Origin of the sequence: Paludisphaera mucosa, from assembly GCF_029589435.1 — a bacterium.
GTDB lineage: Bacteria > Planctomycetota > Planctomycetia > Isosphaerales > Isosphaeraceae > Paludisphaera > Paludisphaera mucosa.
In genome coordinates, this window is sequence record NZ_JARRAG010000005.1 from 57286 (window position 1) to 102764 (window position 45479).

Here is a 45479-nt window from a genome sequence, read left to right on the forward strand (position 1 = left end):
GTTGTAAGTGACGGAGATCATCGTGTTCGAGGAACCTCCGCTCGCGTTGTCGACGGTCGGGGCGCTCGCGAGGGTCGCCGTGGGCAGGGCCGTGGCGACGAAGAACGAGCCGAGGTCGGCGACGGCGGCGATCGGGTTGCCGGCCAGGTCCTTCACGCCGCCGGCGACCACCGAGACCGTGTAAACGCCCTGCGCGCTGGCGGCCCAGGTGGCCGAAGGCGCGGCGACGGTGTACGTCACCACGCCGCCCGCGACCGCGAACCCGGTCACCGTCGCGCCGTTGCCCACCGTGATGTTCCCGACCCCGATCGAGGCCGGGTCGATCCCCGCGGTCGCGTCGGAATAGGTGACGGCGACCGTCGTCGTCGACGCCCCGGCCGCCGCGTTCGTGACCGTCGGGGCGGCGGTCAGCGACGCCGTCGGCGCCACCGTGTCGACGAGGAACGACCCGAGGGAGGCGGCGGCGATCGCGTTGCCCACCATATCCGTCACGCTACCCGCCACGACCGAAATCGCGTAGGGGCCCTGGACGCTGGCGGCCCAGGTGGGGAATGGCGCAGAGACGGAGTAGGTGACGACGTTCCCCGAAACCGAGTATCCGATGACGGTCGCGCCGTTGCCGACCGTGATGTTTCCGACGCCGAAGCTTGCGGGATCGAGGCCGACCGCACCGCTGCCGTAGGCGACGCTGACCGAGGTCGAGAATCCCGAGGCGTCGGCGGCGTTGACAGTCGGTGCGCTCGCGAGTGTCGCCGTGGGCAGGGCCGTGGCGACGAAGAACGAGCCGAGGTCGGCGACGGCGGCGATCGGGTTGCCGGCCAGGTCCTTCACGCCGCCGGCGACCACCGAGACCGTGTAAACGCCCTGCGCGCTGGCGGCCCAGGTGGCCGAAGGCGCGGCGACGGTGTACGTCACCACGCCGCCCGCGACCGCGAACCCGGTCACCGTCGCGCCGTTGCCCACCGTGATGTTCCCGACCCCGATCGAGGCCGGGTCGATCCCCGCGGTCGCGTCGGAATAGGTGACGGCGACCGTCGTCGTCGACGCCCCGGCCGCCGCGTTCGTGACCGTCGGGGCGGCGGTCAGCGACGCCGTCGGCGCCACCGTGTCGACGAGGAACGACCCGAGGGAGGCGGCGGCGATCGCGTTGCCCACCATATCCGTCACGCTACCCGCCACGACCGAGACGGTGTAGGTGCCTTGAGCACCGGCGGCCCAGGTGGCCGTGGGGGCGGCGACGGTGTAGGTGACGACGTCGCCGACGACCGTGAAGCCGGTCACCGTCGCGCCGTTGCCCACGATGATGTTCCCGACCCCGAAGGTCGAAGGGTCGACCCCGGAGGCTCCGCCGTCGTAGGCGACGCTGAGCGGCGTGGTAGCAAGAGCGCCGGAGGCGGCGTTGACCGGCGGCACGTTCGCTAGGACGGCGGTTGGGAGGGTCGTGTCGACGAGGAACGAGCCGAGGTCGGCGACGGCGGCGATCGGGTTGCCGGCCAGGTCCTTCACGCCGCCGGCGACCACCGAGACCGTGTAAACGCCCTGCGCGCTGGCGGCCCAGGTGGCCGAAGGCGCGGCGACGGTGTACGTCACCACGCCGCCCGCGACCGCGAACCCGGTCACCGTCGCGCCGTTGCCCACCGTGATGTTCCCGACCCCGATCGAGGCCGGGTCGATCCCCGCGGTCGCGTCGGAATAGGTGACGGCGATGCTGGTGGTGGCCAGGCCGGAGGACATGGCGTCGACCGCCAGGGCGGATGTGAGGGTCGCCGTCGGTGGAACGGTGTCGACGAGGAACGAGCCGAGGTCGGCGACGGCTGCGATCGGGTTGCCGGCCAGGTCTTTCACGCCCCCAGCGACCACCGAGATCACATACTCGCCCTGGAAGCTCCCGGCCCAGGTGGCCGCGGGGGCGGTGACGGTGTAGGTGACGACGTCGCCGGAGACGCTGAATCCCGTGACGGTGGCACCGTTGCCGACCGTGATGTTCCCGAGCCCGAAGGTCGCCGCGTCGATCCCGCTGCCCGAGTTATCGGTGTAGGTGACGACGACGTTGGTCGTTACGGCGGCCGCACCCGCGACGTTGATCGTCGTCGCGGCGTCGAGCGTCGCGGAAGGGAGGAGGAGGATCTGGAAGGCGCCGACGTCGGACGCGCTGGCGGGACGCACGACGCCCCGCTGGTCTACGGTCGGGATCGTGATCCCGAAGACGACCGACCCACCTGAAAGTCCGGCAGTCGCGGTTTGCATGAGCAGGGCGACGGTCGGGGTCGGACCGTCGTTGTCGGCGAGGCCGGCCGGATCAAGGTCGACGGTGGACGTGTCGTCGACGCCGCCCGTCGCGAAGGCCCCGGTCACGCCGTAGACGATGTTCGTATACGCCGCGCCGTCGAGGGAGGCCGTCGCCGTATTCGTGTTCGACCCGCCGCTCCCGATGCTCTTCGCCGAAGCGTCGAGCGTGAGGATGAGGTTATTCTGGGCGCCCCCCTCGCTGACGAGGATCGAGTTGGCCAGCTCGACGCTCGCGGACACGGGGCCTCCCTTGGTGAACGCTGCGCCCGACCGCCACTCTCGCCCGAAAGTGAGGCTGTAGACGTCCAGGCCGTTGGAGACGACGGCCGACTGCGCGCCGCCGGTCCCCGAGACCGTCGTGTTCAGGGCGAAGGTGGCGTTGACGAGGACGACCGAGCCGTTGAGGTTGAAGACGCCGCCGCCGAACCCGCCGCCGGCCTGGGCCTGCTTGGCCGAGTTCCCGCCCGTCGCGTAATTGCCGGCGATCGTGGAGTTGACGATGGTCAGGTCGCCGGTGAAGTTGAAGATGGCCCCACCCATGCCGCCGCCGCCGCCGCCGCCGCCGTTGCCGAGCGCCTGGCTTCCGCTCGCCCCCGCTCCCCATCCGCCCTCCCGACCGCCGGCGGAGGGGTTGCTGGCGCCGCCGCCGCCGCCGAAGCCTCCGTCTCCGCCCGAACCACCGCCGCCGAACACGGCGTTTCCGCCGCCGCCGCCGCCGAACCCTCCGCCCGCTCCTTCACCGTTTCCGCCGCCGCCGCCGCCGACGCCGCCGCCGCCCGCGCCCATGATCGTGGAGATGCCTCCCTGGCCGAACGAACCGCCGGGGTCGGAGCCTAACCCCGACGACGCGCCGCCGCCGCCATCGCCCCCGACCGCCCCGCTTCCGGCTCCGCCGAGATTGCCGCTGCCGCCGCCCGGCCCGGCCCCCCCGGGGTCGCTGGCGTTGAATCCGCCGCCGCCGCCGTTGGCTGAAAAATTGCCCTCTCCCCCGGCTCCTCCGACCGCTCCCGGCGCCGTCCCGCCGAATCCGCCGCCCGCGCCCCCGGTTGCATCTTCACCGATGCCGCCGCCGCCGCTGCCCGATCCGACGTTGGTGCCGCCGCCGACGGCGCCGCCGCCGGCGATGGTGACGCCGTTTAGATTCACGGCGCCCATGTTGAAGATCGCGCCTCCCGCGCCCATGCCGCCGCCGCCGTTTCCGGCGTCGCCGCCCTTCGCGAGGCCGTTGGAGAGAGTCAGGTTGCTGAGGTTCAAGGTTCCGAACGCGACGCCGCTCTGGGCGGCCGCGACGTAGAAGAATCGGAAGTCCGGAGTCCCGACCGCGCCGCTCCGTTGCAGGAGGGCGCCGCTGATCGGGTCGCCGTTGATCGTCAGGTCACCGACGATCGCCGGGAGCGCGTTCGGGCCGTACCAGTAGTTGTCGGCCTGGGTGAAGGTGTATGTGCCCGACAGGTTGATCGTATCGGCCGGATCGACGTTGGCGTTCGCCGTCTCGACCGCCGTCACAAGGTCCGAGACGAGCCCGCTGGATACGTTGAAGACGGCCGGCACGGTGCGGTCTTCCAGGTGCTCGATCGAACACTTGCGGCTGCGGGCCTTGGAACGCGCGGCCTGGCGGCCCTTGCGAAGTGACGGGAACCCGCGATATCGATTGCTGCCGGACATGTTGTTCACGCTCCTCGAGCTTGATTGCGACCTGGCGACCATCGGCCCGGAGGGGCGTTGTTGCGGAGGGTTCGCGGCGGCCCTCGGGCGATTTAGCCGCCGAGAGGACAGCCTAAGATGGCTTTTAGGAGCCCGTCGGTTTCCCACTAAATCAATATCTAATTGGGTTTGCGACGAATCGTCGAGTTCTTTCCGGGACAACTTAATAAAGGGTACCACAAGTTAATGAAATCCGTATTAGAAAATACAAATAAATATTTATGAATTGAGAAAGGCTGCGCGTCGACGCCGCCGCCGCCCCGCAGCTTCGGTAGCAGTGGTGAAGGCGGGCTGCGTCGTCCTTCGGACCCAGGGGGCTGTCCGAAGTCGATCTGGAGTCCTTCGCAGCAGCTCCCGACGACGGCCGCCGAGCCCGCCCCCGACCGACTCGGGCGGACCCGCCCGAGTCGGTCGGCTCCGCACCTGGAGCTACCGAAGCTCGACCTGGCGGGGTGGCGGCTCGAGCTTGTTCGGATCCGGCCTGCACGGAGTTGAGAAGTGCAGGTCGGTCCTCGCGCGGCTCAGCCGCAGTTGGGAGGCGCAGGTGACCTTGTCGGCGTGCAGCCCCGGCGTCGTCCGGCACACCGACGCACGGGGCCTGCGTCCGCGGCGGCACCCCCAAGAGCTTCGGCGGGTCGTGCAGGGCCGCATCCACGCGGCGCTGAAGACTCCCAGGCGGTATGGGCGGCGCTCGACCGGCAGCTGACCCAGGCCCGGCCTTCAAACCAATCGGTCAGGATCCGAGCGACTTGGTCACGGCGTCCGACGTCGAGCTCGGGGCCGGCCCCGCCTGGGAACACGGCGTCGGCGCCATGGCCGGGGAGATCTCGGTGCCGGTCTCGCACGGCCTGGGGACGTTAGCCGAGGCGGGCGGCGATGCATGGTCGCGATCAGCCGGCATGCGAGCCGAGGCCAAGTCGTGGCCTCCGCCACGCAAACTCGAGCCCATAGGCCTCCCCACCAACGGACCCGATTACCCGGGCCGTCCGGCTCGTTGGCCTCCTGGTCGCCTGCCTCAAGCGACCTGGAGTCGTGTTCCTCGTCGGCGTCGGCTCGACGGGGTCTTCAAGCCGTGGGAGTCGAGAGGTCGACTATTCAGGCCCCATGCCAACGCCGATCCCGGCCAGCCACTCACGACCCTCGTCGTCAGGACACTTTTCCAAGTGCGAGAATAACCCCCATTATCAGACCCACCGACGATGGCGGGGGTGGAGTAGACTCGCGACGCCGTGAAGGCGCTCACCCGATCTCGGAAGGCGATCGAGGCTCGGAAGACGGGCATCACGAGCACGGCCGGGGAGCTCACTCCGACCTGCCGACGATACGATCCCAGGAGCGACGAATACCGCGGACTGCTGCGGGCGTACCTCGAGTTCCAGACGAGGCCGATCCCCGCCCCGGATTCTCCATGCCCGGAAGAATTACAGGACGGCGAGGATCGACGAGCCGCCTGCCTGGGGCGAATCCGTCGGCTGCGGCTATTTCGTCATGTCCTCGGCAGGAAGACCGCCGGCGGAACCTTGAAGAAGCGAGCGAGGTCGACGACTTGGGACTTGGTGAGGTTTCGGGCGCCGCGAAGTACGGCGGAGACGGTGGACTGCGAGATGCCGACCTCGTCCCGGAGGTCGGTCTGGCTGACCCCTTTTTGCTCCATCAGCAAGCCGAGGACGTCGGCCTCGGAGGCGTCCGGGATCGGGCGCGTCCCGGCCTCGTAAGCCTCGACGAGGCCCGTGAGGACGGCCAGATACGATTCCGCGCCCTCGTCCAGGTCCCGACACATCAGAGTCTCGACCGTCGCCAACGCCTCGCCGAGGTGGGCGTCGTCCCGGATGGGTTGCAGCGGGAACTTCTTCACCAGGGCGAGATAGTTCCGAAGGTGGAAGGGGGGCGTGAGGGACGCCGTCGGCTTCATACGCTTCGCCTTCGCCATCCCGCCGGACGAGGCTGGAAGGCCGGCGGCCTCGTGCCGCTTCGGGACCTTGGCCCGTGATCCTTTCTTGATCGTCATCGTCTTCCACCTCTCTTAAGGGCCTTGCCCTCAGGCTTCTCTTTCGGCGACGCGACCGCCCCCGCCTTGGATTTCCCGGGCGGGTCGGGCTCATGGCACCCGCATTGGTCGGGCCATAGATCCCTGTCGTATTCCTTGTGGTCCATCACCCGTTTGATGAACACGATGGCTCGGGCGAAATCGACCTTGGCGATGATCCGATAGTGATTGCCGCCGACGTCGAAGACGAAGCAATTGCCTACCTTGTCGGCCGCGCGGAACGTCTGCTGGAGTTCTCCGAAGTTGGCCCAGACCATGGCCTCGGTGAGCTTGTACCAGGCTCTCATGCGAGACTCGGCCTGAGGATCTCCCGGCCGAGATCGCCAGAAATCTCGCAGCGGCGCCAAGGTCAATACGTGCATGTCGGTTTCCCGGAAGTCGCAGCGGCCCTGGGCCTACTATCGCAGAATGCGTTGAACGCGTCCAGGCCAAGTATCGCGTATTGCGATAGGATGGTCCTGTCGTCGCCCGGGGTCGAAGGCCTGGGGGCCCGCACGACGCAGTCCGGCGCGTATGCAAGCCGGGACCTTGTCGCAACGTCGGGAGAAGGCGAAGCCGGGGTGGATCGGCTCCAGGGCGATTGCACCATAAGCTATGATCCGAACAAGACTTGTTCGAGATAGCCGGTGTTGCATGCGGCCTTGAGACGCTTGTTCTTCACGCCGACCTTCTCGGTCTTCTCGTTCTTGAGCAGGCCGAGGGCCGCCCGGCGGACGACGCTGAGGTTGGCGTCGGCCAGCCCGGCGCGGACGCGGCAGCGGTCCTCGCCGAAGGTGACGTCGAGCTGCCAGTGCAGCGAATTCTCGATCCCCCAGTGGCCTCGGACCGCATCCGCGAACGCCTCGGCGTCCAGGCGGCGGCTGAGGATGTAATACCGCACGGCGTCGCTCGGCCTGCCGTCGCGCGTCGAGACGCTGATCGCCACGCCGATGGCCGCCAGGTCCGGCCACCGCTCGCGGTCCGGGAGGTCGGCCGGGGCGTCGCAGACGTAATACGACCGATGCTCGACCCGGCCGTGCCCCTTCTCCTTCGTCTCACGGCGGCCGACCTTGACGCGGGCGAAGTCGTCCTCCATGTGCCCCAGGAAGAAGTCCTCGACGCCGCGGTGCAGCGTCGGCTGATTGTCCTTCACGGCCAGGACGTAGTCGGCCTTGCGATCGAGGATCGTCCGGGCGATCTCCGTCTGGCAGCCCATCGCGTCGATCGTCACCAGGCAGCCCTCCAGCTCCAGCATGCGGAGCAGCTCGGGGATGGCCGTGATCTCGTTGGACTTCTCGTCGACGACCACCTGCCCGAGGCTCAGCCGGGCGTCCGTCGCCCACGCCGAGACCATGTGGATCGCCGACTTGCCCGACGCCCGGTCGAAGCTCCCGCGCAGCGTCTTGCCGTCGATCGCCACGGCCCGCCCGGCGGTCGCCTCGTGCAGGGCGGCGATCCAGCCCAGCAGGCATCTCTCGAAGGCCCCCGGGTCGAGGGCGCGGAAGATGGCGTTGAAGCGGTCGTGCGAGGGGACGCCGGCGGAGAGGTCGAGGAACTTCGCGAGCCAGTCGCGCCGCTCGCGGCCCCAGAGCGCGATCGAGACGAAGTCGTCCGCGCCGGCGACGACGGCGTAGACCGCGATGACGACGACGTTGATCAGCGGATAGGTGACCTTGCGACGCCTCGGGTCGGCCAGGCTCGCGAAGTGGTCCTGGAGGCGGACCGACGGAGATGGGGAATCGGGGTCGGGCGACGTCATGATCGAGGATCTCGGTCGACCCACCCGCCGGGCACCGGCCCGACCGTCGCGGGCCGATCCTCAAGATCCTCGCAAATCACCCATCATGGCGCAATCGCCCTGGGATCGGCTCAAGTCGAGCCGAACCAGTATAACGCCCATTATCGGACGCTGAAGCCCGCTCGCACTTCCACCCTTCTGCGTGGCTTTTCGCCGACTGTCGAGGCGTCCGAAAGCGGCCGTCCAGCCCGCGTCCACGCTCGATGACGCATCATCGTTACAAGACATAAAGGGCGTGGTTTTCACTGGTGTGCACGTATGTCAATGACTCCAATTATAGAAGGGCTGCGCGGTGCCGACCGCCGGAGCGCGTCGGCGTCCCGACGGTCGGCCGGGCGTTCTCGCCGCTCGCGCCCGATGGATTCGCAGAAGTGCGGGAGGCCACCGCCGGCATCCCGGGGAGCATGGCCCAAGCCGTCGTCGACGAGGTGAGGGCGGAAAGGTTCTAGATGCCCCGCTCCTTCTTCGACGCGAGCACCCTCGTCAAGCAACACCATGTCGAGGCCGGCATCCTCCAAGGTCCAAGCCGTACTCAGCCCCCCCGGTGCGGAGTCCTTGATCTCGAGGCTCTTGGCCCTTGAGGTGTTCTCCAGTTTCGCCCGAGATTTGCGATCACGCCGGTCGTGGAAAGTGCGCCGAGCTTTGTGGGCATGGAACTCTCGTGGGGGCCCTTCCGGAGGATCAACTCCAGCTATCCAACCGGCCTGCCTCGGCGACCATACCCGTTGGGGTAGACCCCGGTCGCCACTGCACAAGGATGCGGTTCACGCCGGGTCCATCGATCACGGGCGGACGGCTTCGCGTGGAGTGCCTCGACCAGAACTGCTTCACCAGTCTGGAAGACGCCAGAGAGGGGGCGGAACGTGTCACGTCGAGGACAATGGACGTCTCCTCGACGGCGCACTCGTCTGCCCGGCCATCAGGATAATCGAGTCAATTACTGAATTCATGTTCACTGATATGTAAATGCAAAAAGCTCTCGTTTCTCCGGTCCAGCTTCTCGGTGCGCATCACGCCCCATTGATCTGGGGGCGAATTGAACCTCAACGGCCGGATCGAGCTCGACATGAACGCCCGTATACACCTGCTGTAGCTCATACGGCCCCTGGTGACATGACCGTCGGATCTACCTCAGGATGTCATGAATCTCGAGGAACGCCGGGGGGCGTATGATGTGAGTGTGCATAGGTCATGAGTTTCCGACGCGAGGCGAGGAACCTGGTCAGGACCAAGCATGCGATCGTCGCCTGAACTACGGCGGTGGGCTCCGGCACCATGACGAGTTGAGCGCCCGACTCTCCGCCCAAGACGTCGAACTCGAGTCGGCTCAGGTCGACTGTGCCGGGGTCTGTACTGCTGAGAAACGTGTAGCCTGACAATATGCCGCCGATCGCAATATCCGCCGCTTCGGTGAGCGAGAAGTAATTCAACTCGTCGGCGACGGGGGGCAAGGGTGCGAAGAAATCCCAGTCGGCCATCGGGATTCCGTTCACGTTTTTCGGCGCGGTGATGAAACTCGAGGCGTCCAGGCCGAAGACGGTGTTGGCCCCTATGAGGTTGAGCCCACTGATGGTTTCAGATCGGCCCGTTTCCGGGTTGATGAACAGCCTGTTCACGATCGTCAAGTCGTACTCGTAAAGGCCGCCGCCGATCGAATGGGCCGTCACGATCAATTCGCCCCGAGCGGCGGGCGCGACGGCCAGCACGGCCGTGACGACGGAGATCTGGAAGACGGCGAACGTCTTGATACTCATCATAAATTTACTCGTTGAGAAAACGCGGCCGCCGTCGCCGGGGCTCGAGACAGGTTCGTGGGACGTTCGGGAGGGTCCACCTCAAGGCGTGAATTGCTGTACCGTCAGCGGCCCGTCGAGTCGGTCGCCCTCGCTCACGAGGACCAGGAGGCCGCCTTGGCCGTCGGGCTCCAGGTCGTGAGGGTAAGATCCCGCGGGCAAGTTGAACCGAGACGTCGACTCTCCGGTCGTCGGGTCCAGGGTGACGATGGCCGAGTCCGACGTCGGGGGGCTGAGTTCCTGCCCATTGAGGGAGGCATAGAGACGTCCATTCACCCAGGCCAGACCGTTGATGAGTGGGCTCGCCGCCATCTCAGACAGGATCACGCCGTCGGATTTCCGAATCCTGACGATGGAATAGTCCTGCCGGCCCGCACGGACCCCCTGCAGCCAGAACTCCTGGCCGTTCAGCGCGATCCCTCCCCATCGGCCCGCCGGCAAGGGGATCGACCCCTCGACGCCTCCGCCGGCGTTGGCGTCGAGCCTGTAAAGCTTCGCCTCATCGTAGACGATCTGCCACACGTCCGATCCATCGGCCACCGCCCCGCCTTTTTGACCTTTCAAGGGAAGCACCTCGAGCAGGCTCCCGTCGCTAGGGTCGAAAAGCTGGATCGTGCCGTCAACGTCCGTGGTTCGGACCGGGATTCCACCCGTCGCGAGCCCGGCGCGTCCGGCCTCTCCCATCCCGGTCCCCAAGATGAGGTTCGAGGTCAGATCCCGGATCTCGAAGTTGAGGATCTGGTCCGCGTTTCGGGAGCAGACGATTCCGATGTTCCTCGACGCGCCGGCGAGCGTCACCGTGGCTTTCGCCGTGATTCTCGTAGGCCCTCCCGCATTTTCAGAGGTGATTTCGACGCTCTTGAGGTCGTTCGACCTTATGAGCGTACGCGTCGCGGCGTTGTAGAATTCCAGGAAGCTCAACCGAGGTGAAGCATTCGACAAGGAATGTGCGTCGGACTCGTCCGGAACCCCCAGGACTGAGACCCGAACCAGGGACGCCTGGTTGTGGTTGCGCGGGTCGATGAATTTGCCCGCAAAGACTACAAGGTAGACGGGGGTCTGGCACGCGGCCGCGTAGACGGCGGGCCCCGTGTTCCCCAGGAAATCCTGCCTCGTCGGCAGAGCCAGCCCCGCATAGATCGTCGCGTCCCCAGGGAGGTTCAAGATCACCCGAAGAGCGGGCTGCTGGAATGCAGTGGCTTTATCTGACAGGAGCAGAAGGCCGGCCGGGCCGACTCCCGCGATCGCCATGATCTCCCCGAGGAAGCGCCTCCGACGAGATCCGGATTTCTGCTTGGGGTTCACGATTCACCTGGATTGCTCGGGTGTCCGTTACGCCAGACCGTTCGATCGTGCGAGATCCAATCCGCCGAGGGGATCCGCACCCATCCGACGCAAGCCGACCGTGGAAACCGGTCGATCGCCCAACGAGTCGAAAGACGAGACATGCCAGGCTTCCTTGCCGTCCTCTTGAGCCGAGCTTTGAGCATGACCAAATCGACCGGATATGTTCAATTGATACGATGTCAAATCGAAGCAACCGGGGCTGATAAGCGTCACCCGATGCCGAACGCGTGTCGTCGCGTCTGGAAATGAAGCGCCGTTGGAATCCATTCTTGTCGACGAGTTCAGGTCGTCAAACGGCAGGATAGACCTATTGGCCGGCATGTCAAATTAAAATCCGATATTTTCGCTCCAAGACGACTCCGCCCCGACCTGCTGCTGGACCGGCTCGGTTTCAGGTCGTGTGGAGCTGGCGAGATGAGAAACCGTCCAGGTAAGTCAGACCCCGGGTCGCCTGACGGACGACGGAGTCGGCGGAGACGTTCGCGTAGGCCCTCGCATCCGCCCATGGCTTCAAGGCGTCCGAGCGTGCGAACCTGCGACAACTCATTTGATGGGATATCGATACATCGATTTCAATCGACCAAGATCGGGCACGAACGTGCTCCCGGCCCTCGTCGCGTCGCTTGCGCCGGAGGTCGGCTGTGGATTGGCTCAGGAGAACTCGGCCAGTGCTGTTCGAAGAGCTTCGGGGATCGGGGACGGCGTCGGCCCGGCGGGACCGCGCCGCAGGCAGGCGACGCTTTGTCTGCCGCACGCGACCAAGAGCTCGCCGTCGCTCGAGACCCGCCAGTAATCGAAATGGAATGCGATGGAGTAAGTCCCCAGGGACTCAAGACTCATCCGCACGGCGACCTCGTCGAAGGGTTTCAATTCCGATAGAAAGTCGCAGGAGACGTTCGTGGTGACCAGGGCGATGTCGCGCTCCAGCGCGGCCAGGACGGCGGGGGCGTGGTCGCGGAGGAACATTTCCCGGCAGCGGCCTTGCCATCTCAGATGGTTGACGAAATAGATGTTCCCGAGGAGGTTCGACTCCTCGAGGCCGATCACGTGCCTGTACTCGTAGGTCCGCCGCCGCCCCCCTTCGTCGGCATGCAGACCGTTCAGCTGCGGGGGTCGCACGGCCAGGGCGACGGCGATCAAATCGGGCTCGCCGGCGACCGGCAGCACGTGAGCCAGGACCGTCGCTCCCCCGGCCCGGAAGGTCTCCCAGCCTCCCGAATCCGTCGTCTCGTGGACGAGAGTGTCGGGGTCGATGGAGCCGAGCTTCTGCAAGCTCTCCGAGGCGGCCCAGACGCGGGCGGCCGCGGCGTCGAGCCCGCCTCCGGCTTCGTCCGCCAGCCTGCGGGCCAGGCCCAAACGGTGTTCGCCGAGGACACCCAGCCAATCGTCCACCGGGCGAGCCCGAGCGGGCTCGACGTCGCACCCGAGGGGCCAGCGCCCGACGGCCGCAAGGGTCAGCATTCCGGCGTGAGCTGCCGAAGAATGAAGGCCTTTGAAGGCGTCAGGCTTTCCGTCCGGGCGACGTCGCACCGGAGTCGCGTCTCCAAACGCCCGAGCCATCGCGCGGTCCGTACGACTGCGACGATCGGCCGCCTCCCCGGTTTCCACGGCGAAGGCCACCTCCAAGCCCGGCGCCAGCTCGCTCGCCCGACGCTCGAGATAAGGAGCTAGTAAAACGGCGGGCCACCGGCCGATGTTGTGCGTCGACCCGATGACTTTCAGTCGAAGCCCTTCCCAGCGTTCGACGGGCGTCGCATTCGCGTCGAAGATCGTCAAGTCGTATGTGAAGACGCCGTCGTCGCACGACCGCTCGTCGGCGACCACGCGACGCGGGCCCTTCCGCCAGACGGGGTCGGCGATGATCCGACGTACGCCGACCGGTAGGACCGAAACGTGAGGGATGCAGGCCTGGACGCAGTGCACGGCCGCGTCGCGGGCTCCTGGGTCGCCCAGAATCGGCTCCTCTTCCGGGCGGTCTCCGAACCAGTTGCGGCGGTCGGAGGGGGCGACCTCCGCGCGGCAGGCCTTGGCGGTCAGCCGGTCGTAGCTTCGCAAGCGTCGGAACCGTCCGCCCTGAAACAGTAGGGCACCGTACAACTCCCGCTCGGGGTCGAGCGACAACCGATCTACGGCCTCGCCCGCACCGGGGTCGTGGATCCCGGCGGCCCAGGGATGCTCCGGACCTGATCGGAAAGTGGCCCGGAAATGATCGAGGTGATACCCCGTCGCGTGACACCTCAGCGCGACCTCCACGACGCCCCCCTCTCTGACGAGGGCCACGAGGCGGACGGTCGTCGATCCCGCGTCGTCGATGATGATCGGGCGTTCGAATGCGACTTCCTCGATGATGGTCGGCATCGGTCCCTGTCCGCGCATCACGCCCGCCACGGCCTGGGCCATCGCCTCCAACCCGATCACGGCGGGCAGAAGCCTTTCCCCCTGGAACACGTGGTCGTCGAGGTAGGGGTCGGCCTTCCGTGAAAGGTCGGTCTCGGCGACCAGTTCGATGCCCGGGTAGTCGATGAGGAGCCGGTCGAGAAATCGAAGAGCGGGTAGGGGCGGGCGGGCGAGCGACAGCGTCGGCGAATCGCCGATACGGCCGGCGACGACCACCGAAGCGTGTGGCGGACGCTTCGCGACGAGCGCGGTGAACAGGGCGGCCCCCGTTTCGGTCGGTATCGGCCCGACTCCCTCGCGCGTCAACGCCTCGATTCGACCGAGCCGCTCCCCCATCCCGACGCTGGCCCAGACCGACCACTCCAACGCCAGGCAGTAGCAGGCCGGGTGCTCAGCCTGGAATCGCCCGGTCAACTCGGTCTGCCAGGCGTTCGCCAGGGCGTAATGGGCCTCACCTCGCATCCCGGTGCGGGCGATGATCGAGCCGAAGGTCACGAGCAAGTGGATCCTACGAGAGGACACGGCGTCGAGCACGTTCCGGAGGCCCTGAACTTTCGGGGCCGATGTGCGCTGGAGCAACTCCAGGTCCAGTTCGACGAGGGGCCGGGGCTCGTTCACTCCGGCTGCATGGACCACCGCGGTGATCGGCCCGAGACCGGCCTCGACCGTCGCGACTGCCCGGCGGACCTCGTCGGCGTGGGTCACGTCGGCGGAGGCGTATTGGCAGTCCACCCCCGCGGCTCGGATCCGCTGCAGGTTTGCGGCCAAGTCGGGGTCGTCCTCGGGCCGGGCCCGCCCCATCAGGCCCAGCCGCACGCCGGTGCGACGGGCCAACTCCAGGGCGCATTCCGCGGCGACCCCCTTCCCCCCGCCCGTGACGAGCACCACGTCTTCCGACCCGAGTGAATGTCGGGCCGGCGGGCTCCCGAGGGGACCGAGGGGCCGAAGCGACGGTTCGAACCTATGCCCGGAGCTGTCGTAGCGGACCTCGACGAAGCCGCGACCAGTTGGGGCCTCGGCGACTACCCAGGCGGCCGCGTCGGGGTGGCTCAGGGGGACCACGACGGCCGCCGTATCAAGCCACGGCGCTTCGAGGTGGACGGACTTGGCGAACGCGGCGCCGACCCCGCCCGAGCCGACCACCAGAAACCGCCCGTCCGTGGCCAGTTTCAGCGCGGCCCTGGCCCCCTCCAGGAGGAGTTCGAGCCAACTCGACTCGGCCTCGTCGGGTAGGACCACGGCGACGCCGGGGCCGCCCGCACGGCCCAGAGTCCGCCCGAGCTCTTGCGCGATCCCGTCGCCGGTCGGGGCCACGATGTGCCAGGATACGTCTCCGTCGGCCGATGCGGATCGGGGCGGGCGAGTCTTCTCGACCCACTCGACCGTGAACGGCCTGACCCAATCTCCCAGCCCGAGGGCGGCCGAGGGAGCGTCGCTCGCCTTCGTTCCGCCCCAGGCCGATTCCTCCAGTGCCGCCGCCGCCTCGGCCACGGTCACGTTCGCAAATCGTGTGGGAAGGACGGGGGCGGGCATGCCCAGTCGTCGGGCCGCCTCGACGACCAGTTGACTGACCGCAATCGAGTTCAGGTGCAAATCACGCAGGAGCCGATGGTCGTCGCCGACCTCCTCGACGGGAAGCTCCGTCCTCTCGGCCACGAGCCTTCGGACCACGTCGACGGCCCGACCCTGAACGGACACTCCAATCGTCGGGGCCTCAAGGTCCTGTCGCGATCCCGGGACCTCCACCCGCTCTGCAGTCGCGCCTCGCGGCGATTCGAGAGGATCGGACGGGGAAATGGATTCACACGGGTTCGTGAAGAATCGGGGCGTGGCGCCGAGGTCCAGGGGGCGGAGAAAGCGGTCTTCGAAGAGCACGCCAGGCCGGACGGCGCATCCGGCCGCGAACGCCGCGGCGACCGCCCCGAGGAGCCCGCGGAACGAGGCTCCCCCGACGTCCAACGACACGACATGGGAGGCGCCGCTCTCAGCCGCCAGTCCTCCGAGGACGTCGCCCGGGCCGACCTCGACCCAAAGATCGATCCCCTCGCACGCGGAGAATGCCTCGACGAAGCGAATCGGGGCGGTGACCTGGCGGCAGAGAATCGAGGCGAGGTCCGCGTCGCGTTCCAGCAGCGCTCCGGTGACCGTCGAGACGACGGCTTTCCGAGGCGGGGCGAGCCTCTCGCGGCCGATCGCCTCGGCCAAGGGCGTCATCGCGTCGGCGACGAGGGGGGAGTGGAATGCCCGAGAGACCCCGAGGATCGTCGCCGCCACCCCCGCCAAGCGGGCTCGCTCGACCACCCGAGCCACGGCGCAGGTCGGCCCGGAGACGACCGTCTGCCGTGGAGAATTCAGGGCGGCGACGACGACCGGCTCGCCGTCGATCAGAGTTTCGGCCCACGTCCGGTCTGCGCCGAGACTCGCCATAGCTCCAGCGTCCCCTCCGGCCACGCATCCGGCCATCGCCCGCCCCCGCGCCTTCGCCAGACGCATCAGGGTCGTCGCGTCGATGCAGCCGCCCCAGTACAGCGCGGACAGTTCCCCGACGCTGTGCCCGACGCCGACCTCGGCGACGAGCCCAACCTCGTCGAGCACGGCGAGGCCCGCGATCGCGGCGGCCAGGATCGCCGGCTGCGCGACATCAGTCGACCGGCCGTCGCGGACTTCCGGCAGGTCGGCCGTCTCGTAAGCCCGACGAACCGCCGGGAACCGGCGAGCCCAGGAGTCCGGAGCCCGGTACACGGGAGATCCCTGGCCGGGGAAGAGGAATCCGACGCGCGGGGTTTCGCAGCCCTCCCCTACAAAGACGCCGTTGCGAACGTCAAGCCGGGTGCCCGGGCCGTCGTCGAGCCTGAGACGAAGGACCTCGAGCCGCTTCACAAGTTCGGCGGGCGTCGAGGCGACGACCGCCGCCCGATATGGCTTTCGTCGGGGGCCGAGTCGGAAGGCCAGGGTGCCGGCCGCGTCGGTCAGCTCGGAGCGAGACAGCCCCGGGGCGAGACGGTGGAAGTCCTCGATCCAGGCTCGCAGCGCCCCCGCTGAGTCCTCCTCGAAGACGAACAACTCGGCGTCCTGGGGCGACCGGAGCAGGCGCGACTGCTCCGGCGTTAGAGACCGCCGTCGCTGGGCTTCGAGGTTCTCAAGCACGACGTGAACGTTGATCCCTCCGAAGCCCATGGCGCTGACGCCGGCGCGGAACGGGAGGTCCGCGGGCCATGGCTCGCCGTCGGTGGGCGCGCGCAGTGCGGCCGTTGGGGCGGTCAGCTCCGGGTGGGGGATGTCGCAGCTGGTGGCGGGAGGGATCACCTGGACGTCAAGGGCCATGACCGCCTTGATCAGACCGGCGACGCCGGCGGCGGCCTTCGTGTGACCGATGTTCGCCTTGACCGACCCGACGGCCGTCGGACCAGACACGACCTCCCGGTCGGCCTCGCGGCGAGCGCGGCCTAGAGCCCGGAGTTCGGTCGCATCGCCCACGGCCGTGCCGGTGCCGTGCCCCTCGAAGTAGGCGACCGAGTCGATGCCGAACCCGGCGCGCCGATAAGCCCTCCGCAGGGCGAGGACCTGGCCCTCCACCTCCGGACGGGTCAATCCACCATGGCCGTCGGACGAGACTCCCCAACCGGGGAGCGTACATCGGATTCGCTTCCCCTGGGCGAGCGCGTCCTCCCAGCGCATGAGCACGACGACGCCGCACCCCTCACCCGGCCAGAATCCGTCCGAACGGGCGTCGAAGACCCGCATCTCCCCGCTCGTCAGCGCTCCGGCCTTGGCGAACCCCACGAGCTCGAAAGGGTCGAGGCTGACGTCCACGCCGCCCGCGAGGGCCACGTCGAGGTCGCCGACCGACAGGGCGGTGCAGGCGTGGACGACCGCCAGCAGCGACGAAGCGCACGCCGCATCGACGGTCGAGCCGCCCCCGTTGAAGCCGAAGTGGTTGCAGATCCGGCCGGCGATCGTGTTCGAGAGGCCGCCGGAAAGCGTCTCGGGGCCGACCGGCGGGAACGGCGCCTTGTAGCGAACCTCCAGCTCGTCCAGGAACTTCCGCCGCCGATCAGGCGGCCATCCTTCGCTCGTCAGCGCCGAGGCGATCGTGCGGCGGACGTACGGCCAGCGCAGGCGGAGGGCCTGGGCCCGAGAGGTTTCTCCCGTAAGAGTGTTGCCCAGATAGACGCCGGTCTGTTCGCGGGGCAGGTCCGCACCGTCGGGGAAGCCGGCGTCGACCAGCGCCCGATCGGCGACGTCCAGCGCCAGCCAGTGGACCGGGTCGGCGGCGCGGAAGGCCTCGCCTGAGACCCGGAAGCGGACCCGGTCGAACTCGTAGTCGCGGATGACGGCCGCCTCGGTCGCGCAGGTGTGGTCCGGGGCGTCCAGGCCCTCGACGAAATAGGCGTCGAGGTCGAGCCGTTCGCGTGGGAGACGTCGGAACGCCCGACGGCGAGCCAGCGCGTTCTCCCAGAGCGCCTGCGGCGAAGGGGCGTCGGCGAACTCGCAGGCCATACCAATGATCGCGATCCGCTTGGTGCTCATCGCTCCGCGGTCTCCAGCACCGGCGCCCCCACTTGCGTAACCGGCGACGATGCGTGAGACGCTCTAGTCGCGCGGGCCGGCGACCGTCTTCGGGGCCGGCCCGAGTAAGCCAGTGCGGCCCCGCGAAGCGAACAGACCAGCAGGAGCGAGAAGAAGAGCCCGAACACGACGTGCGAAGCGGTGAGCGCCCCGTACACCGCCGCCACCGCGCCGCCGAAAAGGAGCTGCCCCCCCAGCGACGACGGCGTCGTGCCCGGGTCCGTCACCATGTAGAAGGTGAACAATAAAAACGCCATCCCGGTCATCGGCAGCAGCGTCGCCGTCAAGGGCGTGCCCCCGACTTGGCTGCGAATCACCGCCTGAATCACGAAGCCCCCCAACCAACCGAAGATCAAGGGCATCTTCCTGGTGAACCTTGTATTCAGGAACGTGCCGGATATCACCAGTATCAGCGGCAGGAACCAGTCGCCGGCCCCCGTCAGGTTCTCGGTGAACTGGTACGGCGGCGCGATGCCGACCCAGGGGAAGGCGAGCAGGGTGACGGCGATCCCTGTATTCGAAGGGTTCAGGCAGTGTCGCACCCCCGACCCCACCGGCACCCGCACCAGCGATTTTGAGCTGATGGCGACGGCCGCCGCGAAGGCGATCGGCGTCAGACGATCGTTGGCGTACAGGAGCATCGCGACGGCCAACCCCGAAATGTGGGCTGGGAGCAGGAAGTCGACGTAACGACCGACGCCGCCTGCGAACCGGCACGGGCGGTCCTCTGACCAGGCGTTCGCGGCCTCAAGGGTCAGCTCCAGAAGATATGCTGTGGCCAGGGCTACGAGCGGCTGGGCCCACGACTGCTCAAACCCCAGGATCGAATGTCCCAAGAGGTTGAGGATCGTGATCGCCGCCGCAAACCGTCGCAGGGCGGCAAGTCGGAGGCCGTCCGCCGTCGCGGGGGTCCGCTGCGTCATCGGTCGACGCCTCCCATTTCAGTCCGGGACGTCACCCCCGCAGGGATGGCCCTCTTGAGCTCCGACCAGCCGAGTTGGACGGTGTGCCAGCCGGGCGGAAGGCTCAATTCCTCCCGCCGGACCTGCCCATTCGGGTCGCGCCATCTCAATGTGATCGAGAGCAACGTCCCCGGCGTCACCGGGCCGAGCCCGAAATGGAGGTCGGGGCTGCGCTTGCCGGAGTGGCCGTTGCCGCCGTCGCACTGCGCGACGAGGCGGCGTCCGCTCGGCAAGGCGACGGACGCCTCAGCCCCGATCGCCGGCCGGCCGGGCGTGTCGGGGCCTGGGTGGCCCGTTCGGGCCGATGTGGCCTCGGGCCGCAGGGGCAAACGCAAGTGCAGGCCCAGGAAAGCGTCGGAACCCGTCGACTCGTTATGGTGGAAGGTCGACGCGGCCCACTGGTTGGCGACCGCGAAGTCGAGCCTGCCGTCGCCGTCGACGTCGGCCGTGGCGATCCCGCGGCTGACCCCGGGCTCGGCCAGTCCCAGCTCCGCGGACAGGTCGACGAACCGGCCCCCGAACCGGACGAAGAACGGGTTGCGCCGACCGCCGCTGAGATCGTCCCCTGACGCGAACCGTGGCCAGTTCCCAGGGTCGCTCAGCAGCTCATCATGGCCCATCGCCAATTCCTGGAGCTCCGGCCAGCGATCCACGTCTCCCTTCATGAACCCGACCGCCTGAAGCGCCTCCAGGTCCCCGTCGTTGTCGAAGTCCGCCAGCCTCGCCTCCCAGCCCCAACCGCTCCGAGACAGCCCAAGCTCCTCGCTCCGATCGACGTAGGGCGCGACGCCCTCTCGGAAGGATCCGGCCTCGCCCGTGCTGATGAACGCGAAGTGACTCTCGAGCAGGGCGAACTCGGTCGCGATGTTGCTCACGAACAGGTCGAGAAGGCCGTCGCCGTTGAGGTCGCCGAAGTCGACGCCCATTCCTTTAAACGAGTCGCGCCCGAGCACCTTCGACGACGGGGTGGTCAGTCCACGACGTCCCTCCACCGGGGCGAACCGGATCGAACCCGGATGCGACCGGTTGTGCAACAGGCGGTCGGGGCCGAAGTCGTTCGCGAAGTAGAGCTCGGGGAGCAGGTCGCCGTCGAGGTCCGCAGCACCGACGGCGAGGGTCCAACCGTACAGGGTCGAATCGTCGAGGACGCCAGCCTCCTCGCGGAAGCGGACGTCGGGCTCGCCTCCCGACGTCGCGTCCGACCATATGAAGATGTGTTTTTCACCAGAATTGAACGCGCGGGACATCGACCGCTGCATGGAAGCCGTGCCTCGCGTGTCGACGTCGAGGATGCGCGATCCATCGGGGAAATAGTTGGCGACCACCAGGTCGGCGTGGCCGTCGCCGTCGAGGTCGGCGAGCGTCGCCGCGTTCGTGAACCACCGGTCGGACGTGGATGATACCTCGCGGGGGGCGAACGCCGAGCGCGCCGGCCCGGTCTCGCGGCTGGGCCGGCGGAGGAAGGCCACGGGGGTCCGGCCCCAATAATATACGAGCACGTCGGCCAGCCCGTCCTCGTTCAGGTCGCCGACCAGGGACCCCATGGGAGCCATCGTCGCCGGCTCGTAGTGCAGAGGGTTCGGATCCAGCGTGAACGGCTCGTATCGGTCGGGTGTCCCCGGTGCCGGGGCGAGGATCACCCTGTCGGTCCGCGTGTCGACGTAGACCACGTCGTTCGGCAATCCGTCGCCGTCCAGGTCGTGCAGCGCGACGGCGGCGCCCACCGAGGAGATCCAGGCCGAAATACCCTCCAGCCGTGGGTGGACCGAACGCCGTGACCGAGGCTGCGGGCTGGTCCCGACCGGCTCGGGCAACTCGACCGTCGTGAACCGGAAACGGGCCGCTACCCTTTCGCGAAGGGCGATCTGCGGGTAGGAAGGCCGCGCCGCCGCGTACAGGGTCGCAAGCACCGAAATCGCGATGAGCCGAGCCGCGTTCCGTCGAAGGATCGAGGTCGTCATGCCGCGATGCCCCCCCCCGACAACCGCGTTCGGATCCGCGCCCGCCAAATTTCGTAGACCGGAACGGCCGACTGGTCCCCGGGCAGGTCGATCAGGGCGTCATCGGTCACGACGGCCGCCTCCTCGGCGCCTCGGCCGCAAAGCACGCGACAAGCCAGTTCGGTGTGGGCGGCGGGGTTCCTCGCGCGTTGCCTGGCCTTCGCGGCGAACGCCGCCCCCTGGGCCAGCTGCTCCGGGTCCGGGCAGGCCGCCCGGAGGGCGGTGATCTCGTCCCGACCGACGCCGCCCGCATATCCGCAGGCAAGCCCTACGCCCGCCCACAAGTCAACTCGACGATCGGGTGCGAACGTCCCAATTCGACGGGCGATTCGGCCGACGTCCGCCCCTTCCGCAAACCAGAGGCTGCGTCCGAGGCCCTGGTCGAACGCCCGCAAGGCGTAGCCCGCGAACTCACCGGGCGACTCGCACGCGTCGAGATATCGGGGCGGGTGAAAGTAGCCTTGGTGGAAGCCATAGCCGTCGACTGCGAGCCAACCGAGCAACGGGTCGAGGCCGCGGAGCAACCGTCCGGACCCCCATGGCAGCCGAGCGAGTGCGCAACCGAACCCGACATGGAGCATGTAGACGTGCGGGGCGCCTGGGCCGTGCAGGAGGGCCCGGAAGCGACTTGCACCCCACGGGGTCAGTCCGTCGAGAATCGCCGCCGCCATCGCCGCCCCTTCGTACGCGAAGCCGCGAGTCTCGACGGCGAATCCATCAAGGCGCTCTCCCAACCCGACCACGTTCGGAGCTTCCAGCGCAGCGTTGTACCCCGCGATGAAGACTCGCCCGACCGATTCGAGGCGCTGGTGAGCCTCGATGCCGGCCTCGCGGAATCCCCGACGCACGAAACCGGCCTCCTCCGCCTCGATGCCCAGCCAGCTCCGGCGAAACCGGCGATATAGCACTCCCACGTTCGTTTCCCCGAGCTACAAGGCGGCTTCTCAAACACCACGATCCCGATCGTGGCGAATCCTGGGCTCTCGAGACCCGCGCTACGAACTCGATGCGGGCGGTTGAACCTGTCAGGCGTCATCAGGTGAGGGCCGATATTTCGTGCGCGACCCGCTGGCCTGACTCGAGGGCGCCGTTCATCCAGCCGGGGAAGACCGAGGCGTGATCGCCCGCGAAGTGAAGCCGTCCCTCGCGACGTGCGAGAAGAGACCCCATTTCTGATTCCTGGCCTGGCAGGAAGACGGGATACGCCCCCCGGGCGAATGGTTCTCTGCCCCACCGAATTGCGACGGCCTCCTCGACCTCGGAGCCCAGGCCGGGGTGGATCTTCTCGCCGATGCCGATGGCCGTGCGGATGAGCTCCGGGGTTGTTCCAACCTGGTCGAGAGGACCCGCTCGGCCCATCGCATAGAAGACCATCAGTCCTCGCCCGTCCGCCCGATCGGACCAATCTTGATAGAGAATCGACTGGATCGGCAGGTCCGTGTACGTGACCCCTCCTCGACGGCCACCCTCACCCTCCCAGAACCGGCGGCGGCACTGCAGCACGACTTTCGTGGCGGGCTCGTAGTTGAGTTCGCGGACCGCCCGGGCCTTCTCCGGCGAGAGCGCGGGCTCGAATACGACGTCCCGCAGGACCGAGAAGGGGACGGCCAACACGACTCGCTCGGCGACTAATCTTTCGCGACGACCATCCCGAATAAAGCAGACGACCGGCCGAGGCCCGCCGTGCTCCACACGGACGACCTCGATTCCGTACTGGACGGCGTCCTTCAAACGACCGGCCATGAGCTTCGGAAGCCGATCGTTCCCCCCATCGATCGTGAAGAAACCGTCGTGGTAGTCATGCAGTTCCTCGCGGAAGTTGGCGAGGAACGCCGTATGTAAAAACGGCGCGAAACCCAACATGTCGCCGATCATCCGCAGCCCTTCGGTCGAGACCTGGCGAGACTTCAGGAACTCGCCGAGCGACAGATGGTCGAGGTCGCTCAATTCGCGCGGCCAGGGGTTGACCGTCGGTGGCAGACGAAGTCGCATGTAGGGCTCGAGGGACCGCTCCCAGAGTCCGATCGGCCCCAGCCGGCGCTCCTCCTCCGGCAGTTCATACGGCAGAAGCTCCGGCCGACTTCGCACGTCGGAGCCCCGAAGCGCCCGGCCCCGAACGTAGTAATTTCGGTTCTCCTGGTCGGATCGCACGGGTCGGGGCTTCAGTCCGAACTTGCGAGCGAACCCCAGGGTGAGTGAATGGCTCGCGGGGATCCGCCACGGGCCCAACTCCACGTTGAATCCGTCGCGAAACGGGGCTCGGGCAGTCCGGACTCGCCCACCCGGCTCGGAACGGGCCTCCAGCACCCGCACGGGAACTCCGCGCTCGGCGAGCTCAAGGGCGGCGGCGAGGCCCGCCAGGCCAGCCCCGACGACGACCACGGGAGGGCGGTCGTCGGAGCTGCTCGGCGGCCCGGCCCTCGTCCACGTCGCCCCGAAGGCGGAGCCGGCGCCGATCAGGAAGCGCCTCCGACTCGGAAGGGCGACTTCGGGATCGAGGCCGGCCGTGGTCGTCATCGAGCCCCCCCCGTAATCTCACGGCCGCGGCTCGGGCCGACATCCACGACGCGCCCGTCGTTCGGGACGTTCGGGGCGCCCTGACCTCGATTGATCGTCCGATAGGCTGTCGTGGTCGCGCGCGGCTCGTCGGCCTTGCCGTCGTGATCCAGGTCGAGCCAGCCGGCCGCGGTGCATATCGTCTCAGGGAGGTTCAGGTCGAGGATCCCGTCTCCATCCTCGTCGGTCATCTTGCCCTTCCAGGTGCCGGAGACGAAGGCGTTGCAGTATTCCCCCTTGTCATCGTCGGCGACGACCGCCCGCAGGAACTCGCCGCGGTCGAGGGTGCTGCCGTCCCCGTCGTCGTCGTCGAGCAGTTGGGCCATCGAGACGTAGCCCCAGCTCAGGAAGTTGCCTTTCACGTAGCGGATCGCGAAGTCGTCTCGCACGGGGATGTTGGGATCCAACTTCCACTGGCCGACGCGCACGAAGTTGACGTCCCCGTCCATTACGCCGGCGCTGGTGTTGCCGATCTGGCCCGAGACGAAGAAGGGCCGCTTTTCCGTCGAGACGAACGCGAAATTCGCGGTGTTCGGGTTGGTCCGCTCGGTCAAGCCGTGGAATCGGAAGGTCTCGTAGTGGGGGGCGCCGTCGGTGTAATAGTTCTTGATGCGCTTCGTCATCACCATGCGATGCTCCCGCGAAGCCACGGTGGTGTTCGCGTGGCATTTGCCGAAGACCTCCTCGATCTTCAGCGGCGAGAGCACGACCTTGACCCACGTTTTGAGCGGGGTCTTCACGTAGACGTTGCAGAGGATATGCAGCGGGATCGACTGGTCGAAGACTCTCCCGGCGTAGCCGCGGACCTTTCGGCTGCCGAACCCCACGACCCCGACTCCCAACTCTTCGTGGAAGATGGAGGCCCACTCGCGGACCTCGATGTTGGAATCCTCCAGGGCCGTCTTCACGAAACCGACCGCGTTCGTCCCCCCGAATTTCGCGGCCGCCCAGAGAGCATCGATCCGGACCCTGGGATCCGCCTCGTTCTGGTAAGCCCGCAGTAATCCCGGCACGGCCTTTTCGCGATGCCGGTCGGCGTACTCGAAGACCGCCTGCTCCCGAAGCGTCGAGGAGTTGCCGACTCCCATGGCTTTGATCACCTCGGCGTCGGAGCGGGTGTCGAACCGACGACTGACGCGGTCGAGCGCGACCCGAAAATGCGTCCATTCGGCCGGGTCGACGCCGAGGTCCGTGGCGACCATGGCCTTCAGGTCGTCTCCCAGGTTGAGTTGCGACGGAACGACGTCGATCTCGCGCTCCTGCGTCAAACCGCCGCCAGGCGCGGGGGTCGCGGGCTTGACGGGTTCCTGCGCGGACGGCCTCACCGCCGGGACGACGGTGAACGCGGCCATGAGCAATCCCCGAGCAATAAACCGAATGGGTTGAGGAGCCAACACAGACGCCCTCCTTTCCACAAAATTCGATGGGGCTTTGGGCACTCCTGGAAACCTGAACGGAAGTCTCGACGAACCAGTGACGCGCTTATCGCTTGGGCATGATCATCCTGCGCAGCGAGAGCGGCGCGTCGAAGTATCCCTGCGCCGTGCAAGTGCATATCAGCAATGAACCGTCGCCATCGTGTTCCAGCTCGTGGGCGAATACACCGTCGGGCATGGCGTATTCTTCGGGCTTGAATGCGCCGGTCGCCGCGTCCAGCTCCCGAATGGATGATCCAAGCCTCATCGGACGCAGTTCCTGGCCGTTGATGGCCGCATACAGCCGGCCCCCGATCCAGGCCAGCCCGTTGATCGCCGGGTCTGCCGGTGATTCCTTCAGGACCCTCCCGTCTTCCCGGCTGATCGTCACGAGGACGTACCCTTGGTCCGTGCTTCGCTTGCCATGGATCCACAGATTCTTCCCGTCGAAGGCGAGGCCGCCCCAGTGGCCCTTACCCGGCGTCGGTATCGAGCCGACGATCCTCGCCTTGGGAGTGAGCCCGATCTCGACGATCTTCGATGCGCTGTAGACGATCTGCCAGACGTGTTCGCCGTCCCAAACCGATCCACCCATTTGTCCCTCGATCTTCAGCTCGTCGAGGGCTTGTCCGTTTCCCGCATCGAGGACGCGCACGATCCCCTCGGATTTCCCGTGGGGTCGTTTCAGCTGGATCGTCGAGTCCATGCTCGGGGCGTACTTGCTCGACGCAAGGACCGTTCCGGTCGTGTTCCGGATTGAGAAGGACAACGGCCCGTCCAGGTTGGAGACGTCGAACCGGATAGGCGTCGCGGCTCCGTCGCGATCCATCACGGCTTCGCCGGTCAACTCGAACTTCCTGGGGACCGATCCGGTCAGGGTGTAGCGCCTGATCGTGTTGGTCTTCATCACGACTGCGCCGTTCGGGTCGAGAACCTCGAGCGTCCCATTGATCGCCTCGGTATCCTCGATCGAATCCGCAGTGACTTTCTCGGGGGCGCCGAGGAAGTCCAGCCTGAGCGACGAGGTTCCGGCGTTGCGGTCCATCGGAGTGGCGGACACCACGAGGTTATGGATCTGCCCGAACGAGTTGATCGGCCCGCCTCCGCCGCAGCCCGAGACGACCAGGACGGACCTCTCGGCGCTGGCGGCGTCTCTGAATCTGGCGAGCGACACGCCGGCCAGTTCTGCAGCGCTGCCAGGGAGTTTCAATATCTCCGGCACAGCCGCCGACGGAGGTTCCGCACCGGTCGCCGGTTGATCCGCTGCGTCGTGGAATTCCGGGGGATTCATCACAGCGAGTGCAGGAAGAACACCCGTGAGGATTGCCGCCGCCAGCAGCAGGATCGGCGCGCCTGGCGCAGAGAGAACGAGCCGCCTCTCGGCACGGAAGACGTCCATTTCACCTATTCTCCTCGTGGTCTGAATGATTCAGTGCGAAATGACGACCCTCCCACCGAATATCCCGCCGGTACAGCCCGATCGGCGGCTAGGTCCGAGACTGCCGACTCGAATTCTACAAGGCGATGGGTCTGGAATCGGTCGGCACGGCTGCCCTAATCGCCCAGGTCGAGCCGTTGGACAGATCTATGGATCCTTGCGTCGCTTCGCGGCGATCACAGTAGCTCGGCGGCCTCAAGAGACATGTGTGGTTCGAGGAGGCGAGTTACGTCCCTCGGACTTGCAACGGAATTCGGCCGAGTCTCAGTTAGGCTCACTCTACAAATCGCCCCTCCGATCGCCAAAGAAAAAGTCGAAAACCCTGTGACGAATTTGGAATGCTTCGGGCCTTTGCGGTTGCCGCCGAAAGGGTCGTTCGACTCCCCTTTCTGATGGCCGGGCGGAAACGTCTCTGGCGATGTGGCGGCGCGCCCCGCCAGAATCGACTTCCGTCGAAATGAGCCGCCTCTCGCCCAGGATGCGCGTTTCAACAAGGAGGCAGGATGAAGTTCACGTCCGGCGAAATCAACGTCGTATGTACTGACGCGCCGAAAAGTCTCTACTTCTACACACGTGTTCTCGGGTTCGAGCTCGTTGAGGAAGAGGACGGGGCTTATCGGCTCAGGAATGGAGACGTCTTCTACCTGCTATTGCCCTTCGCAACCGGGCCGTCGCCACACCGAAGTTATTGCGCATGCGCGAGCATCTCGTTCGACCTCATGACGGTCGACGTGCGGGGTGCGGCCGATCATTTTTCTGCCCATGGCGTCCTGTTCGAGAAGCCCTTCGCCGAGGGTTCTCGCAGTTTCATCATAAGAGACCCGGACGACAACATCATCGAAATCATCGAGGCCGTTGATGGCCTCCGCTGATCTCGGGCAACGATTCAAGCTCCGGCGGGGATGAGAAGGCTGCGCGGCGACTGAGCGGCGGGCTTGAATCGCGATGACGAGGATGTCGATCAGGTCGCGGCCCGGGAGACGGCAGGATTCGAAGGCGGCCAGGATTCGCTCCACCTACCACGACCCGGCCGGCGAGTCGGTCTCGAAGCTGGTCTTGCGTCGGCGGACGGAGTGATGCAGGGCCCGCTCGGCGGCGTCGTTCCTCGGCTCGACGCCCTCGTCGTCCTCTTCGAGCCGCGGCGGACCCCGCGTTTCAAACGCGTTTGCACCCCGCGATGCAGCCAGGGCTGCCTCCGTTTTGCGAACGACCGTCGCGCGAGCGCCAGATTCAGGCGGGCTTCCACACGGGGCGATGCGAGCCTCGAACGCGGCGACCACTGCCGCGACGACGATCAGGGCCTCCGCCGGGATCGCATCCCAAATCGCCTGCGGTATGCTCCTCAGCCGCATCATGACTCGATGATGCGCAGCCCGCCCGCTTCAGCTCAGGCACCGACCCATGAACACTCACCGAGCGACCACGGCCAACCTCTTGAAAGCCCTCGGGCGGCCCAGGCGCAGCGGGCGTTAGGCGGCGAACGACTGGGCGGGTTAAAGCCGCAATGTTGACCGCGCCGATAAGGATGAACGCGACGATTGGGCCGCCCCCGGACGGATCCGACGGCACCGGAGGTAGTATGGGTCTAATACGGCACAAAGGCATGGCTGTGGGCCTGGTCGCGGTTTGCCTGATCGCCGGGCGACCCGGCGGGGCGCATTCTCAGGACGTTTCACCGGCTCGCCGGCCGATCGCCGAGTCGGGCGTGATCCCTGAGGCCGCGCCCCTGGGCGATATGGTGAAGGGCCGGCGCGACGAGATCGTCCGTCCCCCTTCGCCGGCGACCCTCCTGGAGCCGGAGGTCCGGCCGATCGACCTGAACACGGCGCTGCGGCTGGCCGGGGCCCAGAACCCGCAGCTGCTGATCGCCCGCCAGCGGGTCGTCGAGGCGTCGGCGCTGCAGCAGCTCGCCGCGGCGCAGTTCCTGCCGTCGCTCAACGCGGGCGGGAACTACGACACGCACACGGGCAACCTGCAGCAGTCGAACGGCAACATCCTCTCCGTCAACCGCTCGGCCCTCTACCTCGGCGCCGGCAGCGGGGCGGTGGCCGCAGGCACCGTCAACGTCCCGGGCGTGGTCCTCGAAGGGAACGTCGCGGTCGCCGTGTTCGGCTACCTCGCGTCGCGGCAGGTCGTGGCCCAGCGCGGCTTCGACGCCTGGGCCGTCCGCAACCAGGCGTTCCTGCAGACGACCCTCGCCTATTCGGAGCTGCTGCGGGCCGAGGGCCGCCGCGCGATCGCCTTGCAGGTGCGCGACGAGGCGAAGCGGGTGGCCGACCTGACCGCGTCGTACGCCAACGCCGGCCAGGGCCGCGCCGCCGACGCCCACCGGGCGCAGACCGAACTGGAGAGCCGCGAGTACGACGTCCAGGCGGCCGAGGAGGCCGTCCTCGTCTCGTCGGCGCGGCTCTGCTTCGTGCTGAACGTCGACCCCTCGCTCCGGCTGCACCCCACCGACGCCTTCGTCGTCCCACATCCGATCGTCCCCGACCCGACGCCAGTCGCGGAGCTGATCGCGCTGGGGCTGCTCCAGCGCCCCGAGCTGAAGGACCGCCAGGCGGCCATCCGCGAGTCGCTCGTCATGCTCGAAGGGGCCCGCGCCCTGCCCTTCTCTCCCACCGTGCTGATCGGCTACAGCGCCGGCGGCTTCGGCGGCGGCAGCAACCTCGTCCGACCCGTGTTCGGCGGCTTCGGCGGCCGATCGGATTACGACGTGGTGGCCTACTGGACCCTGCGCAACCTGGGCGTCGGTAATGCGTCCCTGATCAACCTGGCCAAGGCCCGTCTGGGCGTGGCGAAGTATCAGGAGATCGCGATCCTCGACCGCGTGCGGGCCGAGGTGGCCGAGGCCTACGCCAAGACCCACGCCCGCTACGCGCGGATCGGGACGTCGCAGAAGGCCGTCGCGAGCGGCGTGAAGGGGTTCCGCGAGGACCTGATCCGGATCGAGAACACGGTGGCCCCGGCCATCGAGACCGTCGACAGCCTCCGCCTGCTCGCCCGCGCCCGGTTCGCGTACCTCGACGCGATCATCGACTACGACCGGGCGCAGTTCGAGCTCTACGTCGCCCTGGGCCAGCCGCCCGCCGACATGCTCGCCCACCCGGCGCCGGTCGACGGCGTGGGGCCGACCGCCGCGGCGACGAAGCCAGCCACCCCCGCCGGCGACGTCCCGCCGGAAACGCCCGCCGCGCCCGGCAACGGCCCGCCTTCCGGCCCTTGACCGTCGCGAGGTTCGAGTGAGAGGCGATGATGGAGCCGGGGAGGGGGGGCCGAAGGATGGCGAGACCGGGACGTCGGAGAAACCGGGCGGCCACGCCCCGAACGCCCTTGCGATGGACCTGCGCCTCGGTCCTGCTGGCTGCCCTGCTCCCCGGCTGCGCCATCTCCCGGAACGCGTCGGGGACGCGGGCCGCGGCCGGCGAACCGTCGCCCGCGCGTTCCGTCGCCGCCAAGGAGGCGGCGTCGCGAGGATCCGGCCGTCGAGGCCGTACCGGTCCTCAACGGCAGCCCGCCTCCGCCGCGGGCCCGATCGATCGCGAGGTCGTGCCGACGTCGAACGCCGCGCCCCCTCCGCCGGGCGATTTCGAGGCGCCATCGATCCCCCCCAAGGATTCCGAGTTCGCGATCGACCTGACGGCGGCCCTGCGGCTGGCCGAGGCCGAGAACCCGCTGATCGCCGAGGCGCGGCAGCGGATCGGCGAGGCCGCCGCCGCGTTGCAGGGGGCGCAGGTCCTGCTGCTCCCCTCGCTCAACCTGGGGACGACCTACCACAACCACCTCGGCAACCTCCAGCGCTCCTCGGGGCGGATCCTCGACCTGCGGGAGCAGTCGCTCTACTTCGGCGGCGGGTCGGACGTCTTCGCCGCCAGCACCGTCGAGGTCCCGGCCGTCAGCATCTTCAGCCCGTTGACCGACGCCGTTTTTGAGCCCCTGGCCGCGCGGCAGCAGGTCGTGAGGACGCGGTTCGACGCCAGGGCGACCGCCAACAGCATCCTCCTGGAGGTCTCGCAGCAGTACTTCGAGCTGATGGCGACCGAGGCCTTCCTCAGGGTCCGCCGCGAGACCGCCGAACAGGGGACCGAGGTCGCCCGGCTGACGCGGGCCTACGCCGACGCCGGGGAAGGCCGCGACGCCGACGCCGAGCGCGCCGCCACCGAACTGAGCCTGATCGTCGTCGAGGTCCGCCAGGCCGAGGAGGAGGCCGCCGTCGCGGCGGCCCGGCTGGCGCACCGCCTCCACCTCGACCAGGCGGTGCGGATCCGGCCGATCGCCCCCGCCGCCGAGGTCGTCACGATCGTCGATCCGGCGCGGACGCTGCCCGAGCTGCTGGAGGCCGCTCTGGCCGGCCGGCCCGAGGTCGGGGCGCGATCGGCCGCGATCGACGCGGCGGAGTACCGCCACAAGCAGGAGCAGTTCCGCCCGCTCCTCCCCACGCTCTGGGTCGGTTTCAGCGCCGGCGGCTTCGGCGGCGGCGGCAGCCCCTTCGGCACCCAGCTCGGGAACTTCGGCGGCCGCAGCGACTTCGACGTCTCCCTCTTCTGGACGGTCCGCAACCTGGGGATGGGCAACCTCTCGCTCCAGCGCCGCCGCGAGGCCGAGGTCGGCCAGGCGGTCGGCGAGCGGGCCCGGACGATCGCCGAGGTCCGCGCCGAGGTGGCCTCCGCCTACGCTTCGGTCGCGGCCTCGCGTCGCCAGGTCGACGTGACCGCCTTCCAGCTCGCCAGCGCCGAGAAGGGCTTCCGGGAGGACTTGGATCGGATCCGCAGCACGGTCGGCCGGCCCATCGAGGTCGTCAACAGCCTCCAACTGCTGAACAACGCCCGCATCGCCCGCATCCGCGCCGTGACCGACTACAACCAGGCCGAGTTGCGGCTCTTCGTCGCCCTCGGCTCCCCTCCCCCGCTGAGCGGCCCGGCCGACGCGCCCCTCCCCGCGGCCCCCATCGCCTCGCCGCCGCTGCCCCCGCTCGCCGGCCTCGTCGCCCCTGGGCCGCTCCCCTTCCCGCGCCACGCCACGCCGTCGAGGGGGGATGCCGCCCCCTGATTCGGCCTACCTTGTTTCATTCGGCGATCCGATATCCGCCTCATGGCTCCCCTCGATCCGAGCGATTACGGAGATTCGCCGCGGCCGCCATTTCGAGATTGGCGATCATGGCCCATGATCATACTGGGAACGCTTGCGCGGGCGAGCGTCATCGATGATCGGGCGAATGGCGACGAGTTCCCGAGACCCTCGAACGGGCGGAAAATCATGAGAGGCGCGCAAGTCGATCCAGGACTGAAAATCGATCTTACGCTTATGATATGATTGAACTTGCGTCCGATGGCTTCGTTGGTCGCGACGACGAAGGAAGCCGAACCGAAGCCGATCGACCTGGCGGAGGTCTCGTCCGCGCATGGGGCGGGCGACGCCCCTGGGGAGGAGGGCTTACAGGTCCCTGGGGTGGGCGGCCTCGTACTGGGCGAAGTCCAGCCAGTAGATCGGGAAGGCTCTCAGGACCTGGCGGCCGAAGGGGTCGACGACCTGGAAGTCGAGCTGGTTGATGCCGTCGGTCAGGGTCGTGGAGTAGCGGAAATAGCCGTGCTCGTCGGCCACGACGGCCGGCCCGCGGAGCTTGAGGTCGGTCGCGCCGACGCCCGAGAAGACGAGGGCCCCGGGCGTCGTGCGGCCGACGACGGTCGGCGTCCGACTGTGCGTGGTCCCGCCGCTGTTGCTCGGCAGCGAGCCCCGGGCCTGGTCCTCGGGGGCGAGCTTGACCTGCAGGTTCAGCGGGATCCTGGGGCTGATCGGCGGCAGGATCCGGAGCAGGATCCGGCCGTCGTCCTGGCCGATCTGGTCGTTGTGGTTCAGGTCGTAGGCGGGATCGTAGCGCGGGCCGCCGGCCGAGCTGAGGTAGGCCGCGACGAACCCCTGGAGGACCTCCAGCGTGCCCGCCGACCCGAAGGCGGTCGTGGCGGCGACCGGGGACGCGGGAGCGACTTCCGCCGCTCGGGGGCCCTGGACGAGGCGGGTCGAGCTGGGCAGCCGCCGGGCTTCGAGGGCCTCGAGACCGAGGGCGACGCCTGGGGATCGGGCGGCCATGGAATCCTCCTTCGCCTGGAACGTGGGGCGACGCCCGACCTGGCGCGCCATAAGGGTTCGATCGGCCCGCCATCCGGCTTTCTGCAGGAATACCGAGCGTGGCGCGAGCGTCGACCTCCCCGTCAGCCGTGGTGCGGGCCTCCGCCCGCGGCAGCCTGAGAGTCCGCCTGGCGGGTCGGTCCCGCTGCCGGAGCGACCCGGACCGGCGTCCCGTCGCCGACGGCGCCCGTGTTGAGGATGGCCTGGTCCTCGGGGCTCATGCCCGAGAGGATCTGGACCCGGAGCCCGTCGTCGGCGCCGATCTCGACGCGCGTCTTGCGGGCGACGCCGTCCTTGACGACGTAGACGTCCGCCTTGCCCCCCTTCGACTCGCCCACGAGGACCGAGGCGGGGAGCGTCGAGCCCTTCGACTCCCGGTCGAGCAGGATGGAGGCGACGCCGTACATGCCGGGCCGGATCTTCCCTTCCGGGTTCGGCAGGTCGATCTCGGTGTGCATGGTCCGGGTGGTCGGATCCTCGGATTGGGCGAACCGCGAGACCGTCCCCTTGAAGACCTGGCCCGCGAGCGCGTCGAGCGTGACCTCGGCCGCGTCGCCGACGTCCGTCCAGGCGACGTCGCGGTCGGGGACCTGGGTGACGACGCGGACCTCGTCGATCCGCGCGATCGCCAGCAGCGGCGTCACCCCCCCCTCCTCCGCCGACCGGATGAACGCCCCCGGGAAGACGTTCCGCCGGGTCACCACGCCGTCGAACGGCGCCGTGATCTTCGTGTAGGCGACGAGGACCCGGGCCTTCGCGAGCTTCGAACGGGCGACGTCGACGTTGGCCCTCGCCTCCACCACGTCGGCCTGGGACTTCTTCACCCGCGCCGCCGCGGCGGCGAGCTGGGCCTCGGCGTTCAGGACCCCCTTGCGCGAGCCCAGCTCGGAGGCCCGCGCCGACTCGTAGCCTTCCTCCTCCTCGTCGGCGATCTGCTGCGGGATCGCCTGCTTGGCCACCAGGTCGCGGTACCGCGCGAACTTCTTCTCGTGGTAGGTTCGCATCGAGGCGTAGCGGTCGACCTCGGCCCTCGCCTGCTCCACGGCCGTCGCGAAGGCCGCGCGGTCCGCGGCCGCCGACTCGACGAAGGCCTCGGCCTGCACCACGGCCGCCTCGGCCTGCTCGAGGTCGGCGGCGGCCCGGTTCGCCTCCTCCACGATCTCCGGGTCGTCGATTTCCGCCAGCAGCTGGCCCGCCTTGACCGAGTCGCCGTAGTCGACGTGCAGCTTCGCCAGGTAGCCCGAGACCTTGGCGTACAGGTCGGCCTCCTGGTACGGCTGCACGGTGCCGATCTGCGAGCTGGTCCGCTGGATGCCCCCCTCCGAGAGCCGGACGACCCGGACGGCGACGGGCTCGACGCTCGCCCGGGATTCGTCCTGTGTGGGAGCCGGGCGCACCTCGCCCCGGCGGCTCGCGAAATGCCAGCTCAGGGCGGCGCCCGCAAGGCCGATCGCGGCGGTCGCGAGGATCGGCTTCCTCCAGGAACGCTTGCCGCCCCGCGACGCCTCGCCGGCCTCGACTTCGACTGTGCTCGACACGGCCCCACCCCTTCCCGTCGGATCGTTCGCTGGAATACCCTAAAGCCGGCGATGCGTCGGTCATCCCCCGGACGCGCTCAACCGTCGTCGCCGGGGCCCTCGTCGTCGTCATGCCCGCCCTCGCGGTCGCGGACGAGCAGCGCGTAGAGGCAGGGGAGGACGAACAGGGTCGCCGGCTCGCCGGCCGCGAGCCCCCCCAGGATCGCGCGCGCCAGCGGGGCGTTGGCCTCGCTCCCCCGCTCCAGGGCCAGGGCGCTGGGGATCAGCGCGAAGAAGGCGGCGACGGCCGTCATGGTCACGGGCTTCACCCGGATCGAGGCCGACTTGAAGATCGCCTGGGTCGGCGTCAGCTTCTCGGCGTGCCGCAGCTCCTGCGCGAAGTCGGTCATGAGCACCGTGTTCGCCACCTTGATCCCGACGACGAAGATGAACCCCAGCAGCGACTGGACGTTCACGGCCGTCCCCGTCAGGTAGAGCGTCGGCAGGATGCCGATCAGGCAGAGCGGCACGATGAGCATGACGGTCAGCGGCACGACCCACGACTTGTCGAGCGCGACCATCAGGAAGTAGATCAGCACCGACGCCGCGACGAGCCCGTATCCGAGGTTGCGGAAGGTGTCCTGCATCCGCGCGTACTCGCCGCTCAGCACGATCTTCGAGCCCTTCAGCAGCGAATGGCCCTTCTTCCCAGGGTCGAAGGGCACCCACGAGCCGTCCGACCGCCGCTCGCCGAAGTCCTCGAGGGCCCGGGTCACCTCGTCGGAGACGTGGCCGAGGTCGCGGCCGTATACGCCCATCGAGAGGTCGATCGTCGGCTGGATGTTGTCGTGCGTGACCTCCGTAGGCACCGTGGTCCGCCGCAACGAGACCAGGTTGCTCAGCGGGATCGCCTTGCGCTGGTCCTTGCTGGTGATCGGGATGTTCAGCAGGGTCTCGATCGACTTGATGTCCCCCTCGGGGTACTGCACGCCCACGAAGTACTGGTTGCCGCCCACCGGGTCGATCCAGAAGTTCTTCTTGTTGAACTGGATCGACGAGTTGAGCGCCGCGACCACGTTCTTCATGACGTCCGACTGCGTCAGCCCCAGGTCGGCCGCCTTGGCCCGGTCGACGTCGATGACGTACTCGGGATAGTCGAGCCGCTGGATGATCCGGGCGTCGACCACGCCGTCGACCTTCACGCAGCGGGCGCGGATCCGCTCGGCCAGTGTGCAGGCCGTCCGCTGGTCCTTGCCCGTTACGCGGATGTTGATCGGCGTCGACTTGCCCTCGTTCATGGCCCCCCGCACCAGGCCCCCCGAGTCGAACCCGAAGTCGCAGTCGGTGAATCGCGGGTCCTTGGTCACGCCGGTGCGGACGAGATGCACATACTCTTGTGCCGACTTGCCGCGATGCTCGTGGAGCTGTACCTTGACGACCGCGTCCATGGGCCCGGCGTTGGGCGTGTACGCGGCCGACCAGTCCGCGTTGACGCCGATCTCCGAGACGATCTGCTCGAGGTCGTGGTGGGGGATCGTCGCCTTGATGAACTCCTCGAGCTGGGCCACCTTCTCCTCGGTCTTCTCGATCCGCGTCCCGCTCGGGGCGCGGAGGTACATCTCGAAGGCCCCGCCGTCGACCTCGGGGTAGAACTCCCGGCGCATGATCGGCCACATCAGGATCAGCGTCGCGGCGAGGAGGCTGAAGGCCGTCCCGACGACGAGCAGGCGGCGCCGCAGGACCAGGCCCAGGAGGCGGGCGTACGCCGCGAAGGCGGCGTCCATCCCCCGCTCCCACCGCGCGAAGGCCCGCGCCACGAACCCCGGCCGCGGGCCGTCGTCGCGATCGTCCCCCTCGCCGCCCGGGGCGCCCGACTCGCGGCCGTGGCCGTGGCCGTGGCCGCTGAGCCAGGCGGCGCTGCACATCGGGACGAGGGTCCGCGAGAGGATGTAGGACGAGCACATCGCGAAGGCCACGGCGAGCGTCATCGGCATGAACAGGAACTCGCCCATGCCCGGCATCAACGCCAGCGGGGCGAGCACCAGGAAGGTGCAGAGCGTCGAGACCAGCTCCGGCAGCGCGACCTCGCTCGCCCCCAGATACGCGGCGTCCTTCGGCGTCGCCCCCAGGCCCAGGTGCCGGTGCGTGTTCTCCAGGCAGATGATCGCGCTGTCGATCATCGGCCCGATGGCCAGCGTCAGGCCGGCCAGCGTCATCACGTTGATCGTCTGGCCGGCGTAGTAGAGGAAGATGCACGCCGAGAGCACCGCGATCGGCAGCGTCATCACCGCGATGGCCGTCATCCGGATCTGGCCCAGGAACAGCAGGATCGTCAGCGAGCAGAGGATCGCGCCCAGCACCCCCTCCTGCACGAGGCTGGAGATGGCCTGCCGGACGAACACCGACTGGTCCATGACCAGCTTGAGCTGGATGCCGCCCCGGGTGAGGCGGGCGGTGAACTCGTCCAGCCTGGCGCGCACGCTGTTGACGACCGCCAGGGTGCTGGCCCCGAGCTGGCGGAAGATCGGGATGTAGACCTCGCGGCGGCCGTCGATCCGCACGACGTTCGTCTGGATGAACGAGGCGTCCTTGGTCGTCGCCACGTCCCGGAGGTACGAGACGTTGCCGACCTCGGAGCGGAGCGGGATGTCCCCCATCTCGGCGGGGTAGTCGAACATCGAGTTCGAATCGAGGGCGTAGTCGACGTCGCCGAGCTTGGCGTCCCCCGTCGGCAGGAAGACGTTATACTGGTCCATCGCGTTCATCACGTCGAGGGGCGAAAGCCGGCGGGCCTCGAGCTTCTGGCGGTCGAGGTACGCCATGACCGCCCGGATCTTGCCGCCGTACACGACCGGGGCGATCGCGCCGTTGATGCTCATGACCATGTTGCGGACCTCGTACCGCCCCACGTCGTAGAGGATCGACTCGTTCTGCGAGCCGTCCGGGCTGTCGACGGCGAGGATGCCCACGGGGGTCGTCCCCGTCGGGTCGAACGGCAGGATCACCGGCGGCAGCGTCCCCGGCGGCAGGCTCGGGACGGCCGCCGTGGCCAGCGAATTGACCTGCGTCAGCGCCCCGTTGGGGTCGACCCCGCTCCGGAAGAAGTCCCGGACGACGCTGGCCCCGACGATCGACCGCGACTCCTGCCGCAGCGTGCCGTTCGCCTGCCCGACCCAGCGTTCCATCCGATTGGTGACGTCCTTCTCGACGCTCGCCGCGGGCATCCCCGAGTAGAACGTCAGCACCTGCACCGCCGGGCTGCGGAAGACAGGCAGGATGTCGATCGGGATCATGGATATCGACACCCCGCCGATCAGCACGAGCGTCAAGCAGAAGACCACGACCGCGTGCGGATTGCGCAGCGAGGCGCGGATCAAGCCGTTCATTCGGATGTCTCCCAGGACGGGCGAGATGGCGCGCGGCTGGGGCCGTCCCGGGGAGGGCGGCCGCGGCGTGAAAGCGTGGAGACGACGGGGTGGACCGGCTTGAGGCCGGCTCAGCAGCGCGGGCGGTCGGGGACGTGGACCGGCGCGAGGCCGGTGCGGGAGAGGAGGGCGAGGAGGTCGGAGCGATAGGCCGAGACGGCGATCGCCCCGCCTTCACGACGTCCGGCCGATACCTTTCTCCGGGTCGAACCCAGCGGTTCAGCGGGGTCGACGCGACGTTGCAGGACGAGGGCCGGTCGCCCGGCCCTGGGAGCCGGCCATACGCAGACCCGGATGATGAAGCGGGCCTCGGACCCGGCCGCGGAGTGGCTGGCGGCGATCGGGCAGGCGACGACGCGGAGCACCAGCAGCGTCATCAGGAGCCTGGGAATTCCTGCCGATGCCCGCATGAGGTCCTCTTGAGTTCGAGAGCCCCTTCCAGCCGCCGTGCATGCCCGGCCGAAACAGGAGAACTTGACGTCCGGGCCGAGGACGCGGGGACGTTGCAGAGGCTGCTCGTCCCTCCTTGAAGGAACCATGCCTCTTCAATTTGCGTGAATTTTCATTAATACAAAAACCAGCCTGGCGGTCAAGATCTGGCGGACCCATTTCTGGCACGTGGGCCCGCACCGGCGACTTCCGGGGGATTCCTCAGCCATCGCCCTGATCCACGAACTTGATCTCGTGACTGGCAAGACTGCGGACTTCCAGCGTATCGATCAATTGGACAACCCACACACGCGGGTCAACTGGCGGTAAACCAGCGGGGAGTGACCTTGGAAACCGGCACTTTGGGGTACGCCTAGGAAGCAGGCGACATCCGAGTGTCGGCACTTTGAGGTACGAATACCCGCCGTGCGCATGGCCGGGGATGGTTAATCCACTCCTACGAGCCCTCCGATCCCTTAATCCTTCCCCATTTCACGGTTAAAGCCCGTCCGTCACTTTGAGGTACAGCCCTTCGCCAGTGCTTCGGCGGTCGGCACTTTGGGGTACTGACTCGATTTTCACTGCCCTGAGAAGGCGGCACCTTGGGGTTCGCGCCCGGCACCTTGAGGTACGGGATCCGGCACCTTGAGGTACGGGATCCGGCACCTTGAGGTACGGGATCCGGCACCTTGAGGTACGGGATCCGGCACCTTGAGGTACGGGATCCGGCACCTTGAGGTACGGGATCGATGCTGAAATTCTTTCCAAGGTCCAATTACTAAATACTTTACCGTCACCGTATTTCCGCCTAGACTATTAGACTTTGCAGGACTCAAAAGAAAGACAACAACAAGGGACGGGTGGTGATGTTTTTTTGAAAGTATGTTTATGGATACCGATTCTCCGCCCTCCACCGACTCGATGCCGGTCAACACCATCCGGGTGGAGACCGCGCTCTCCCGTTACCCGGTCCACCGGCTGGCGAGGAAGGGCAGCATCAAGATCGAGGTCAACGAGTCCAACGAGCGGGGCGAGGCCACGCTCAAGTGGAAAGTCAGCTACAACAGCGAGTACGGCCAACCGGGGCCGCTGGCCTACAAGCTCGACACGTTGATCATCAACCGCCGCATCGAGGAAGCCCGGCGGCCGATCCCACGCATGCTCAAGCTCGGCAGCCTGAGCGACATCTGCCGCGAGCTAGGGCTGGCCGACAGCGGCAAGAATCGCAGCGACATCAAGCGATCGCTCTTTCAGAACGCCTTCGCGGGCATCACGTCGAGGACGGAATACCGCCGGAACGACGGTACAGAGCAGACGCTGGAAGCGGCCTTCACCCGCTACAGCGTCATCCTGACCGGCGAAAAGCTCCCCGGCGGCAAGAAGGCCGACGGCGTCTACATCGTCCTCAACGACGTGTTCATCCAGGTGATCAACGGGGCCATGGCACGACCCCTTGACTACGACTACCTGAAGAGCCTGCCCCCCGCCCCGCAGCGGTTCTACGAGCTGCTGAGTTTCCAGATGTACGCCGCCCTCAAATACGACCGGCCGCGGGCGAGGATCACCTACTCCGACTTCTGTGCCCACGCCCCCCAGACCCGGCACCTGGATTGGGAGCACGCCCGGAGCCAGATGAACAAGATTCTCAAGCCGCACAAGGAATCCGGCTACATCGCCAAGGTCGACTACCAGGATACGACCGACGGCGAAGGCCGCCCCGATTGGGTGATGCTCTTCATGCCCGGCCCGAAGGCCCGGGCGGAATACCGCGCCTTCACCAAACGCGGCGGTCCGAGCGTGCTGGAGATCGAGCCGCTGGAATTCTCGCCGCCGCTCAACGCCGCCGACCAGGCGGAGCGTGACCTGGTCGAGCGTGGCGTGACGGCGGCCGTCGCCGCGGAATTGGTCCGCGAGCACGCCGAGGAGAAAATTCGCGCGCAGATGGAGCGTATGGACTGGCTGACCGCCAAGCAGCCCGAAAAGATCGCCGAGCCCGCGGCTTATCTGGTGCAGGCGATCAAGAACGACTACGCACCGCCGAAGGGCTATATTTCGCTCGCCGAGCGGCAGCGGCGGCAGGAAGCCCGCCAGGCGAAAGAACGCGACGCCGCCGAAAAGCGTCGCCGGGAGTTGGAACTGGAGCAGCGGAAATCGACGCTGCTGAAACTGGCCGGGGCTCATATACAGCGGCTTGACCCGGCCCAGCTGCAGGAACTTGAAGCCGAAGCCTTGGCCCAGGCCGGCCTCGACATGCGGCTGAATCTCGAAAATCCGGCCATGGCCGGATTCCGCAAAACCCTGATGACCAGCCTGCTCAGGGAGTTTGTGGCGGCGAAGCTGGAACGCGATCAGGTGGATGCATAGGCTCCCCCGCCCCGTGAACGCCGCTACAGACGCGAAATCCGTTCATACGAATGATTTTATATATAAGACAAATGATCGTGCCATTAAGCGTTCGAGGCATTCGCTCCGCGGCCGCGTCTTCGAGATCTACGACTTGCATCGCCGCTTCATGGCCAACGGCTCGGCGCGTCTGGATCGGTCGAGGCTGATCACCGGCCTCGGCCTCGCCGCCTCCGCACCGACGTCAGCCAGGCCCTCCGCGACCTCGATCCCCGCCCCGTCCGTTTCAATCAACGTCATCTGTGGACCTCATATCGCGACTCCGTTGGGGTCGGTCAGGCCGTGTCCTCCAATTCGACCGACCCCCCGAACGCCTCACGCGTTGGTCGTGGTGTGTGGGCCGCGAGTCTGCGGCCCCACCCAGGCCGACCTCCTCACGCGGCCACGTCGGCGTCCCCGCGCCGCTCTCCCTCGAGGCTGCGGATCGCCTCACTCAGGGCCTGGACGGCCGAGTCGGTCTCGACGCCGGTTTTCTTCTCAAGGGTGATCTTGTATCCCCCGAACCTGAGGACGCGCACCTGCGGCGCGCGCCGCTTCGTCGCCTTGGCCGTCGTCTTCCGGCCCGACTTCGGCGTCCGGATCTGTCTCGCCAGGTCGTCGCGGGTCAGCCCCTGGTCGACCGCCGCGGCCGCCATGCGGACCTGCTCTCGGGGATCGTCCAGCTTGGCGATCTGGTAGGCGGCCGACGAGCCGAGCCCCCCCTGCTCCACCTGACGCTGAACCGACTCTGGCAGCTTGAGCAGCGACAGCGTCTTGACGACGTGGGATTTCGAGACGGCGAGCTCCTCGGCGAGACGCTCCATCGTCCAGCCTTCGCGGTCCATCAGGGCCCGGAACGCGTGCGATTGCTCCATCGCCGTGAGGTCCTCACGCAGGCAGTTCTCGACGACCTGGATCGCCAGCCGTTCGTCGTCGCCGAGCGGAGCCTCGCGGACGACGCACTGGAGCTTGGCCAGCCCCGCAATCCCGGCCGCCCTCCATCGCCGTTCCCCGAGGAGCACGACGTACCGGCCGCTCCCTTCGTCCCAGCGGACTTGGATCGGCTGCAGCTGGCCCTTGCGACGGAGCGATTCGGCGAGCCTCTCGAGGGCCTCGACATCGAACTCTTTCCGGGGTTGGTCGGGATCCGGGACGATCCGGTCGATCTCGATCTCCGAGACGTCTCGGGACCGGGTCACGCCGAGGAGTTTGGCGGGGGTCGCGCGAGGGCCGGCCGTCGGGGCCGTAGCCGAGCGGTCGAAGTCGCCGAGCGATTCCCGGATGTTCGAGAGGTTCGCCCTGAGCATCTCGTGCTTGCCGCTCATGCCGCCACTCCTTTCGCCGTAGGCTGGACGCCTTCGGTCCTCGACAGCAGTTCCTCGGCGATCGCCCTGATCGCCTTGGCCGCCGCGCCCTTGGGCTTGTACTGCGTGATCGTCTTCCGCTGGGCGATGGCCTCGGGGAACTCCGCCGCCTCGGGCATCCGGGCTGCAAATACGAGGTCGCCGTAAGCCTCGCGTACGTTGGCCTCATAGACCTGATGGAGCGCCCGGCGAGACTGGACCATCGTCAGCAGGTAGCCGAGCAACGTCACCGGGTACCCCTCCGATCGGACGAGGTCCAACGAGTCCAGCACGTCGGCGATGCCTTGGGCCCCGTAGTCTTCGGGCTGCACCGGGACGACGAGATGGTTCGACGCGGCCAGCGCGGCGAAGCTGCAGCCGTAGAGGTTGGGCGGGCAGTCGATCAGGGCGAGGTCGTAATCGCCCGCGACCTCGACGAGGAATTCACGAAGCGTCTCCCGGGATTCGCGGCTGGCGGTCGTCGGGTCGGCGACGTTGTACACGGACGCGGCGCGGGATCCGGGGACCAGGTGGAGGCCCGCCAGGCCGGTCTCGTGGATCACCTGCCCCGGGTGCGGGAGGTCGCCGGCCAGGATTGGCGCGATCGTCGACGACGGGTCCAAGGTCCGCGTCGCGGACGGCCCCCACCACCCTTGCGTCAGGCTGGCTTGCGGGTCGGCGTCGACGATGAGCACGCGTTTACCGAGAACGCTCGCGAGGGTGCCTGAAAGATGATGCGTGCAACTCGTCTTCCCGACTCCCCCCTTCTGGTTCAAGAGCGTCACCACGAGCATGTTGCGCCTCCTAGGCGGGGCGAGGTTCCCGGGGAAGTCAGACGTGCGACGCCCTCGAAGGCCCGGCCTACCCGGGAAGCGGGATTCCCGGGGAACCCGCGACGTCGTCAGCCCCGTTCATCGGCCATCTGGGGGGGCGGAGTTGACCCCGTCTCGCGATCGGCCATCAATGGGCCGGAGAGGGGCCGCACGCGGCAAATCCCCCAGGAATCCCTTCGGCGCGGATGGGACGCCGCGTGTTTGATTCTCGGGGAACCCTGGGGGGCGTCGACCTTGGATTCCGCTTGGCCGTGGCACCGCTTGATGGAAGGTCTTCCGCGATGGGTTCCCCGGGAATCCACCAATCTCGCAGGCCGTCCGAGCGGCTCATTTCCCAGGAACTCATCGCGCGGTCTCGGGCTCCGGGTGACGATCGACGGGCTGCGGCTTCTGGGAAGGCACGTCGTCAGTCACGTGCGTGATCGGCCGTCGATTCGGATCGCGAGGACGTGCGCGAGTGGGCCGATGAACTCGACGCTGTGGGCGTGCGTCCGGACCGCCGCTTCACCCGACGAACCTTCGGATACCTCCGCGGCCAGCTCTCGGGGGTCGAGCGCAAGAACGGCTGGCAGCTCGCCGATCCAGCACCTCATCGGGCCCGGGCCGACTGGGACGCCGATCGGATCCGCTACGACCTGGTCGCCTACGCCCGCGAACGCCTGGCCGTCGCCGAGGACGTCCTGATCGTCGACGACTCCGGGCTCCTCGAGGAGGGGGACGAGTCGGCCGACATTCGGCGGCGGTACAGCGGCACCGTCGGCCTGATCGAGAACCGAAAGGTCGGCGTCTTCCCGCGTTCGCGGGCCTCAAGGGCATGTGCTGCTGGATCGGGAGTTGTACCTGCCCAGGCGCTGAGCCGACGGCCCCGACCGCCGCGTCGCGGAACGCGTTCCGGAGGACGTCGCGTTCGCCACCCAACCGCAGTTGGCCGAGCGGATGCTTGAACGGGCCTGGAAGTCCGGCGTGAAGGACCTCCGAGAGGGGAGGGGTGTCGCGTCACTTCGCGGCGAGCTGCATCCGCCGGGTCCAGAGGTCGGGGAACTCCTGGACGTCGTCCAGGTAGCGGGCGGCGATCGTGGGGACGGCCCGCTTCCCCTGCTCCCACTTCTGGAGCGTCGGGACCGACACGCCGAGGAACTTCGCGAGCACGGCCTGGCTGGCGCCGAGCCTGGCCCGCACCGCCCTCACTTCTTCCGGGCCATACGCTCGCGGGTCCAGGTCGAGCTTGACCGTGCGGATCGTCAGCCGCTTCTCCAGTGGCTCGCCCGATTCCAGGGCCTCGACCACCGATTCCAGCCCGGCGATCAGCCGATCGCCCAGGGAAAGCCCTGTCTTCATCGCGGGAGCCTTATTCTTCTTCATGGCTTCTGAGCCTCCTTCTCCAAGCCCGCCTTGACCGTGGCGACGAGCTTCGCGACGGCGTTCCGCTCGGCCTTGGTCAGATTCTCGCGCTCGGACTTCGACAGGGTCACGACGAGGACGACGACGGCATGCTCGACGACGGGGAGGTAGAAGACCCGGAACCCGCCGCTCTTTCCCCGGCCGGAGCCGGGGGCCGAGAACCGGATCTTGCGGACGCCGTTCGTCCCGGCGACCACGGCCCAGGCCGTCGGGCGGGACGCGAGGGTCAGTTGCAGAACGTGCAGGTCGGCCTCGGTCAGGCCCAGCCCCGTCCACTCGGCGAAGAAACCGGCGACCTCGATGAACCGCGGCAGGCCGTCGACCGGGACGTCGTTCGCGGCCAGCTCCCTCCGATGTTCGTCACTGTACATCGCCTCCTCCCCGCCCCTCGTTCCAGCCTGAACTATAACCCGATGGGTGATATATCGCCAGTGACGATCTACCAGGATTGATCGCCCGTCGGGTCACGAAACAGCATGGCACCGGCGGTCTCGCGAGGCAGAGGCCGGAAGCCGCTACCTTAGGCGTGGCACCGCCTGGCGGAAGATAAGCCGCGATGAATTTCCCAGGGAATCCACCAGCCTCGCTGAGCCGTCCGGGCGACGCATTTCTCAGACTCCCATTGAACCGTCTTAGGATTCGGATGACCTTCGGCGATTTGGAGCTGGGACGCGGGTCCCCGGCCGTGTAGGGGGCCAGCTGCCTTCCATCGGGCTTTCGCCCTGAACGAAGGGCCGGGCTCCGTCGTCCTTGCAGACGGGGGCGTGGTACGACCAGCCGGAAGGCCAAGGACTCGAGCCGCGGGCGCACGCTGGAATAGCGGGTCCCGAGATCGCTGAGCCGCCCGCGCCCGGCCCCTCGCCACGATCCGTAAAGCGTTTCCAATATGTATGATGCGTCGATATGTCGCATCGTTTGAATTCGCCATGGTCGTGTCCACCACCATGGCGAGAACAAACGACGTCGGGATTGCGGATCGACGTGGCCGACGGCTAAGGAAAAGCCGCGGGGCGCCGGGGCCGAAGCCCCGGCGCCCCGCGGCGTGTCGGGCCGGCGAGGGCCCCGGGGTCAGGCCGGCGAGGGCCGAGGGCCGTCGTCGGCGGGCTTCGGGGCGCGCCGGTTCAGCAGCCTGCGACGCGTGCGGCCGTCCGGCACGACCCGGCCCACGAGGCCGCAGGCGTGTTGGATCGCCTTGACCGCCGTGGTGCGGTCGCAGCCCAGCCGGGCCGCGATGTCGCCATACGGCAGCCCCAGGTCGCAGAGCCTGAGGGCGTCGTCGGCCATCCGAATGAACGGGGCCGGCTCGAGGGTCGGCTCCGCCAGCGTCGCCCGGCGGGAGCGGCCGTCCGGCTCCGGCAGGCCGCGGCTGCCGTACCAATGGCCCAGGGCCTTGTACGTCATGTTCCGGGTGATCCCGAGCTCGGCGGCGATCGCCTTGTACAGCAGGCCCCGGTCGTACGCCTCCTTGACGGCGTCGGCGTAAAGCTCGTAGGGCGGCGGCTCGCGGAAGTCGATCGCGACCTCCTCCCCCGCCGCGTCCGCGCCCGGGGCCGGGACGCCCGGCAGGCGGAGGCGGAACGTCCCCCGGAGCCAGCCCCGCTTGGGCTCGCGGCCGCCCATCTGGACCAGGTCGACGCGGCCCCCGGTGAGCATGTCGACGACCTCCCGGACCTCGCGGTCCTCGAAGGCGTCGCCCCCCTTCGCAGCCTCCTCGAGGATCACGCCCAGCCGC

29 protein-coding genes (1 of these 29 running past the window's edge) are annotated in these 45479 nt (G+C 67.9%); 6 read left to right on the forward strand and 23 right to left on the reverse strand.

Annotation, left to right across the window (positions count from 1 at the left end; all coding sequences use genetic code 11):
* A protein-coding gene (locus tag PZE19_RS31655; RefSeq protein ID WP_277864673.1) for a beta strand repeat-containing protein crosses the window boundary here: on the reverse strand, positions 1-3954 show its 5' portion. 1863 nt of this gene lie to the left of the window's left edge; only the first 3954 of its 5817 coding nucleotides appear in the window; its start codon is at positions 3952-3954; its stop codon lies off the left edge, out of view.
* 583 nt (positions 3955-4537) lie between these two features.
* Here PZE19_RS31655 and PZE19_RS31660 point away from each other — a divergent pair.
* Positions 4538-4699, forward strand: coding sequence for a hypothetical protein (locus PZE19_RS31660; protein WP_277864674.1), 162 nt, complete (start codon positions 4538-4540; stop codon positions 4697-4699).
* 780 nt (positions 4700-5479) lie between these two features.
* Here PZE19_RS31660 and PZE19_RS31665 read toward each other — a convergent pair.
* The 12 genes from PZE19_RS31665 to PZE19_RS31720 form a co-directional block, all read right to left on the reverse strand.
* The gene (locus tag PZE19_RS31665; protein WP_277864675.1) at positions 5480-6001 is read right to left on the reverse strand and encodes a helix-turn-helix domain-containing protein; all 522 of its coding nucleotides are present in this window, start codon (positions 5999-6001) and stop codon (positions 5480-5482) included.
* Entirely contained in the window at positions 5998-6327 is a 330-nt protein-coding gene (locus tag PZE19_RS31670; protein ID WP_277864676.1) for a type II toxin-antitoxin system HigB family toxin, read from the reverse strand. The genes PZE19_RS31665 and PZE19_RS31670 overlap by 4 nt, the downstream gene beginning before the upstream one ends.
* A 305-nt stretch (positions 6328-6632) precedes the next feature.
* Complete coding sequence (locus tag PZE19_RS31675) at positions 6633-7778, reverse strand: ISAs1 family transposase (protein ID WP_277864677.1); 1146 nt, start codon at positions 7776-7778, stop codon at positions 6633-6635.
* Between the two features lie 1178 nt (positions 7779-8956).
* Entirely contained in the window at positions 8957-9571 is a 615-nt protein-coding gene (locus tag PZE19_RS31680) for a hypothetical protein (protein ID WP_277864678.1), read from the reverse strand.
* A gap of 81 nt (positions 9572-9652) precedes the next feature.
* Positions 9653-10915, reverse strand: coding sequence for an NHL repeat-containing protein (locus PZE19_RS31685; RefSeq protein WP_277864679.1), 1263 nt, complete (start codon positions 10913-10915; stop codon positions 9653-9655).
* A gap of 693 nt (positions 10916-11608) precedes the next feature.
* Complete coding sequence (locus tag PZE19_RS31690) at positions 11609-17884, reverse strand: type I polyketide synthase (RefSeq protein ID WP_277864680.1); 6276 nt, start codon at positions 17882-17884, stop codon at positions 11609-11611.
* Positions 17881-18846 (reverse strand): hypothetical protein, encoded by a 966-nt coding sequence (locus PZE19_RS31695; RefSeq protein ID WP_277864681.1) that lies wholly within the window; start codon positions 18844-18846, stop codon positions 17881-17883. The genes PZE19_RS31690 and PZE19_RS31695 overlap by 4 nt, the downstream gene beginning before the upstream one ends.
* Positions 18843-20846: a CRTAC1 family protein gene (locus PZE19_RS31700; RefSeq protein ID WP_368411426.1), complete on the reverse strand. Its 2004-nt coding sequence runs from the start codon at positions 20844-20846 to the stop codon at positions 18843-18845. The genes PZE19_RS31695 and PZE19_RS31700 overlap by 4 nt, the downstream gene beginning before the upstream one ends.
* Entirely contained in the window at positions 20843-21793 is a 951-nt protein-coding gene (locus PZE19_RS31705) for a DUF1702 family protein (protein WP_277864683.1), read from the reverse strand. The genes PZE19_RS31700 and PZE19_RS31705 overlap by 4 nt, the downstream gene beginning before the upstream one ends.
* Positions 21794-21920: 127 nt before the next feature.
* A complete protein-coding gene (locus PZE19_RS31710) occupies positions 21921-23402 on the reverse strand; it encodes a flavin monoamine oxidase family protein (protein WP_277864684.1) in 1482 nt (493 codons plus the stop codon).
* Complete coding sequence (locus tag PZE19_RS31715; protein ID WP_277864685.1) at positions 23399-24793, reverse strand: HEAT repeat domain-containing protein; 1395 nt, start codon at positions 24791-24793, stop codon at positions 23399-23401. Before PZE19_RS31715 ends, PZE19_RS31710 begins: the two co-directional genes overlap by 4 nt.
* A 130-nt stretch (positions 24794-24923) precedes the next feature.
* Complete coding sequence (locus PZE19_RS31720) at positions 24924-26255, reverse strand: hypothetical protein (RefSeq protein ID WP_277864686.1); 1332 nt, start codon at positions 26253-26255, stop codon at positions 24924-24926.
* A 542-nt stretch (positions 26256-26797) separates the two neighbouring features.
* Here PZE19_RS31720 and PZE19_RS31725 point away from each other — a divergent pair.
* Positions 26798-27166: a VOC family protein gene (locus tag PZE19_RS31725; RefSeq protein ID WP_277864687.1), complete on the forward strand. Its 369-nt coding sequence runs from the start codon at positions 26798-26800 to the stop codon at positions 27164-27166.
* Between the two features lie 144 nt (positions 27167-27310).
* Here the strand turns inward: PZE19_RS31725 and PZE19_RS31730 are convergent, their stop codons facing one another.
* Complete coding sequence (locus PZE19_RS31730) at positions 27311-27646, reverse strand: hypothetical protein (protein ID WP_277864688.1); 336 nt, start codon at positions 27644-27646, stop codon at positions 27311-27313.
* A gap of 353 nt (positions 27647-27999) precedes the next feature.
* Here PZE19_RS31730 and PZE19_RS31735 point away from each other — a divergent pair, with 353 nt between their 5' ends.
* Both PZE19_RS31735 and PZE19_RS31740 read left to right on the forward strand, forming a co-directional pair.
* Positions 28000-29517, forward strand: coding sequence for a TolC family protein (locus PZE19_RS31735; RefSeq protein ID WP_277864689.1), 1518 nt, complete (start codon positions 28000-28002; stop codon positions 29515-29517).
* A gap of 323 nt (positions 29518-29840) precedes the next feature.
* Entirely contained in the window at positions 29841-31340 is a 1500-nt protein-coding gene (locus PZE19_RS31740) for a TolC family protein (RefSeq protein WP_277864690.1), read from the forward strand.
* Between the two features lie 384 nt (positions 31341-31724).
* Here PZE19_RS31740 and PZE19_RS31745 read toward each other — a convergent pair whose 3' ends face one another.
* The 4 genes from PZE19_RS31745 to PZE19_RS31760 form a co-directional block, all read right to left on the reverse strand.
* Positions 31725-32378, reverse strand: coding sequence for a hypothetical protein (locus tag PZE19_RS31745; protein WP_277861115.1), 654 nt, complete (start codon positions 32376-32378; stop codon positions 31725-31727).
* A 122-nt stretch (positions 32379-32500) separates the two neighbouring features.
* Positions 32501-33955: an efflux RND transporter periplasmic adaptor subunit gene (locus PZE19_RS31750; RefSeq protein WP_277861114.1), complete on the reverse strand. Its 1455-nt coding sequence runs from the start codon at positions 33953-33955 to the stop codon at positions 32501-32503.
* A 77-nt stretch (positions 33956-34032) separates the two neighbouring features.
* Positions 34033-37320 (reverse strand): efflux RND transporter permease subunit, encoded by a 3288-nt coding sequence (locus PZE19_RS31755; RefSeq protein ID WP_277864691.1) that lies wholly within the window; start codon positions 37318-37320, stop codon positions 34033-34035.
* Positions 37321-37430: 110 nt separating this feature from the next.
* Positions 37431-37769 (reverse strand): hypothetical protein, encoded by a 339-nt coding sequence (locus tag PZE19_RS31760; protein ID WP_277864692.1) that lies wholly within the window; start codon positions 37767-37769, stop codon positions 37431-37433.
* A 907-nt stretch (positions 37770-38676) separates the two neighbouring features.
* Between PZE19_RS31760 and PZE19_RS31765 the strand changes: the two genes are divergently transcribed.
* Positions 38677-40152, forward strand: coding sequence for a hypothetical protein (locus PZE19_RS31765; RefSeq protein ID WP_277864693.1), 1476 nt, complete (start codon positions 38677-38679; stop codon positions 40150-40152).
* Between the two features lie 413 nt (positions 40153-40565).
* On the opposite strand, the gene PZE19_RS31770 is transcribed toward PZE19_RS31765, so the two are convergent.
* Together PZE19_RS31770 and PZE19_RS31775 are read right to left on the reverse strand one after the other, a co-directional pair.
* On the reverse strand, positions 40566-41495 hold the full coding sequence (locus PZE19_RS31770; protein ID WP_277864694.1) for a ParB/RepB/Spo0J family partition protein: 930 nt from the start codon (positions 41493-41495) through the stop codon (positions 40566-40568).
* A complete protein-coding gene (locus PZE19_RS31775) occupies positions 41492-42307 on the reverse strand; it encodes a ParA family protein (RefSeq protein ID WP_277864695.1) in 816 nt (271 codons plus the stop codon). Before PZE19_RS31775 ends, PZE19_RS31770 begins: the two co-directional genes overlap by 4 nt.
* Before the next feature lie 488 nt (positions 42308-42795).
* Here PZE19_RS31775 and PZE19_RS31780 point away from each other — a divergent pair, with 488 nt between their 5' ends.
* Entirely contained in the window at positions 42796-43290 is a 495-nt protein-coding gene (locus tag PZE19_RS31780; RefSeq protein ID WP_277864696.1) for a transposase, read from the forward strand.
* Between the two features lie 52 nt (positions 43291-43342).
* Here the strand turns inward: PZE19_RS31780 and PZE19_RS31785 are convergent, their stop codons facing one another.
* The 3 genes from PZE19_RS31785 to PZE19_RS31795 form a co-directional block, all read right to left on the reverse strand.
* The gene (locus PZE19_RS31785) at positions 43343-43708 is read right to left on the reverse strand and encodes a helix-turn-helix domain-containing protein (protein WP_277864697.1); all 366 of its coding nucleotides are present in this window, start codon (positions 43706-43708) and stop codon (positions 43343-43345) included.
* Complete coding sequence (locus tag PZE19_RS31790) at positions 43705-44118, reverse strand: hypothetical protein (RefSeq protein WP_277864698.1); 414 nt, start codon at positions 44116-44118, stop codon at positions 43705-43707. The genes PZE19_RS31785 and PZE19_RS31790 overlap by 4 nt, the downstream gene beginning before the upstream one ends.
* A gap of 697 nt (positions 44119-44815) precedes the next feature.
* The coding region (locus tag PZE19_RS31795; RefSeq protein WP_277864699.1) for a hypothetical protein at positions 44816-45479 on the reverse strand (664 nt) is incomplete at its 5' end.

Bases quoted from the DNA above. Each gene is read 5' to 3' on its own strand.
- PZE19_RS31715 (WP_277864685.1), bottom strand. From the start codon at position 24,793: ATGGCCGCGTTCACCGTCGTCCCGGCGGTGAGGCCGTCCGCGCAGGAA.
- PZE19_RS31700 (WP_368411426.1), bottom strand. From the start codon at position 20,846: ATGACGACCTCGATCCTTCGACGGAACGCGGCTCGGCTCATCGCGATT.
- PZE19_RS31770 (WP_277864694.1), bottom strand. From the start codon at position 41,495: ATGAGCGGCAAGCACGAGATGCTCAGGGCGAACCTCTCGAACATCCGG.
- PZE19_RS31695 (WP_277864681.1), bottom strand. From the start codon at position 18,846: ATGACGCAGCGGACCCCCGCGACGGCGGACGGCCTCCGACTTGCCGCC.
- PZE19_RS31755 (WP_277864691.1), bottom strand. From the start codon at position 37,320: ATGAACGGCTTGATCCGCGCCTCGCTGCGCAATCCGCACGCGGTCGTG.
- PZE19_RS31720 (WP_277864686.1), bottom strand. From the start codon at position 26,255: ATGGACGTCTTCCGTGCCGAGAGGCGGCTCGTTCTCTCTGCGCCAGGC.
- PZE19_RS31760 (WP_277864692.1), bottom strand. From the start codon at position 37,769: ATGCGGGCATCGGCAGGAATTCCCAGGCTCCTGATGACGCTGCTGGTG.
- PZE19_RS31730 (WP_277864688.1), bottom strand. From the start codon at position 27,646: ATGCGGCTGAGGAGCATACCGCAGGCGATTTGGGATGCGATCCCGGCG.
- PZE19_RS31690 (WP_277864680.1), bottom strand. From the start codon at position 17,884: ATGAGCACCAAGCGGATCGCGATCATTGGTATGGCCTGCGAGTTCGCC.
- PZE19_RS31775 (WP_277864695.1), bottom strand. From the start codon at position 42,307: ATGCTCGTGGTGACGCTCTTGAACCAGAAGGGGGGAGTCGGGAAGACG.
- PZE19_RS31790 (WP_277864698.1), bottom strand. From the start codon at position 44,118: ATGTACAGTGACGAACATCGGAGGGAGCTGGCCGCGAACGACGTCCCG.
- PZE19_RS31665 (WP_277864675.1), bottom strand. From the start codon at position 6,001: ATGACGATCAAGAAAGGATCACGGGCCAAGGTCCCGAAGCGGCACGAG.
- PZE19_RS31745 (WP_277861115.1), bottom strand. From the start codon at position 32,378: ATGGCCGCCCGATCCCCAGGCGTCGCCCTCGGTCTCGAGGCCCTCGAA.
- PZE19_RS31710 (WP_277864684.1), bottom strand. From the start codon at position 23,402: ATGACGACCACGGCCGGCCTCGATCCCGAAGTCGCCCTTCCGAGTCGG.
- PZE19_RS31785 (WP_277864697.1), bottom strand. From the start codon at position 43,708: ATGAAGAAGAATAAGGCTCCCGCGATGAAGACAGGGCTTTCCCTGGGC.
- PZE19_RS31725 (WP_277864687.1), top strand. From the start codon at position 26,798: ATGAAGTTCACGTCCGGCGAAATCAACGTCGTATGTACTGACGCGCCG.
- PZE19_RS31765 (WP_277864693.1), top strand. From the start codon at position 38,677: ATGGATACCGATTCTCCGCCCTCCACCGACTCGATGCCGGTCAACACC.
- PZE19_RS31680 (WP_277864678.1), bottom strand. From the start codon at position 9,571: ATGAGTATCAAGACGTTCGCCGTCTTCCAGATCTCCGTCGTCACGGCC.
- PZE19_RS31675 (WP_277864677.1), bottom strand. From the start codon at position 7,778: ATGACGTCGCCCGACCCCGATTCCCCATCTCCGTCGGTCCGCCTCCAG.
- PZE19_RS31670 (WP_277864676.1), bottom strand. From the start codon at position 6,327: ATGAGAGCCTGGTACAAGCTCACCGAGGCCATGGTCTGGGCCAACTTC.